This is a genomic window from Lutibacter citreus, assembly GCF_003260195.1.
Lineage (GTDB): Bacteria > Bacteroidota > Bacteroidia > Flavobacteriales > Flavobacteriaceae > Lutibacter > Lutibacter citreus.
In genome coordinates, this window is the sequence record NZ_QEIH01000005.1 from 57,672 (window position 1) to 115,342 (window position 57,671).

The following is a 57,671-nucleotide window of genomic DNA, read 5'->3' on the forward strand; positions in this document are numbered from 1 at the left end:
CTTTAGTTAAGGTTCTAAGTAAAGTAGATTTTCCAATTCCATTTTTACCTAACAAACCAACCATATTTCCTGCTTTCAATTGAATATTCAAATTTGAAGCTATGGTTGTAGTTTCATTTTTTGATGTATAACCAATACTTAAATTAGAAGTTCTTATAATATATTTTTCAGTTGAATTCATTAATAATATATTTTGCGTTTTCTAACCAATAACCAAATAATTATTGGAGCTCCAAATAATGATGTTATGGCATTAATTGGTAAAGTAAATTCACTTGTTGGCAATTGAGCAATACTATCACATATTAACATAATTATAGCTCCACTAATAGCAACAGCAGGTAACAGTATTTTATGATTAGATGTGCTAAAAAGCAATTTAGTTAAATGCGGAACGGCTAACCCAATAAAGGCAATAGGACCTGAAAAAGCGGTTATTACTCCGGTTAATAAACTTGTTGCAATTAATACAATGTTTCTGGTGCTTTTAACATTTACGCCCATACTTTTAGCATAATTTTCACCTAAAAGTAAACTATTTAGAGGCTTTATGATAAATACAACCAAAGATATACCAATAATAAAGGTAACTGACAATGCAAAAATTTCACTCCAGCTTAAGTTTCCTAAACTACCAAAACTCCAAAACATAAATTGTTGTAATTGGCTTGCACTACTAAAATAAGCTAAAATGCTAATTACTGCAGAAGTTAAACTTCCAAACATTAATCCAATAATTAAAATAGACATGGTATTTCTAACCTTTATGGCAGCAATCATAACAGCAGATAATACTAAAAAAGCACCCAAACTAGCGGCAATGGCCAATCCAAAATTACTAAAAGAAAAACTTGAAATACTAGCACCTAAAAATGAAGCTCCTAAAATTAAAATGGCAACTCCTAAACTTGCTCCAGAACTTATTCCTAAAACAAAAGGTCCCGCTAGTGGATTTCTAAATAAGGTTTGCATTAATAAGCCACTTATTGATAAACCAGAGCCTACAATAATAGCTGTTATTGCTTTAGGTAATCTGTAATTATAAACAATTGCTCTCCAAGATTCTTTTTCAACTTCACCATTAATTAATGAAGAGAAAATTCCTTTTAATGGTATGTAAACCGATCCTAAACTAATATTTACTAAGAAAATTATCACTAAAACAAATAGTAATAAAATAAAAGTATTTCGATATGATTTTTCTGTAGGAATCAAGAATAGCTATTTAAAAAAGTTACTAATTTTTCAATTGCCTTTCCTCGGTGACTAATCGCGCCTTTTTCTCTCATTTCCATTTCAGCAAATGATTTTGTATATCCTGTAGGTTTAAAAATAGGGTCGTAACCAAATCCATCTTTACCTTTTTTTGTTTTCAAAATTTCACCAGTGCAAACACCTTCAAAAAGATATTGTTTTCCTTCAATATTTAAAGCAACTGCAGTTCTAAATTGTGCTTTTCTGTTTTGTATGTTTTCAAGTTCATTTAATAGTTTAGCCATATTATCCTCAGAATTGCATTTTTCACTTGCATAACGAGCAGAGTAAACTCCCGGAGCATTGTTTAAAGCTTTAACTTCCAGTCCAGTGTCATCTGCAAAACAGTTTAAACCAAATTTTTCAGTAATATAATTTGCTTTTAAAATGGCATTTCCTTCTAATGTATTTGCGGTTTCAGGGATATCATCAAAACAATTAATATCAGCTAAACTAACTATTTTAAAGTTTGTAAGCATTGCCTGAACTTCTTTAAGTTTGTTTTTGTTATTAGTAGCAAAAACTAATTTTAATTTACTCATGGTGGTAAGGTTCGTTTTTTAAAATAGTATAAGCTCGGTAAATTTGTTCAACAACAAATAAGCGAATCATTTGATGTGAGAAAGTCATTTTTGATAATGAAATTTTTCCTTGTGCTTTTTTATATACTTCATCTGAAAATCCATAAGGACCTCCAATTACTAATACTAATTGTTTAATACCAGAATTCATTTTTTTTTGAAGGAACTTTGAAAAATCTATAGATCTAAATTCTTTTCCTTTTTCATCTAATAATACTAATTGATCGGTTGGAGTTAATTTTTTTAAGATAATTTCTCCTTCTTTTTCCTTTTGTTGTTGTTCACTTAAATTCTTAACATTTTTTATATCAGGAATTACTTCTAATTGAAATCCAATATAATGTTTCAACCTCTTTTGATAGTTTTCAATAAGAGATTGTAAATTTTTATCATCGGTTTTTCCAATAGCGAGTAATTTGATTTTCATTGGGCAAATATAAAAAGAAATAAAGATGAATTTTTTGAAAATAAAAAAGTTATTTTTGTGTGAAAATACGAACAAAAATGATAAGTAAAGAACAATTTCAAAAAGAACTAGATTTAATAATTGCTAATGCTATAAGAGAAGACGTTGGAGAAGGGGATCATAGCTCTTTAGCTTGTATTCCTACTGAAGCGATGGGTAAGGCTAAACTTTTGGTAAAAGAAGATGGAATTATAGCAGGAGTTGAAATGGCTAAAAGAATTTTTAAATATGTAGATGCCGATATGCAGGTTGAAACTCTTATTAATGATGGTACACCGGTTAAATATGGAGATATCGTTTTTTATGTAACGGGAAGATCTCAATCAATATTAAAGGCAGAACGTTTAGTATTGAATGTTTTACAAAGAATGAGTGCAATTGCCACAAAAACAAATGAGTTTGTAAAATTGTTAGAAGGTACTAAAACAAAGGTTTTAGATACACGTAAAACAACACCAGGAATTAGAGCTATTGAAAAATGGGCTGTTGTAATTGGTGGAGGTGAAAATCATAGATTTGCTTTATATGATATGATTATGTTAAAAGATAACCATATTGATTTTTGTGGAGGTGTTGCAAAGGCAATTTCTCAAACAAAAAAATACCTTAAAGAGAAGAATCTAGATTTAAAAATTATTGTGGAAGCAAGAAGTTTAGAAGAAATAAAAGAAATATTAGAAGAAGGCGGTGTTTATAGAATTTTAATAGACAATTTTAACTATGAAGACACTGTTACAGCGGTTAACTTAATAGGAAATCAATGTAAGACAGAATCTTCAGGAGGTATTAATTTAGAGACTGCACGTAAATATGCAGAATGTGGAGTAGATTGTATTTCGTCAGGTGCATTAACACATTCAGTTTACAATATGGATTTAAGTTTAAAGGCTGTAGAGTAACCTTTAAAGAAAAGTTTCAAAGAAATAAAGTTACAAATAGGTAAAGTGAAAATGTGAGAATGATGTTAAGTTTAATTAGAAAATTAAAAGAAAGAAGAAAATCTTAAACCTAAGTTAGTATGCAAATTTGACTCTTTTGCATCTCTGAAACTATAAAACAATGACAAAAGTAATAGAAGATAGCCTCGATAAAATTCCAATTATAAATTGGTTGGTTAAACTTGTAAAAAAAATAAAAATTCCAGGTTTATTAGGTATGTCGCTTTATGATGTTATCGAAATGTATGTTATTGGTATTGTAAAAGGAGCCTTAACTTCAAGAGCGGGTGGAATTGCTTTTAGTTTTTTTATGGCTTTATTTCCTTTTATTTTATTCATATTAACATTAATTCCATATGTACCTATTGAAGGTTTTCAAGAGGATTTTTTGGTGATGATTGAACAATTGTTACCCCCAAATACAGCTGATGCAGTTCATGTTGTAATTGAAGATATTGCAAATAATAGATATGGAGGTTTATTATCTTTTGGGTTTTTAGCGTCCATTTTTTTAATGACAAATGGTGTTAACGCTATTTTAGGTGGTTTTGAGTATTCGTACCATGTAACCGAAATGCGAAGTATTTTAAGACAGTATTTTATATCAATGGGAATGGCAATTTTATTGTCAATAACATTAATATCTACTGTGGCAATCATTATTTATTTTGAAATTGGAATTGAAAATTTAAAAAGTAAAGGTTGGTTAAAAGATGATCTTTTTTGGATTGAAAAAGGACAGTTTATGTTTTTTGTATTGTTAATATTTGTAACTGTTTCATTTTTATATAAATATGGAACTAAAGAAGTAAAACATTTTGCGTTTTTTACGCCAGGTTCCATATTAACTACCATATTAACCATAGTAATGTTTAAATTGTTTTCAATTTATGTATTAAAGTTTGCAACCTATAATCAATTATATGGATCTATTGGAACCTTACTTATTTTAATGCTTTTTGTATGGTTAAATTCAATCATCTTACTTTTAGGTTTCGAGTTAAATGCAAGTATTAGTAAGTTGCGAAAATATAAACCAAATGAAATTGATTTATAAAGATAGCAAGTTAAATTTAAACACAATTGGGAGTGTAAACTAGTGAATTCCTTATGTTGTTATTTATAAAATATTAGAGACATGAAAATTATAGCAATGATTCCTGCTCGTTATGAAGCAAGTCGTTTTCCAGGGAAGCTAATGAAAGATTTAGCAGGTAAATCAGTAATATTAAGAACATATGAAGCTACAAAACAATCAAATTTATTTGATGAAGTTTATGTGGTTACAGATAGCGATATTATTTATAAAGAAATTGTTTCTAATGGAGGAAAAGCAATAAAAAGTATTGAAGAACATGAATCTGGAAGTGATAGAATTGCTGAAGCGGTTAAAGATCTTGATATTGATATTATTGTGAATGTGCAAGGAGATGAACCATTTACAAAAAAAACACCTCTTAAAAATTTACTAGATGTTTTTAAAAACGACTTAGAAAAAGATGTTGATATAGCATCCTTAAAAATAAAAATGGATGATTTAGAAGAAATAAACAATCCAAACAATGTAAAAGTGGTTACAGATGAACATAATTTTGCAATGTATTTTTCACGATCACCAATCCCTTATCCAAGAGATGAAAAATATGCTGAATACTTTAAACATATAGGTATTTATGCTTTTAGGAAAGAAGCGTTATTAAAATTCACTAAATTACCAATGACTAAATTAGAAGCTGCTGAAAAATTAGAGAATTTACGTTTTTTGGCACACGGTTTGAAAGTTAAAATGGTAGAAACAAAAGAGATAGCAATTGGTATTGATACACCAGAAGATTTAGAAAAAGCCAATGCTGTTTTTAAAATAAAATAAAAATGGATTTTTCACCAGAAACAATTTTTAGTGTAATTATAGGAATAGGACTAGCCGCATCAGTTGGTTTTAGAATTTTTGTGCCGTTATTTGCTCTCAGTTTGGCCTCTTATTTTGGAATTATTCCTTTAAATGAAAGTTGGGAATGGGTTGGAAGTTCAACAGCAATAATAATATTAGGAATTGCTACCATTGTTGAAATTCTGGCTTATTTTATACCTTGGTTAGATAATTTATTAGATACAATTGCGATTCCTCTTGCCGCAGTGGCAGGAACTGCTGTTATGGTTGCTACAGTATCTAATTTAGATCCTACAATTACTTGGGCTCTTGCAATAATTGCTGGTGGTGGAACAGCAACAGCAATAAAAGGCTCAACAAGTACAACTAGATTAGCCTCAACTGCTTCAACTGCCGGAATAGCAAATCCTATAATTTCTACGGTTGAAACAGGAACTTCTATTGTAATGTCTGTTTTGGCCATATTTATTCCAATTTTAGCAATTATTTTAGTAGTATTTATTTTTTGGATACTTATTAAAGTTTTTAAATTATTTAGAACATCAAAAAGTAAAAAATGAGTTACACAAATCAACAACCAAAAGACTTTATAAAATCATTACAAATTATTCACGGAGCATTGTTAGCTGCTGTATTAGTATTTGGAGCATATGTTGCTTTTCAAGGAAAAGATATATTATTTTTTTCTTACGAAGATGATAAACCCTTTTTGTTTTTAGCAATTATAATTGCTTTTGCAGGGAATTTGGCAAGTAAATATTTATATGCTAAATTATTAAAGCAAATTTCAGAAAAAGAAAATTTAAATCAGAAGGTTGTGAAATTTAGCACAGCACATATATTTAGAGTTGCGATGTTAGAATTTCCAGCGTTTATGTGTATTTTCTTCGCTATGCAATCAAATAATAGCTTTTACTTTATATTAGTAGGAATCTTGGTTTTAATGATGTTAGCTATTATTCCAACAAAAAGTAAGTTTGAAAATGATGTTCCCTTAACAAATAGCGAAAAATCAATTTTAGAAAAGCTTTAAATAGTATTATTAATTTCAGATATTTGCAAACTAATTTTTTAAAATGGCACAAAAACCAAGCATACCAAAAGGTACTCGTGATTTTTCACCAACCGAAGTAGCTAAAAGAAACTATATTTTTTCAATTATAAAAGAAGTTTTTGAAGTGTACGGATTTCAACCAATTGAAACACCGTCATTTGAAAATTCTTCTACTTTAATGGGGAAATATGGAGAAGAAGGAGATAGATTGATTTTTAAAATATTGAATTCTGGAGATTATTTAAAAAAGGTTGATGATAGCCTACTTTCGTCAAAAGAAAGTTTAAAAGTAACTTCTAAGATTTCAGAAAAAGCATTACGTTACGACTTAACCGTTCCTTTTGCGCGTTATGTAGTACAACATCAAAATGAGATAGAATTTCCTTTTAAAAGATATCAAATGCAACCTGTTTGGCGTGCAGATAGACCACAAAAAGGGCGTTTTAGAGAATTTTACCAATGTGATGCCGATGTTGTTGGTAGCAAAGGATTATGGCAAGAGGTAGAATTTGTGCAACTTTATGATGCTGTTTTTAGTAAGTTAAAGTTGGTAGGAACGACTATAAAACTCAATAACAGAAAAATTCTTGCAGGTATTGCAGAAATAATAGGAGCAAAAGATAAATTGATTGATTTTACGGTTGCACTTGATAAGTTAGATAAGATTGGTGCTGAAGGTGTTACTAATGAAATGATAAGTAAAGGAATTTCAGAAGAAGCTATAGAAAAAGTTCAGCCTTTATTTAATTTTAATGGAACAAATCAAGAGAAATTAACGCAATTACAAGAAATACTTGCAGATTCTGAAGAAGGATTAGAAGGCGTTAAAGATTTACGATTTATTGTAAATAACATTGAAACTTTAGGATTGGAATCTGCCAAATTAGAGTTAGATGTAACACTGGCAAGAGGTTTAAATTATTATACAGGAGCAATTTATGAAGTGTCTGCGCCAGAAGGTGTGAAGATGGGTTCTATTGGTGGTGGAGGAAGATACGATGATTTGACAGGTATTTTTGGGTTGAAAAATGTTAGTGGTGTAGGAATATCTTTTGGTTTAGATAGAATCTATTTGGTTTTAGAAGAATTAAATTTATTTAATGAGGTTACATTACCAAAACCGAAGGTGTTATTCATTAACTTTGGAGAAAATGAGGCAGCATATTGTATGAAAGCTTTAATTGAATTCAGAAAAAAAGGAATTAAATCTGAATTGTATCCAGATAATGCAAAAATGAAAAAACAAATGAATTACGCCAATCGAAGAGAAATCCCGTTTGTTGTAATGGTAGGATCAACTGAAATAGAAAATCATAATTTTACGTTAAAAAATATGCAAAGTGGTGATCAGCAAGTGTGTAGTTTAAAAGAATTACTTACAATCACTGCATAAGTTTAAAAACTAAGTTGTAAATTTGCAAGCTAATTGATAGAAAATGTTTGAAGGTAAAGACATAATGACAAATAAAATAGATGAATTAGGAGATGATCATATTGGGTCTACTGCTAAAACTCCTTTAAGAGATGACGCTTTTGTATTATCTGATGAAGAAAAAAGAAACCGTATAGAAAAAAGTGTACGTGATATTTTGGATACATTAGGAATGGATTTAGAAGATGATAGTATAAAAGGTACTCCAAGAAGAGTTGCTAAAGCATATGTGAATGAGTTATTTGGAGGGTTAAACCCTGCAAATAAACCAAAATTATCAACATTTGACAATAACTATAAGTATGGTGAAATGTTAGTTGAAAAAAACATAGTAGTTTATTCTACGTGTGAACATCACTTACTGCCAATTATTGGTCGTGCACATGTTGCTTATATTTCAAACGGACAAGTTATTGGTTTGTCTAAAATGAATAGAATTGTAGATTATTTTGCAAAAAGGCCGCAAGTACAAGAACGTTTAACAATGCAGGTTGTTCAGGCTTTGCAAAAAGCTATGGGAACTAAAGATGTTGCTTGTGTTATTGATGCAAAACATTTATGTGTAAATTCTAGAGGTGTTAAGGATATTGATAGTAGCACTGTTACTTCTGAATTTGGAGGTAAATTTAAAGACAAAGAAGTTAGAAGAGAGTTTTTAGATTATATTAAAATGGATACTGTTTTTGATTAAATTCTAATCAGTTTCTAATATTTAAAAAGGGTTGTTTAAAAAATTTTGAATGCCGTTATACTGAACTAGATTCAGTTTCTTATTATGCAAGTAATCAGCAATTAATAAGAGTCTTAAATAAATTAAGAATAACAAATTCATTTTTTAAACAACCTTTTTTATTTCAGATCATTTTTCAAAATAATTTCCTAAAAAAAAATAGTTTAACTTCTTAATTTGGGATACTTTTTAATAAATATTTTTTGTTAGTTTTGCCGAATGAAATTGATAAGATTTATTGCTATAGGTTTTCTTTTTACTTTTTTAATAAGTAACAGCGCTTACGCTCAAAAAAGTTTGGATACTGTTAAAAAAGAGACTACTTGGAGTATGCTAAAAACCGATACAAATTTAATTTGGGGAGGTGTTAAAAATGCATATACAAGACCTTTACATTGGAAAAAAGATGATTGGTTAACTTTTGGTGGTATAGCTGCAGGAACTGCATTAATGTATTTAGCTGATGAGGAAACTAGTGAGTTTTTTATGAATCAGGAAGAAAATGCACCTCATTTACTTAAAGAAGTTGGTTGGTATTATGGGAGTCCTCAAAACTTTTTTATGATATCTACAGGTATTTATGGATATGGTTTATTTGCTAAAAATGAAAAATTTAGGCATACAGGTGTTCTTATTATTACATCTGCCGTAGCAACGGGTTTCATTCAAACAATTAGTAAAAATGCATTTGGAAGAGCTAGACCAACGGAAAATGTTGGTAGTAGTGAGTTTAAATTTTTAAGTAAAGAACCAGGTTATCATTCTTTTCCTTCGGGGCATTCAATTTTATCTTTTACAGCTTCACATGCAATAGCAAAACAATTTAAAAATATTTGGGTTAAAGGAGGTATTTATGCAGTTGGATTAATTGCACCAGTTTCTAGATTATGGGCAGGAGCGCATTGGTTAACTGATGTAACTTTGGGTATGGTAATAAGTGTTGTTATTGTTGATGGTGTAGATAAATTTCTTACAAAGAAAAAGAATGAAAACTTTCAGAAGAATAAAAAAATATCTTGGAAAGTGAAAGCAGGTGTAAAAACTATTGGACTTGTAGGAGTTTTTTAAATTAAGAACTAATTTTTTTGTTTTTGAAGAAAGAATTTTCTTGATGAATTTTAATGGCTTTTTTTGCTAAAATTAATCCAATTAATAAGGATATAATAGCACCAATTGCAACACCGGGAATAAAATTTATAAATATAAAAAAGTCATAGGACCCGTGAAAAAGTATAGCTCCTCCAAGACCTATTAAATTCCAATATGCTTTTCTATCTGAAAATTTAGCTTTACCCATAAAATAACCCATAATTACGGCAAAAGTAGCATGTGCAGGAATAGCTGTAAATGCTCTTAAAAAAGCAATATATAAGCCACCTTCAAGAACATAAAAGATGTTTTCAACCGCAGCGAAACCCATAGAAATTATTACAGCATAAATAATTCCATCAAAAGGTTCGTTGAATGCGTTTTTAGGTTGTGTGTAATACCTAACAATAATATACTTACTAAATTCTTCAATTAAAGCCACTACAAAAAAGGCTTTAATAAACTGGTCAATTACACTTAATTCATCTGATTGCGGTAGGTAATTATTATATAAAGTGTATAAAACAAAACTTATTAAAACACTTACAACTGCACCTAATAAGAAATTTTTTAAAAGCGCAATTTTAGATTCTTTTTCAAATTTATCTTTCACGTAAATGTATACGATTACTATAAGAACAGGGGCTAGTGAAGATATTAATAAAGTCATATTTAGAAAGTTATTTTGGAGCTAATATATTAAATGGGTGGATAGGAATATTTCTAAGTATCCAAAAAGTAATTATAATTATTAAAAACAAAAATAGAAATTTTGGGGAGTCTAAATAGCTTTTTAAGTTTTTGTTAAAAATTATATTTATCATTTTTATAATCAAATAATATAGTAAAATAAATAGTCCAACAATAAATAATAAATTTTGTTGTAACGCCTTCCAAATATTAAAATGTAATAATTCATGTGCGGCTCTTTGACTACCGCAGCCAGGGCAGTAAATCCCAGTTGATGTAAGTAAAAGACACTTTGGTAAAAAGTTTACTTCTCTTGGGTTTATATAAAAATAAAGGAATGCTAAACCAATTACGGCTAATAGCATTCCTAAATATTTTAATTTCATTTATTTTTAACTTGCTTGTTCAATCATTTCTTTATACATCTCAACCTGTTCTTCCCAACTTCCCGATACAATTGCATAAATTAATTGTAATACAGCAATAGCGCCAATAACAATTCCAATGATAGATGTTATTTTACCGGTATTAGCATTTCCATCACCTGAATATATTGTAGGGTCTTCATTGTGAATTGCCATTGCTTTTTTTGAATTGCTTAACCCCATAAAACCAAATATTATACCAGGAACCCCAAAACAGCAACAAGCTGTAACAATTGATGTGATACCAAAAATAAGTGAACTTTGCGCATGTGGTAATTTTTGTTTTTCCATAGTGTATAAATTAGAGTAGTTTAAGTATATAATTAGCTAATATAATTATAACATTAATTATAAATAAATATTTTAGTATTAAATGTCCTTTATTAAAGTTAAACTTTAAATGTAATCCCAAATAAATAAACATAATAATTAAAGTAAATAATGCTGGGTACATTTTAAAGGATTCAATAAATTCTCCTTTCAATAACAAAATTAAGGCTCGTTGCATACCACAACCCATACATTCTTGATTAAGGTATTTTTTCCAAGAGCAAGAAAGAAGGTTACTTTCTAAAAAATCAATTATTTTATTCAAAAAAGATACTTTTCATAAAAATAAAAAAAATTATACATTTTCTTTAACGATTTTAAATATAAAATGAATTTCACCTGCAATTTGTTTATTCAACTTAAAAAAAGTTTCAGGTTTATTATTGGGATCTTCATAAGGTAGATGAAATCCTTCAGCTTTTTCAGAGATATAAGAGCAGTTTTCTTTTGTTTTTTCGCAATGGGTAATTGTTATAAAAGGAGTTTTGTTGTGTTCATTGTCATAAATTTTTGAAAAACCAATTATTGGTTCAATATAGCCATTATAAGTTATAGAATAATGTGGGTTATGATGTGATAGCTTTAATATTTGAAAATTAAAACCTACTTTTTTTAATGTTTTAGCTGTGTTTCGGTTAAATGAGGTAGGGGTTGTGCCGCCTGAATAGTTTTTAAGGTTTTTTAACTGATAAAAATTGACAGCATATGTTGCCCAAACTTGTGAAAGCTGACTTCTACAATTGTTATTTGCACATAGAAAATTTAAATTTACGGGAGTATTGCTCTTTAATAACTTAACGATATAGTCAGCTATTTCATATAATAATTTAGATCTATTTTTATCAATAATTAATTCATTTAACGAATTGTTGAAAAAAATTTCAGTAATTGTAGCAACAGTTTTAATCATAACCTATTTTTGTGCAAATATAAATGTGAAAATTAGAATTAATATTTCTAAATAATTATTTAAAGGTTAAGTGATGAGATTTAAAATAGGAGATAAAGTAGCCGTTTTAGATGATATAATTAAGGGGAAGGTTGTTGAAATTAAATCCAATAATATTATTATTGAAACCTCAGATGGTTTTTCTTTTGGGTTTACACCAAGTGAACTTGTTGTAATTAAGGAAAGTCAGTTCGAGCTTTCTAAATATAGTGATATTTCAAATGAAGAAATGTTAGAAAAAGAGAGTGATTTACCAAAAAAGCGAAAACCTAAATTTAAATCAGATTCAAAAGAGGAAAAACTACCACCAATGGAAGTTGATTTACATATAAATCAGTTAACCGTTTCTACAAGAGGAATGGACAATTATGATATGTTAAACTTGCAAATTGAAACTGCTAAACATAAAATTGAATTTGCTATAAAAAACAGAATTCCAAAAATAGTATTTATCCATGGTGTTGGCGCAGGAGTTTTAAAAAAGGAATTAGATTATTTATTTAAGAATTATCATATAGAATCTTATGCGGCTTCGTTTAAAAAATATGGTTTAGGTGCAACTGAGGTTTACATTTTCCAAAACCAAAGATAAATTTTATTTAGAATAATCTCCAAAAGTAAATGATTCAAAATAAATGCGCTCATTATCATCTAAAAATAATAAATCAGATATAGTAATTTCATAAGTATAGCCAGTTATTTCACCATCATCATTTTTATCTTCAAGGGTATTTATAATTAAAGTACCTTCAATTGCTTCTAACTCTTTTAAAACAACCGGTGATGAAGGCGGTATTTCTTGACAAAAATAATTGCTACCATTTATAGCATCATCAAAAAGTCTATAAGTAATGTTGATTGGACTTGGGATAGAATAGGTTGCTTCTCCTGCCTCAGTTCCAAGTTGAGATTCTGTTAATGAAAGAATAATTGTTTCTGTTTTTTCTGAGTTTAAAGTGTAAAGAACATATTCTCCACAACTACTTACAGTATTTGTAAATTCAAATGCAGGTACATCAAAATCACCATCATTACAAGAAAACAGTGTAAAGGCAATAAAAAGAGTAATTAATTTTTTCATTATATATTTTTAAGAAGACAAAAATAATTGTTTTAAATAATCTAACGCTAAATGGTACCAACTATTTTAGTTAATTTTGCTTTTAATGAAAAATATTTATTTAGATAACGCCGCAACCACCCAAATTTTACCTGAAGTAATTACTGAAATTACGCAATCTATGGAAACTGTTTATGGGAATCCTTCTTCAACACATCAAGTTGGTAGAAAGGCAAAATCTTTGGTAGAAACGGCAAGAAAGAAGATTGCAAAGCATTTTAATGCAACATCTTCAGAGATTGTTTTTACTGCTGGGGGAAGTGAGGCTGATAATTTAATTTTAAGAAATGCGGTTGTTAATTTAAATATTGAAACAATTATTTCTTCTAGAATTGAGCATCACGCAGTTTTACATACTCTTGATAGTTTACAAAAGGAATTTAATACTACTATTTTATGGGTAGATTTAGATGAAAATGGAGCGATTGATTATAGTCATTTAGAAAAATTACTTCAGAATAATAGTAAGGCTTTGGTAAGTTTAATGTACATAAATAATGAAATTGGCACTATTTTAAATGTAAAAAAAGTATCAGATTTATGTATTGAAAATGGTGCTTTATTTCATTCAGATGCAGTACAAGCTGTTGGACATTATAATTTGAATGTAGCTGAAGTTCCAATAGATTTTTTTGCAGCTAGTGCACATAAATTTCACGGGCCGAAGGGTGTTGGTTTTGCATATATTAAAAAAGGATTTGGAATAGTACCAATTTTACACGGTGGAGAACAGGAGAGAGGAGCAAGGGCTGGGACCGAAAATGTACATAGTATTTTAGGAATGGAAAAGGCTTTAGAGATAGCCCATTCAAGCCTTATTGAAGATGCGAATTATATTAAAGATTTGAAAAAATATTTTATTTTATCATTAAGAAAGAATTTTAAAAATATTGTTTTTAATGGAGATTCAGATAAAGAGTTAGTTAGTAGTTATATTATCTTAAATGTTCGTTTTCCAAAAGAATATTCAATGTTACTTTTTAGTTTAGATTTAAAAGGAATTGCTGTTTCAGGCGGAAGTGCTTGTCAAAGTGGTAGTAATAAAGGTTCTCATGTGTTAAATGCAATATTAAATGAAGAAGAAGCTAAAAAAACATCTGTTCGTTTTTCTTTTTCTAAATTAAATATAAAAGAGGATATTGATGAGGTTATTTTAGTTTTAAAAGGATTGATTGTTTAATTAAGGCCTAAGTCATTTAAAATTAAATCACATTCACTTCAATTTCTAAATCAATATTAAAATTAGTTTTAATTGTTTTTTTTATGTTTTGAGCTAGTTCAAATACTTCTAACCCAGTTGCATTTCCATAATTTACAAGAACTAGTGCTTGTTTTTCATGAACCCCAGTTTCACCAAAGCGTTTACCTTTAAATCCGCTTTGTTCAATAAGCCAGCCGGCAGGAATTTTAATTTCATTTTCTGAAACTATATAATTTGGAACATTTGGATACTTTTTTTGTAATTTTTCAAATTCAGATTTTGAAATTACAGGGTTTTTAAAAAAACTTCCGCTATTACCTATCTTAGCCGGATCTGGAAGTTTACTTTCTCGAATTGCAATTACAGCTTCTGAGATGTTTTTTAAAGAAGGAGTTTTAAAATCTTTTAAAACATCCTTTATAGCACCGTAGGAAATATTGAAGTTGTGATTGGTTTTGGTCAATTTAAAAGTAACATTTATAATAATGTATTTACCTTTTAATTCATTTTTAAAAACTGAATTTCTATATCCAAAATTACATTCAGCATTGGTGAAAGTTTTAATATTTCCGGTTTCAATCTCTAATGCTTCAAGTTGATGAAATGTGTCTTTTATTTCAACACCGTATGCTCCAATATTTTGAATGGGAGATGTGCCAACATTTCCAGGAATTAGAGATAAATTTTCTAGCCCACCATAATTTTGGTCTACACACCAAGTTACAAAGTCGTGCCAATTTTCACCAGCCTCAGCAGTTACAAAAACTTCATTTGTATTATGGTCGTTAATAATAATTCCGTTTAAGTTAAGGTGAACAACGAGTTTTTTTATGTTAGAAGTAAGTAACATATTACTACCCCCACTTAGTAAAAAAATGTTTTTTTCTTGCTTGATAAGAATTCTTAATTCCTCAAGAGATCTAACAGAAATAAATTGTTTTGCAGTAACATCAATACCAAAAGTATTGTATTTCTTTAAAGATATATTATCTAAAATTGTCAATTATAAAGAGTTATATTTATCTAATCCTGCTTTTAAAATTGCCACAGCTTTAATAATGCTTTCTTTCTTTAAAACATAAGCAATACGTATTTGATTTGTTCCATGACCTTCAGTTGAATAAAAACCAGCACCAGGAGCAACCATAACAGTTTCATTATTAAGACTAAAATCTTCTAATAACCATTGCGCAAATTTATCGGTATCATCTACAGGTAATTCTACAAAGCAATAAAATGCTCCTTTTGGTTTAGAAACTTTTATACCATCAATTTTATTTAATTCTTCAATTAATGTATTTCTTCGTTCTTTATATTCAACAATAACCTCATCAAAGTAAGATTGTGGAGTTTCCATTGCTGCTTCACTAGCAATGTGCGCAAAAGTTGGCGGACTTAATCTAGCTTGCGCAAATTTTAAAGCAGTTAAAATTACTTCTTTATTTTTTGAAACTAAGCATCCAATACGTGCGCCACACATACTATATCTTTTTGAAACAGAGTCAATTATAATAGCATGGTTGTCAAGTCCAAAATCGTGTAAAACAGATTGGTGAGGTTCTTCACTGTCATAAATAAACTCTCTGTAAACTTCATCGGCAATTAAAAAGATATCGTGTTTAATTACAATTTCAGCTAGTTTTTCCATTTCAGCTTTTGAATAAGAATAACCAGTTGGATTTCCAGGATTACAAATTAAAATAGCTCTTGTTTTAGGTGTAATTAATTTTTCAAAATCAGAAATTGAAGGTAATGCAAAATTATCTTCAATTGAAGATACAATAGGTACTATTTTTATATTAGCAGAGGTAGAAAAAGCAATGTAATTAGCATAAAACGGTTCTGAAATAATAATTTCATCTCCAGGATCGGTAATACTACCTAAAGCAAAAAGTAGCGCTTCAGATCCTCCAGTTGTTACTATAATATCTTTTGACGTAATTTTTATATCATTTCTATTGTAATAAGAAGCTATTTTAGATCTATAAGATTCAGAACCTTCAGATCTTCCATATTCTAAAATAGAAATGTTATTATCTTTAACAGCTTTTAGCGCAATTTCAGGAGTTTTAATGTCTGGTTGGCCAATATTTAAGTGAATAACATTAATGCCTTTACTCTCTGCTATTTCGGCATAAGGCACTAATTTTCTAATTGGCGAATTCGGCATTTTTCTTCCTTTCTCTGAAACTGTAGGCATATAAAACTAAAAATTTATGGATTAATTACAAAATTGCAAAATTAATATTTAAATAAGCTTTTTTTTGAGGAAAATATTAAAGGTTAAAATTTTGCCAAAAATTATGTGTATTTAGATGCTTTTTGTAACTTATTCTAACATAAAATGAAGGCTCTTGAAAGTAAAATGTAAATATTTATTAATTTCTGCAATATTCATTTTATATGCATCTTCATCTATTGGACAAAGAAATTTTCAATTTACAGATAACCTTACAAAACAATCTATTTCATTTAAGCTATTGAGTAATTTAATTGTATTTCCTATAGAAGTTAATGGGAAAAAATTAAACTTTATTTTGGATTCTGGAGTCGGAAAAACAATAATATTTAATTTAAAACCTAAAGATTCAATTCGTTTAAAAGATGTAAAAAAAATTAAATTACATGGTTTGGGGAGTGAAGAACCAGTAGACGCGTCAATTTCAAGAGGAAATACTTTTAAAATTAAATCTATTTTTAGTAATTACGAACAAATGTATGTTATTGATAATGATAGTTTTGACCTTTCCTCAAAATTAGGACTAACGGTTAATGGTATAATAGGATATTCTTTATTAAAAGATTTAGAGGTGAAAATAAACTATTCATCAAAAAAAATTACTTTTTATAAGAAAGGAACCTTTAATTATGATAAATGTAGAAAATGTGAAAGTCTTTTTCTTCAATTTCATAAATTAAAACCATACATAAATATTGGCGTTAAATTAACTGATTCGTTGGAAAAAATAACACCAGTTAAGCTGCTAATAGATTCAGGAGGAAGTGATGCCATGTGGTTGTTTGAAAATAGTAGCCCAGGAATAAAGCCTCCAACAAATTATTTTAATGATTTTTTAGGAGAGGGCTTAAGCGGACCTATTTATGGGAAAAAATCAAGAATAAAGGCTTTGGTAATTGGAAAATTTGAAATAAAAAAACCAAATGTATCTTATCCAGATTCTTTATCAGTTGCACACGCATTAAAATTTATTGGAAGAAATGGAAGTTTAGGAGGAACAATACTAAAAAGGTTTACTGTAATTTTTGACTACAACAGTTCAAAAGTTACTTTAAAAAAAGGGCGTAATTTTAAAGAACCATTTAAATATAATATGAGTGGAATTGAATTGGTGCACAATGGGAAAAGATTAGTTAAAGAAAAAGATAATAATACATCATCATTTTCATTAATAAATAAAGCTCAATCTTCTCAAGAAAGTATAGTTATTCTTGATTATTCCTATAAATATGCCTTCAAACCTTCTTATCGAATATTTAAAGTACGTAAAGGATCTCCTGCTGATGTTGCTGGGTTGGTAGAGGGAGACGTTGTAATTAAAATAAATGGGAAATATACTTTTAATATGAGCTTACATGAAATCACTGGATATTTTTTTCAAAAGGAGAATAAAAAAATAAGTATGGTAATAGAAAGAAATGGTCAAGATTTTGAGTATAATTTTTATTTAAAAGATATATTAAAATAAAAAAAGGGATTTCGTTAACGAAATCCCTTTTTTTATTTGTGGTTCTTTATATATTTATTTTGAAGAAACTGTAGATTTTTGTTTTGCTACAGCAGATTCAGGTTTTAAAACAATACCTTTAATTCTAATTCTTTTTATAGGCTCAGTAGCATTAGAAGTAATTGTAAGTGTTTTATTAAAACCACCAATTCTATTTGTAGCATATTTCACTTCAATTTCACCAGTTTTACCAGGTAAAATAGGTTCTGTTGGTTTTTTTGGAACCGTACACCCACAACTAGATTGTATTTTAGTTATATTTAAAGGAGATTTACCAATATTCTTAAATTTAAATACTCTAACTCCGTTTGCATTTTGTTCAATCTTACCATAATCAATAACTTCAGATGTAAATTCAAATGCAGGAGCATTAGGGTCAACTGGTTTAGCTGGTTCCTTAGTTTGTTGAGCATTCATTGAGATTGTCATTAATCCAATAAATAAAAGTGTCATTATTTTTTTCATGTTTTTTAATTTTAAAATGTAAAGTTAGTTATTTTTTTATGCTTTCAAAATATTTTGTGTTAATGCTTATAATTGTACATTTGCAAACTATATTACAAATATTAGACCAAAAATGAGTTTAGCTACAAAATACTCACCTCAAGAGGTAGAAAATAAATGGTATGATTACTGGATGAAAAATGATTATTTTCATTCTACGCCAAATGAAAAAGAGCCATATACAATTGTAATTCCACCGCCAAATGTTACAGGTGTTTTACATATGGGACATATGCTAAATAATACAATTCAAGATGTATTAATTAGACGAGCAAGATTAAAAGGAAAGAATGCTTGTTGGGTTCCAGGAACCGATCACGCTTCAATTGCTACTGAGGCAAAAGTTGTTGCTAAATTAAAAGAAGAAGGAATTAGTAAGGCAGATTTAACTCGAGATGAGTTTTTAAAACATGCTTGGGATTGGACAGATGAACATGGAGGAATAATTTTAGAGCAACTTAAAAAACTTGGAGCTTCTTGCGATTGGGAACGTACAAAATTCACAATGGATGAGGATTTAAGTGAAGCTGTTTCAAAAGTATTTATAGACCTATATAATAAAGGTCTAATTTACCGTGGTTATAGAATGGTGAATTGGGATCCTGAGGCAAAAACAACTTTGTCTGATGAAGAGGTTATATATGAAGAAAAACCAGGGAACCTATACTATGTAAATTATAAAATTGAAGGAAGTGATGATGTGCTAACTATTGCAACAACAAGACCTGAAACTATTTTAGGAGATACAGCAATATGTATTAACCCAACTGATAAACGTTTTACGCATTTAAAAGGTAAAAAAGCAATTGTACCTATTGTAAATAGGGTTATTCCTATTATTGAAGATGAATATGTAGACTTAGAATTTGGTACAGGATGTTTAAAAGTTACACCAGCACACGATCCAAACGATAAAGTTTTAGGTGAAAAACATAATTTAGAAGTAATTGATATTTTTAATGATGATGCTTCGTTAAATTCTTTCGGTTTACATTACGAAGGAAAAGACAGATTTGTTGTTCAAAAAGAAATTACACAAGAATTAAAAGAGTTAGGTTGTTTAGTGAAAGTTGAACAACATATGCATAAAGTTGGGACTTCAGAAAGAACAAAAGCGGTTATTGAACCAAAAATATCAGCACAATGGTTCTTAAAAATGGAAACTATTGTTGAACCAGCTTTAAAAGCTGTATTGGAAGATGAAGAAATAAAATTCTTTCCAAAACATTATAACAGCACTTATAAGCACTGGTTAACAAATATTAGAGATTGGAATATTTCTCGTCAGTTATGGTGGGGACACCGTATTCCTGCATTTTTCTATGGAGATGGTGTTAACGATTTTGTTATTGCTGAAACTATAGAGGAAGCTGCTAAAAAAGCTTCAGAAAAAGTAGGGAAAGAGTTTAAAGTTGAAGATCTAACTCAAGATCCAGATGCTTTAGATACTTGGTTTTCATCTTGGTTATGGCCAATTTCAGTTTTTGATGGAATTAGAAAACCTAATAATGAAGAAATAGAATATTATTATCCTACAAACGATTTAGTTACAGGACCAGATATTATTTTTTTCTGGGTTGCTCGTATGATTTTTGCTGGATATGAATTTAGAAACGAAAAACCATTTAGCAATGTTTATTTCACTGGAATTGTGCGTGATGGACAACGCAGAAAAATGTCTAAATCTCTAGGTAATTCGCCAGATCCAATTGAATTAATGGAGAAATATGGAGCAGATGGAGTACGTGTTGGTATGTTATTATGTTCTGCAGCAGGAAACGATTTATTGTTTGATGAAGAGTTATGCGCACAAGGACGTAATTTTTCTAACAAAATTTGGAACTCTTTCCGTTTAATTAAAGGATGGGAAGTTTCAGAAGAAATTGAGCAACCAGAATCATCTAAAATAGCAATTGATTGGTACCAAGCTAAATTTCAGCAAGTATTATTAGATTTAGAAAAATCATTCGACCAATATAGAATTAGTGAAGCTTTAATGAGTATTTACAAATTAGTTTGGGACGATTTTTCTTCTTGGTTCTTAGAGATGGTTAAGCCTGGTTATCAACAACCAATAGATGCTAAAACTTACAAAGCAGTTATTTCATTTTTAGAAGATAATTTAAAAGTATTACATCCGTTTATGCCTTTCTTATCTGAAGAAATTTGGCAAACAATTACAGAAAGATCTTCAGAAGAAGCTTTAATTATTGCTGAATATCCTAAAGCTATTGACGTAAACGAAAATTTAATTGATGGATTTAAAGTGGCTTCAGAAGTAATTTCAGGAATTAGAACTATTAGAAAAGAAAAAAATATTTCGTTTAAAGACCAGATTGAATTCTCTGTTTTAAATAACGATAAGGTTTCTGATAACTTTGATGCGGTAATTAAAAAATTAGGTAACTTATCTACACTTAATTATGTATCTGAAAAGGTAGATGGCGCTTTAAGTTTTAGAGTGAAATCTAACGAGTATTTTATTCCAATGGTTGGAGCTATTGATGTTGAAGCTGAAAAAGCAAAATTAGAAGAAGAATTAAAATACAACGAAGGTTTCTTAAAGTCAGTTCAAAAGAAATTAAGTAATGAGCGTTTTGTGAATAATGCTCCAGAACAAGTAATTAAAATGGAGCGTCAAAAAGAAGCAGATGCTTTAGCAAAAATTGAAACTATAAAAGCTAGTTTAAATAGCTTGTAAAAAACGGTATACTAGCTATGGCTGGCAAATATACTTTAGAAACGGGATACTCATTTATGGGTGTCCTGTTTTGTTTTTGTAATCATTCTTTGGTTTGGTAATACATCTTTATTTTGCATGGTTTAATATTAGATTATTACTTTAATATTTTCTCTTAATTGGGCTTTAATAAAGTATCTTTGAAGAAGTATTATTGATCTGTTGATAAATTACCCTTTCGCAACACTTCCGCGAATAGCTGAGGTTTTCTATATAAACCTTTATTTTGATTAATGAAACCCTAGTGGTTAACTTAATGCCTGATTGCTAGAAAATAACTATTTAATAGTAATTTTAATCTTACGATTTGCTCATTTCATTACTCTGCAATTCGTTTCAATTCAAAAAACATATGGCTTTATTAAGAATGGGAGTTATTGGAACTTCAAAAAAAGACGACGAAAGACGAGTACCTATCCATCCAGAACATTTAAATAGGTTACCCGAGGATATTCGTAGGCAACTTATTTTTGAGAAAGGTTATGGCGCTCCTTTTAATATTGAAGACCAGGAAATTAGTGACTTAACTGGCGGTATAGCAACACGAAGTGAATTATTATCTGATTTAGGTGATGTAATTATTGCAAAGCCTATTTTATCTGATTTAGAAGATCTTAAAAATGGAGGGACTATATGGGGGTATCCGCATTGTGCGCAACAAATGCAAATTACACAAACTGCTATTGATAAAAAATTAACCTTGATTGCTTTTGAAGATATGTATGTATGGAATCCCAATGGACAAATGGGGAGGCATACTTTTTATAAAAATAATGAAATGGCTGGATATTGTGCAGTAATTCATGCACTTCAATTAAAGGGAATTGATGGCCATTATGGAAATCAAAGAAAAGTAATTATCTTTAGTTTTGGCGCAGTTAGTAGAGGTGCTATTTATGCGCTAAAAGCACATGGTTTTAGAGATATAACTATTTGTATTCAAAGACCAGACCATGAGGTTAGAGAAGAAGTATTGGATGTGCATTATACTAGGCTTAGAAAAGGAAATGCAAATGAAGCGAGATTAATTGTAGTTGAGCATGATCGTTCAGAACGACCATTGCTGGATGTAATACATGAGTCTGAAATAATTATTAATGGAACTTACCAAGATACTGATGATCCAATTGACTATGTGATTGAAGAAGAAAAAAAAATATTAAAACCAGGAACACTTATTATAGATGTGAGTTGTGATGAAGGTATGGGGTTTTATTTTGCAAAACCTACAACTTTTAAAAATCCACTTATAGCAATAGATAATATTGATTACTATGCAGTAGATCATACTCCAAGTTATTTTTGGGAAAGTGCTTCTAGATCCATTTCAGCTGCATTAATTACTCATCTGCCATCTGTAATAGCTGGTCGTGAAAGTTGGAATGATAATGTAACTATTAAAAATGCGATTAATATTGATAAAGGAGTTATTGTAAAAGATAATATTCTTAGTTTTCAGAATCGTAACAGAGAATATCCGCATAAATTGAAACAATAAAAACTAGTTTAAGGAGCTTATAAAAAACAATGAACAAGCTATGGTTGGTAAATGCATAATAGAAAAGGGGGCACTCATTTTTGAGCGCCTCTTTTCGCTTTTTATAATTAAAAATTTAGGTTTTTTGGAGGAATTACATTTTACTATCTATTAAGTGAATAACTTCTTTTTCTATTGTTAAAGTGTTTTCATAAATAACCTTTGATTTACTTAAAATGTCATTGGCAAAAACACGATCTTTAATATCTTTAGCATTGACACGAACATTAAAATAAGCTCCAACAACAGCAGTTCTAGCACATAAAACTCCAACAGCAGCATCAGATAAAGAACTTTGTAAACCTTCTTTAAGCATTGCTTGCATTACTTCCATAGAGTTATATGCAGTCTCCATTACTTGAAATGGAATTTCAGTAGCATACTTTGTAGCATCTTCAATGGCTTGTTTTCTAATTTCAATTTCTTCAGTATTGCTTTTTGGCATTCTAAATCCGTCTATAATTTTATTGAAAGCATTTGTATCTTCATCAACCAAGAATAATAATTTATTCTTATAAGTTTGTCCTTTTACAGCCCATTCAGAATAGAATTCCCACTTATTATCCCAACCAGCTTTGTGAGCAGAAAGGTTAGCTACCATTGTACCAAGTGAAACACCTAAAGTACCTACATATGCTGAAATTGATCCACCACCAGGTGCAATAGATTCTCCTGCAGTTTCTTCAGCAAATTCAGAAACGGATAAGTCTATTAATTTTTTTGAATCATTTTCTAATAAATATTCAATTATTTTTTCTTTTGGATTGAATGGCTTTAAATCATCTAAACCTAAAGATTTTATCGCAATTTTAATTTTTTCAGAGTCAGAAATCCCTAAAGAACGTTGTTGTTTTTTTAAGAAATAGTCTCCCGCATCTAACATAGCTTTTAACGGAATAAGTCCAATTAATTCTGAGCCTGTTACTCTCAATCCCCTTTCTGTTGCCGCTTTTACAGTTTCATCAAAAGCAACGTGCATAGAAGTTATACTTATGTTTGTTAAATTGTAAGAAATTTGAGCAATTCCATATTCTTCAATATACCAGCCAATTCCTTTAACAGCTTTTAATTTTCCGGGGATACGAACAGGATCTCCATTTTTATCTAAGACTTTTTTCCCAGAAACACCATTTTCATATTTAACTCTACCAGCTTCACGAATGTCAAATGCAATTGCATTGGCTCTTCTTGTTGAAGTGGTATTTAGATTTACATTATAGGCAATTAAAAAATCACGAGCAGAAATAGCAATTGCACCACTTTTTTTAACGGATAAATTAAATTCAACAGGACCAAAATCTGGTTTCCAAGCTGGTTTTTTAAACTTTTCTTTTAAGCCTTCATATTCACCAGAACGGCAATTTGCTAAATTCTTTCTTATTTCTTCTTTGGCTGCTTTTTCATAAAAATAACCAGGGATTCCTAGTTCTTTACCAACACGATTACCTAATTTATGAGCGTAAACAGCAGTTTCTTCCAAAGTAATTCCAGAAATAGGTACTAAGGGACAAACATCAGTAGCTCCAAATCTTGGGTGTTCGCCAGTATGTTTACTCATATCAATTAATTCAGCAGCTTTTTTAATCAGTTTAAAAGCTGCTTCAATTACATTTTCTGGTTCTCCTACAAAAGTAATTACAGTTCTATTGGTTGCCTTTCCAGGATCTATGTCAAGTAGTTTTACTCCTTCAACAGTTTCAACAACAGCAGCAATTGCATTAATTTTTGCAGCATCTCGCCCTTCACTTATGTTTGGAACGCATTCAATTAATTGATGATTCATTTTAATATGGTTTAGATTTATCAAATTTAATAAGATATTTTTTTAGTTACTGGTACTATCTTAAAATAATTGAATGATATATTAGCTGAAAGGTTTTTAATGTTATTCTGAGCTTGTTGAAGGTTTTATTATAAAAATATGCATTTCTGTTAATTATTAAATCAGAATCTAACTTTTTCGAGCAATTAATTCTATTTTTGTAGAAATAGTGGTTTAATTAAAAAACTAATAAATTGAAAAAAGTACTAATTACTGGAATGGCTGGATTTATTGGTCATCATTTAGCCAAGCTTCTTATAAAAGAAGGGTATAAGATTGTAGGTTTGGATAATATAAATGACTATTACAACCCCAATTTAAAACTTGCTCGTTTAATTGATTTAGGCTTTAACCCTGAAGAAATTGAATATAATAAATTGTTGAAAAATGAGTCAGTTTCTTTTATAAAAATAGATTTAACAGATTTAGTAAACATAAAACAATTGTTTAAAGAGCAACAGTTTAATTTTGTGGTAAATTTAGCAGCACAAGCAGGTGTTAGGTATTCTTTAATTAACCCACACTCTTATGTAGATAGTAATATTACAGGTTTTTTAAATATTTTAGAAAGTTGTAGAGCGTATCCTGTTGAGCATTTAATTTTTGCTTCATCTAGTTCTGTTTATGGATTAAGTGAAGAAATTCCATTTCAAGAAGATAATTGCACAGATCATCCATTAGCAATGTATGCGGCAAGTAAAAAAGCTAATGAAATGATGGCACATTCTTATGCTAATTTATATAATATTCCTTGTACAGGTTTACGATTTTTTACGGTTTATGGACCTTGGGGAAGACCAGATATGGCATTGCATATTTTTACAAAAGCAATGGTTGAAGATACAGAATTTGAAGTTTTTAATAATGGAAATATGAGTAGAGATTTTACTTATGTAGGTGATATTGTTGAAAGCGTAAAAAGGTTACTTCCATTAGCTCCTAAAGAGAATAACCCGGAGTTTGACCCTAAAAAACCAACGGCTTCAAAAAGTTCAAAACCATATCAGATATTTAATATTGGAAATAATAGTCCGGTACCATTAATGGATTATATAAAAGCTTTGGAAAAAGTTTTAGGTAAAAAAGGAAAAATAGTTTTTAAACCAATGCAACCAGGAGATGTAAAATCTACTTATGCCAATGTTGAAAGTTTGTTTAAGTATATTAATTTTAAGCCTCAAACTAAATTGGAAGATGGTGTAAAAGCATTTGTTGATAAATATTTGGAGTTAGAAAAAACAATTTAATATTATAATATTAAGCTTTATTTTTTTATTTACTCAATTTTCATGGAGTTTATAAGTATTATTTTTACAATTAAAAAAGTGGATATTATGTATTTTATCAACACAAATTGAACTTTTAATGACTTATAAAAACAATCATTTTTCAATTTCTGAGCGTAAATTTGTATTGCGTTTTTTTGATGTTTTTTTTGCGATTTTAGGTGTTGTATTACTTTCTGTTTTTTTAAATTTTGAATATTTTAATTTTGAATCTCGTAGTTCTATTAAGTATTTAGTAGTGCTTTCTTTTTATGTATTATTGTTTGGTCAGATTTTTGAAATGTATAATTTAAAAGTTGCCAATGATCATTATTTAGTATTAAGGAGTACAATTTTAACAGGATTAATTACAACATTGTTTTATGTTTTTACTCCAATATTAACTCCATTATTACCTGAGAATAAAATTCAAATATTGTATTTCTGTTTAGCAATAACAGTACCTATTTATTTATGGCGTACATTATATATTCAATTTGTTTTTTTACCACTATTTTTTAGTAGAATATTAATTGTGGGTTCTAATAAACAAGATGTTGAAAATTTAATAAAATTGATACAGATAAAAGCATCAGATAATTTAATTGTTGGTTATTTTTGTCCTAATAAAATTGAAAACTTAGCTGTTAAATATTTTTCTTCAGAAGAATTAATTTCTGAAAAAATGATTTTAAAACACCAAATTAAAGAAATAGTTATAGACAGTTATAGCTCTTCTGAATTTATAGCTTCCCTTACGCCTCAATTAATTACTTTATTTAAAAAAGGGTATAAAATCACTAATTCGAATAAACTAATATCTGATATTACTGAGAAAATTCCTAAAACTCATTTAGATGAAAATTTTTATAATCATATTAATTTGAGTAATGGTCAAAAAAACAGAGCTTATCTATTTTTCCATAAAGTATTTGATATTATTGGAGCAATAATTGGTATTACTTTTTTGTTATGTTTTACTCCATTTGTTTTTGTTGGAAATTTATTTTTGAATAAAGGTAAATTGTTTTATTTTCAAGATCGTGTAGGAGTAGGAGGAGATATTTTTAAGATAATTAAGTTTAGAACAATGATTTCTGAAGCGGAGAATGAAGGTGCCGTTTGGACTGTTAAAAATGATTCAAGAATTACAAAGTTTGGTAAATTTTTAAGAAGAACACGAATAGATGAAATTCCTCAATTTATAAATATTTTAAAAGGTGAAATGAGTATTATTGGTCCACGTCCTGAGAGACCTGAATTTGTAGACGAACTTAGTGTTAATTACCCTTTCTATACTATTAGAAATGTAGTTAAACCAGGGTTAACTGGTTGGGCGCAAGTTAAGTATCCTTATGCCAGCACTAAAGATGAGCAATATATAAAACTGCGTTACGATTTATATTATATTAAAGAAAGAAACTTATTGCTAGATTTTAAAATTATAATTAAAACAATAAGTACTGTTTTATTTTTAAGAGGTACTTAATTGATTTAAAATTAGTAATTTATGTAAATTACTAATAGTTTAAAAACATGGCCTATTTTATTATATTTTTCGAGAAATTTATAAGAAATAGGTAGCGTAAAATTAGAACTACAAATAAGGGTATTAAAGCATAATTGAACACTTGAATTTTAATAAGCCAAATTATGAAAGTAATAGCAATTAAAATTATTAAGATGATGTTATAGGTAATTATCCATTTTGGTAATTTTAATTTTAAAAGATAAAAAGCTACAATAATATTAGGAGCAAAAGCCCATAAGAAATTTAGATTTTTATATGTTGCTGTATGATCAGTAGCAAACCAAAGTAATAATACAACTACCCCAACAAGACCCGTTATAAAGTACAAGAAAAAATCTAGCCATTTTGTTCTTTTATAAGATTTAAAGTTACGATATGTTAAAAATAGAATAACTAAACTTAATAAAAGAATTATAGAAAACGGAGAAGTTACTTTTTGAAGAAACGAAGCTGAATAAATATTATTTGAAGTTAATATTGTTTTTGTGTTTTTTACTAATGGTTTTTCAGAGTTATTAAGGTCTAAAACAGCATTTTCAACAGCTAAATAAATATAATCAGGTAAAAATTTATATTCATCTTTAGTTGCAATATCATCAATAACAGAACCTAAAGCTAAGTCAATTCCAAATTTACCCCATTTTTGGTTTTTTGTATAGTCCTCAATTAAATCTCTATGTGATTTTTCAGTAACTATATGGTTGTTATTAAAATGAACTTTATCATGTAAAATTGTTTTAATGATAACTTCAATTTTGGTTGAACAATTATCATAAAAGAAATCGTATTGATAATCTCTATTTTCAGGTTTTGCATTATTTTCTAAAAAATTATAAAATGATTGAACTTCATTTGAACTTAAATTTAATTCTTGAGTTTTTACCCATCTGTTTTCATACTTGTAAACTCTTAAAAAATAACTAAATGGAGATGTAGAAAGTTGGTAGGTTAATTTTCCTTTAGCAAAATTTAAATAGAAGTTAGGAGCATTAAAGTTGAACGTACCATAATTATATATTTTATCTAATTTTTGCAATGGGTCATTTACTCTAAAAGCACTATGACCAAATGTAGTATATAATTCATTTCCAGGACCGCAAGTAACTACACTAACTGTAGCTTTTTCCGAAAGTTTTTGTGCAGAAACAGAAAAAGTTAAAAGAAAGATTAAAGTAATAAGTAAATATTTTAATTTCATGTGTCTACATTTTTATTTTAGTAGGTAATTATACTTTGATTTTGTTTAGTAGATGTATAGAATTCTCTATTATTTTTTTATATGTCAAATTTGTAAATGCTCATTTCATAATTATTTAAAGTTTTTAAAATTTACTTTAATAGAAAATATGTTAGAGTATAGAGCATTTCCAACACTTCCAATGTTGGTTAAAGCATAATCTATTTGAATACCTTTATAATTAAATCCAATTCCAAAATTAGGTTGAAATGAAGTTTCTTCAGTTAAATCAAATTGCATTTCTTTTTGAAAATTTCCAAAACCAGCTCTTAAAAAAACAATATTTGTATAATCTAATTGAAAACCAATTGCAGGATCTATACTTACCAATTCAGTGGAAATAATATCATTAGTTTCAGTAAACCTTAAATTTAAATCCAATTCAGATAAAAGGTTAAAATCTTTAGAAACCTTAAATTTTCTAGCAATTCCCAACTGAGCTTTTGGCAATGTAATTTCAGTTGTTTCAGGTAATTCTTGATTTTGGTCAGGTATTGCATTTTGAATTTTTTCAAATTCTTTTTTATCTATACTCCAAGTGTTATAGGTAGTAGTAATATCCCTAAGCATTAATCCATATTTCCAATTTTCTCTTTCATATTGAAAACCGGCATCTAAACCAAATCCCCAAGAAGTTGCAAAATCGCCAATAATTCTTCTAACAATTTTAGTGTTTAACCCTATAGATAAACCTTCAATATTTAAATTTCTTGCATAGGATAAGTTTAAAGCGTAATCTGCCGCAGAAAATAAACTAATTCTGTTGTAGTCAATATTTCCTTCGCTGTCAATTAGTTCGGTAGTATTTAAGATGTCATCAACACCAAATCTCATAATTGCAATTCCAACAGCACTGTTTTCGTCAACGGGCATTGCAAAACCCGCATAATCATATTGGGCAATTCCTTCAAAATAATTGGCATGCATAATTGCACCTTCATAGTCTTTTATTTTTGTTAAGCCGGCTGGATTCCAGTATGTTGAGTTAACATCATTACTAGTAGCAACTACAGCTTTACTCATACCAAAGGCAGCGGCATCAACACCAATATTCAAAAATTCATTTGAATATTTCCTAACAGTTTGGCTTGTAAGTAATTGAGTTGTAAATAATAAAAAAATAAAATAGTTTTTCAAGATTGTTAATTTTAGACGAAAGTAAAAAAACTTTATAAGTTTAACGTGAATATTTATGAATTAATATGATTGATAAATTCTAGAATTCTGTTTTCACTCCAAAATAAATCTTTTCCAAATATAGATGTATTAAAACCAACATGACCACCATATTTTGAAACTTCAAAGTTTAAATTATTATTGTTTTTTGCTTCTTCAAAAGGAAAACAACTTTCGGAAAGAAAAGAATCATCTAAAGCGTTTAAAAGGAGAGTTGGCTTACTAATTGAATTCAAAAATTGTTTAGAACTGCATTGAGTCCAATAATCTTTTGCATTTTTATATCCAAATAAGGGAGCGGTAACAACATTGTCAAAATCATTAAAATTTTCAGAATTTAATATTGCGTCTCTATTTAAACCGCTTTCAGGGAATTTGTTTAATTTTAAAAGAGCATTTTCCTTAAGGGTCCTCATAAACCTTTTTAAGTAAATTTTATTATTCCATTTAGACAAACTATTAGAAGAACCTTCTAAATCACAAGGTGTTGAGATGGCAATTGCCGTTTTAATCTCTTTTGGAATTGACGCTGTTTCCCCCATATATTTAAGAGTTATATTTCCCCCCATACTATATCCTAAAAGTACAATATTAGTATAATTGAAATTTTCTAGAATATAATTTATAATATGATTAACATCGTCTGTTTTTCCACTATTATAAGAATAAGCATTGTTATTAGCTTCACCGCTACAGCCTCTTAAATTAACAGCAACGCAATCAATATTTTTAGAATTTAAAAAATTTACAACAGAAATAATATACTTAGATTTTGAACTTCCTTCCAATCCATGCATTGCTACAACAAGGGTGTTAGAATTATTTATTGAAAAATCTAAGTCTAGAAAATCATTATCATTAGTAAAAATTCTTTTTCTATTGTAAGAGATTGTTTGGTTATTAAAAAGAGTTTTATGTATTGTATTTAAATGGGAATTCCTGAAATATAGAGGAGGATTGTAGTTAGAATTTATAAGCGGCATTTAGGAAACAGTTTAAAAAATAAATTTAAATTAACTTACTGAAAACATTTTGTTAAATTTACTAAAATTTTAATAGTATGTTGAAAAAACAGATTCCAAATATTCTTACTTTATTAAACTTATTATCAGGTACTATAGCAGTTATTTTTGCTGTAAATAATGATTTAGTGACGGCAGCCTACTTTGTGTTTTTAGGTATATTTTTCGATTTTTTTGATGGTTTTGCCGCAAGATTGTTAAATGTGCAGGGAGAATTAGGAAAACAATTAGATTCTTTAGCAGATGTTGTAACAAGTGGAGTAGTGCCGGGAATTGTTATGTATAAACTATTACAGACAGAAAAATCATTGACAGTTTTTAATACAGAATTTCATTCCTGGAAAACGGAAGAACTTGACATTTTACCATTTTTAGGTTTATTAATAACATTAGCAGCGGCATACAGATTAGCTAAATTTAATATTGATGAGCGTCAATCAAGTTCTTTTATTGGATTACCAACACCGGCTGCAGCTTTGGTAGTGTTATCTTTACCATTAATAACCGCTTTTGGTTCTTATGATTTTGTGATTTCGTTAATAGAAAATAAAATATTTTTAATAGTTATTACAATTATTTTAGCAATTATAATGAATGCTGAAATACCATTATTTTCTTTGAAATTTAAAAATTTCTCATTTAAAAATAATAAGATTCAAATTGCTTTTCTTGCAATTACTTTATTGCTGTGTATATTATTAAAATTTGCAGCAATACCAGTTGTAATAATTGTTTATGTATTATTTTCTTTAATTGAAAATAAATTGGTTAAATAATATGCAGATCGTTTAATTGTATTTAAATAAAAACTTGTAATTTTTAATAACAAAATTCTATATTAAATACTGCATAACGAAAAATAGATTTAGAATTTTTTCTTTTTAAGCTCAAAATCTTTACCTAAATAAACACGTCTAACTGTTTCATCAGCTGCAAGTTCTTCTGGAGTTCCTTCTTTTAAAATTCCCCCTTCAAACATTAAATATGTTTTATCTGTAATGGCTAAAGTTTCCTGAACATTATGATCGGTTATAAGAATACCAATATTTCTATCTTTTAAATGCGCAACAATGCTCTGAATATCTTCAACAGCAATAGGATCTACGCCTGCAAAAGGTTCATCTAATAAAATAAATTTAGGATCTGAAGCTAGTGCACGTGCTATTTCAGTTCTTCTTCGTTCTCCACCAGATAATAAATCTCCACGGTTGGTTCTTACGTGACCTAAACTAAATTCATCAATTAAAGATTCTAACTTTTCTTTTTGTTCTTTTTTTGAAAGACCAGTAAATTGAAGTACTGACATAATATTATCTTCAACAGATAATTTTCTAAATACCGATGCTTCTTGTGCTAAATAACCAACACCTTCTTGGGCTCTTTTGTACATAGGGTAATCAGTAATTGAATGATCATCTAGGTAAATATTACCTTCGTTAGGTTTTATCATACCAACAATCATATAAAATGAAGTAGTTTTCCCTGCTCCATTAGGTCCTAAAAGACCAACAATTTGACCTTGTTCAACTTCTAAAGAGATACCATTTACAACATATCTACTTCCGTATTTTTTCTTTATATTTTCTGCTCTTAATTTCATTTTTTGCAGTCTTTATCCTTCTTAAAGAAGGAATTTAATTTTTTTAATTAGTATGGTTCGTCTGTCTGCTCTAATCTAAGACTTTTTAAGTGCCTAAAACTCTTATACAGACTTAGTGTGATATTATAAAACATAAAACAGATTCTCTGAAAAATAGAGAAAAATGTTCATTGTATTACTTTTTTGCTATTTCTAACTCTTCCCAAAATTCATAGGCTCTTCTTAAATGCGGTACCACAATTGTGCCTCCAACCAATGTTGCAATTGATAAGGTTTCCATTACTTCTTCTTTTGTAACGCCTTCTTTAAAAGCAGTTTCTAAATGGTACTTAATACAATCATCACATCTTAAAACTGCAGACGCTACTAAGCCTAATAATTCTTTAGTTTTAACGTCTAAATGTCCTTTTTTGTATGCGTTTGTATCAAGATTAAATATTCGCTTAATAACTTTATTGTCATTTGCCAATATTTTGTCGTTCATTTTTAAACGATACTCATTAAATTCTTCAACTTGATTAGGCATTTTCTTTACTTTTTTTAAGTTCGCGTTTAATAACAATTTTAGATATATATATACTTACTTCATACAATAGTAAAATAGGAATAGCGACAATAACTTGACTAATAATATCAGGCGGTGTAATAACAGCTGCTAAAACAAGTACAATTACCAATGCATGTTTTCTGTATTTTTTTAGAAAATCTGGTGTTACCAATCCCATTTTTGTTAAAAAGAACATAATAATTGGTAATTCAAAAATTAAACCAGAAGCAAGAAGTGATGAACGAACTAAGCTTATATATGAACCAATTTTAATATTTCTTTCAACCGCATCACTTATTGAATAATTTCCTAAAAAATTAACAGATAGCGGTGTAACAATATAATACCCAAATAAAACTCCAATAAAAAATAAAAATGAAGAAATAATAATAAAAGCTTTAGCTCCTCTACGTTCTTTTTCATACAGACCAGGACTTATAAATTTCCATACTTCCCATATTATAAAAGGAAAACCAATTATAAATCCAACCGTTATAGATGTCCATATATGTACACTAAACTGTTCGGCCATTGCTAAACTCTGAAATTTAAAAGGAATATCATCAATACAAAGTCCGTCGGTTCCAAAAAATTGAGAAACCATACAGAAAACTCTATATGTTATGAAATTTGGATCTTTAGGTGCAAATAAGATTTTGTTAAAAATCAAATCTTTCATTAAAAATGCAATTATTCCGAAAAAAAATATTACTGCTGTTGATCTTATAAGATGCCATCTTAGTTCCTCTACATGGTCTAAAAACGACATTTCTTTTTCTACTTTGGCCATTTTAAATTATTCCTTCTTTTAATAAATCATGCAAATGTACAACTCCTACATATTTTAAGTTGTCTTCAACCAAAATTTGAGTAATATTATTATTTTCCATTGCTTCTAAAGCTTGAATTGCCATTGCTTCAACAGAGATAGTTTTTGGATTTGCACCCATAATATCTTTGGCAACTAGTTTACTAATATCAAGATTATCTTTTAACATTCTTCTTAAATCACCATCTGTAATTATTCCTACTATTTTATCATTGTTTAGCACTGCGGTAGTTCCTAAACGTTTTTTAGAAATTTCAATAATTACATCTTTAATAGGTGTATTTAACTCTACAGAAGGTAAATTTTCATTTGAAATTAAATCTCGAACTCTTAAATATAATTTTTTACCAAGTGCTCCTCCTGGATGATATTTTGCAAAATCTTTACTAGAAAAATTATTTAGTTCTAATAAACAAACAGCCAGGGCATCTCCAATTACTAATTGTGCAGTTGTACTTGATGTTGGAGCTAAATTATTTGGACAAGCTTCTTTTTCAACATGAGAACTAAGTACAAAATCACAATTTGTTCCTAAAAAAGAAGATGTATTTCCTGTAATAGCAACAATTTTATTCCCATAATTTTTAATTAGAGGAACTAAAACTTTTATTTCTGGTGTATTTCCGCTGTTTGAAATACAAATTACCACGTCGTTTTTTTGAATATTTCCTAAATCACCATGAATGGCATCCGCGGCATGCATAAAAATAGCAGGAGTTCCAGTTGAATTAAAAGTTGCTACAATTTTTGTAGCAATATTGGCGCTTTTACCAATGCCAGTAACAATTACCCTACCTTTTGATGATAGAATATAGTTTACTGTTTTTGTGAAATCTTCATTCACAAAATTTATTAAATTCGCAATTGCTTTGCTTTCTTCAATAATTGTTAGCTTAGCAATATCAATAATTGTATTTTTATTTTTCAAAAGATTAAGTTTTACTATTAAAAAAAGTTTTATCTTTAGTATCAAACAAAAATATATTATTTAATTAGAAATTGAATAAGTATTGAGAAAATAAAATTTTTGATTGTTTAATTCGTTTAAAAATCAAGTAAGATTTTTTTGTAGTGATAATTTAATATAAATAATGGAGAGTAAAAGTGTTGATTTACACAAAGAGTTAAAAACTTATTTTGGTTTTAGTAAGTTTAAAGGTTTACAAGAAGTAGTTATAAAAAGTATTATTGCGGGTAATGATACCTTTGTAATAATGCCAACGGGAGGAGGTAAATCATTATGTTATCAGTTACCAGCATTAATAAATGAAGGTACTGCAATTGTGGTTTCACCATTAATTGCTTTAATGAAGAATCAAGTTGATGCTATAAGAGGTATTTCAGCCCAGAGAGGTATTGCCCATGTGTTAAATTCTTCTTTAAATAAATCTGAAGTAGCTGAAGTTAAGAGCGATATAGAAAAAGGAATTACAAAATTACTATATGTAGCACCAGAGTCTTTAATAAAAGAAGAGTACGTAGAGTTTTTAAAGTCTCAGAAAATTTCTTTTGTAGCAATTGATGAAGCGCATTGTATTTCTGAATGGGGTCATGATTTTAGACCAGAGTATAGAAACTTAAGAAATATAATAGGTAAGATTGATGATGTTCCTATTATTGGTTTAACAGCAACAGCCACAGAAAAAGTACAAGAAGATATTCTGAAGACATTAGGAATGACTAATGCAAATACATTTAAAGCATCTTTTAATAGACCTAATTTATTTTATGATGTTAGGCCAAAAACTAAAGATGTTAACTCGGATATTATTCGGTTTATAAGATTGCATTTAAACAAATCTGGAATAATTTATTGTTTAAGTCGTAAAAAAGTTGAAGAAGTAGCACAGGTTTTACAAGTAAATGGAATTAAAGCTGTGCCATATCACGCAGGATTGGATGCTAAGACAAGAGCAAAACATCAAGATAATTTTTTGATGGAAGATGTTGACGTGGTAGTTGCTACAATTGCTTTTGGAATGGGAATCGACAAACCAGATGTTCGTTTTGTTATTCATCATGATATTCCTAAAAGTTTAGAAAGTTATTATCAAGAAACTGGTAGAGCTGGTAGAGATGGTGGTGAAGGTTATTGTTTGGCGTACTATGCTTATAAAGATATTGAAAAATTAGAGAAATTTTTATCAGGAAAACCAATTGCAGAACAAGAAATTGGAAATGCTTTATTGCAAGAAGTTGTTGGTTATGCAGAAACCTCTATGTCTAGAAGAAAATATTTGTTGCACTATTTTGGTGAAGATTTTGATGAAGTGAATGGTTTAGGTGCCAATATGGATGATAATGTTGTAAACCCAAAGAAAAAACATGAAGCAAAGGGTGATTTAAAAATGTTATTAGAAATAGTAGTTGCAACCAACGAAAAATACAAGTCTAAAGAAGTTGTAAATACTTTAGTTGGAAACGTAAATGCACTTTTAAAATCTCATAAAACAGATGGGCAACCATTTTTTGGAAAGGGAAAAGAACACACAGATAAATATTGGATGGCGCTTATAAGACAAGCTTTGGTTGCTGGTTTTATTAGAAAAGAAATTGAACAGTATGGGGTAGTGAAGATTACTAAAAATGGTCTTGATTATATATCAAATCCAACTTCATTTATGATGACTGAAGACCATGCTTATGAAGATGGAGATAACTCACCGGTAGTTTCAAATGCTAAAAGTAATAGTGCTGCTGCTGATGCAGTTTTAGTGAAATTATTAAAAGAATTACAAAAATCTGTTGCTAAAAAAAATGGAGTTCCTCCATATGCTGTTTTTCAAGAAACGTCATTAGATGATATGGCTTTAAAATATCCAATTTCTATTGATGAGTTGAAAAATATTTATGGAGTAGGAGAAGGAAAGGCTAGAAAGTTTGGAAAACCATTTGTAGATTTAATTTCAAAATATGTTGATGAAAATGATATTGAAAGACCTGATGATTTTATTGTTAAAAGTACAGGTGTTAATTCTGGACTAAAACTTTTTATAATTCAAAATACAGATAGAAAACTACCGCTTGAAGATATTGCAAAATCTAAAGGACTGGAATTTAACGAGTTAATTGAGGAGATGCAACGAATTGTATATAGTGGTACAAGAATAAATATAGATTATTGTCTTGAAGAATTACTAGATGAAGATCAGCAAGATGAAATATTTGAATATTTTATGGAAGCTGAAAATGACAGTATACAAAATGCTTTAGATGAATTTGATGGCGATTATGATGATGAAGAATTACGTTTAATGCGTATTAAGTTTATTAGTCAGGTAGCAAATTAAATTAATATTAAACATAAAAAAAGGAGAAATGTATTAAAATACATTTCTCCTTTTTTTATGAAATTTTGTTTAGGCTAAATAAGCAACTACCATTCCAACTAAAATTGCTATAAATTTTAATAAATTAAATTTATGATCTTTAGATGTTTCAAACAATATTATTGTTGAAATATGTAAAAATATTCCAATAATAATAGCTGTTATTTCTTTTTTGTAAGTTGTTAAAATAGGTATGTTTTCTCCAGCTAAACTTCCTAATGGAGACATTAAAGAGAAAATAACTAAAAATAGTACAGCATACTTTCTTGAAATATTAGATTTTACAAAAAGCGTTGCAAGTATTATTGATATTGGTATTTTATGAACTACAATGGCCCAAAGTAAATGATCATGATGGTGGTTATGAGCTAATGGAATCCCCTCCATAAAGGCATGTATTCCTAAACTTAAAAATAAAGCCCAAGGAAATGTCATGTTCTCTTCAATATGCATATGCCCATGTTCGGCTCCTTTTGAGAAAAAATCTAGGATTAATTGTAATAATAACCCAAGGATTATGAACAATCCTATATTGGATTTACCATCAATATATACCTCTGGTAAAAGGTGTAAAATTGTAATTGATAATAAATACGCACCACTAAAAGCTAATAATAGTTGAACGGATTTGTTACTTGGTTTAAATCCATAAACTATTACTACCCCTACTAATACAGAAATAATTAAAGCTAAATATGTCATTCTAAAACTAAAATTAAACGGTCTGAAGATTCTTCATTAAATTTCTCAAGATTGTAATTTCCAAATGTATGTTTTATTTTAAAACCAACGGAATTTAAATATGAATTAATTTTAGCTAAGTTCAGAATTTTTACTTTTTCAAAGTAAGTGTGTAATTGATCATCTGCTTCAAAATTAATTTCTTTTACAATAAATCCATTTTTTACATATCTGGATATTTTAAAATTAATTCCATCTATTATTTGGGTTTCTTCATGAACAAGATTTGAAATTACTTTTTTAGCATTCATAAAGTCTATAACAGCAGTTCCGTAAGGGTTTAAACCTTTTTTTATGTTTTTTAACACCTTTATATCTTCATTATCATCTTCAAAAAAACCAAAACTTGTAAATAAATTTAAAATAATATCATATTTTAATTTTAGTTTATCTCTCATGTCATGTTCAACAAACTTCAAGGAGTTATTTTCAAATTGTTTAGCGAAATCTATACTGTTTTTTGATAAATCTGCACCTACAACATTAAACCCTAATTTATTTAAATAAATTGAATGTCGGCCTTTCCCACAGGCTAAATCTAATAACTTATCATCTTTTTTAATATTTAAAAATGAAACTAAATTCTGGATAAATTCTTGCGCTTCTGTATCATTTCTATGTTTATATAAAATATGATAATAACTGGTGTCAAACCAGGAAGCAAACCATTCTTTTTTTGTAGTCATAATTGTAAAATAGCTACAAAAATAAGGAATTGTTTAATGGATTATTTCAATATTCTAATTTTTTTGAAAATTTTAAGTAAGTAGAAGGTATTTATTTAAGTACTTTTGCAGAAATTAAAAGATTATGAGTCATAATTTTAAAATGGTTGCTACCACTATGTTTGGTCTAGAGGAAGTATTAGCAACTGAATTAAAAAATTTAGGAGCGCAAGACGTAGAGGTTGGAGTAAGAAATGTTTCATTTGTTGGTGATAAAGGGTTTATGTATAAAGCTAATATTGCTTTACGAACTGCTATTAGAATTTTAAAACCAATAAAAAGGTTCAAGGTTTTTGATGAGGATGATTTGTACAAAAAAATTCAACAAATAGAATGGGAACGGTTTATGACTGTTGAAAGTACTTTTGCTATTGGAGCTGTTGTAAATTCTAAAAACTTTACAACTAACTCACATTATATTTCTTTAAAATCAAAAGATGCAATTGCAGATTATTTTAGACATAAATATCATAAAAGACCAGATGTTGATGTAAAGCATCCAGATTTAAAAATACATGTTCATATTCAAAAGGATATGTGTTCAATTTCTTTAGATAGTTCTGGCGACTCTTTGCATAAAAGAGGGTATAGAAACCTAACAAATATTGCTCCTATAAATGAAGTTTTAGCTGCTGGTATGGTATTATTATCAGGTTATACTGGCGATTGTAATTTTATAGATCCTATGTGTGGATCTGGAACAATTTTAATTGAGGCAGCAATGATTGCAAATAATATTCCTGCTAATATTAATAGAAAAGAGTTTGGTTTTGAAAACTGGGAAGATTATGATGAAGATTTGTATTTTAAAATTCAGGATTCTTTATTAAAAAAGATTAGAAGTTCTCATTTTAAAATAATGGGATTTGATAAAGCTCCTTCAGCAGTTAAAAAGGCGAAGGAAAATGTAGAGAATGCAAATTTAGGCGATTTTGTAGGAATACACCATGTAAATTTCTTTAACTCAGTTAAGGAAGTATTTGGAAAAACAACTATTTTATTTAATCCACCATATGGGGAGCGTTTAAATATTGATATAGATGAATTTTACAAAAAAATTGGAGACACCTTAAAACATGGGTATCCAGATTCTACGGTGTGGTTTATTACATCAAATAAAGAAGCTATTAAAAATGTAGGGTTAAGAACTTCAAGAAGAATTGCTCTAAAAAATGGAGATTTAGATTGTATTTATGTGAGATATGATATTTATGAAGGAAGTAAAAAGGCTAAGAAGCTTTTAAGAAATGAAGAAGAAAATTTAGAAGAAACAGATGACTAAAAAAATTTAGTTCAAATAAACAAAAAAAGCTTTACATTTCTGTAAAGCTTTTTTTTATCTAATAAAAATTAGACTCCTCTTCTTTTTCTTGTACTGTTACTTGTGCTAGAACTTTGTCTTGTTGAAGGCTTTCTACTTATTGTTGTTTTTGAACTTGAACTACTTCTTTGTTGAACTCTAGCAGGAGTTCTTGATGATGATGACTTTGAACTTCTTTGAGCAATTGAAGGTGTTCTAGAAGTTGAACTTTTAACACTTCTTTGCTTTATACTACTCGGTTTATTAATAGAAGTACTTGAGCTACTTCTTTGTTGCGTGCTACTTGGTCTTCTTGTAGCTGTACTTGAGCTACTTCGCTGTTGTGTGCTGCTTGGTCTTCTTGTAGCTGTACTTGAGCTACTTCGCTGTTGTGTACTACTTGGTCTATTGATAGTAGTACTTGAGCTACTTCTTTGTTGCGTGCTACTTGGTCTTCTTGTAGATGTGCTTGAACTACTTCTTTGTTGTATAGAACTTGATCTTCTTTGTTGTGTACTACTTAAACCTCTATTTGATGAACTTCTATTAGAGTTAGATCTAAAGTCACTATATTTACGAGAACTTGAATTTCCTCTATTTATAATATTACTACTTTTTCGTTTAGGAACATTGTTTGTAGCGTAACGATTCTTAGAACTATGTGTACTGTGTTTGCTATGTCTGCTATAATATTTGTTGTTATTATAATATTTATTTCTTGAATGATCTCTATGGTAGGTATATCTATGTGCATTATAATGACTTCTATAAGGGTTGTAACTTACAATTCTAAAGTCAAATAAAGGTCTACTAAAATAATTATGGTAAGGATGATACACATAATTTCTATTTTGAATGTTTATATATCCTGAAAAATGTGAATATGAACCATATCTGTTATAATAAACTTGCAAACCACCTAATCTTGCCAAACGCCCATCAAAGTAATCAATGTTAATATTACCAACTCTTTCAACACGGCCATAATAGTCGTAATAAATTGCAATATCTTCAATTTGAATAATAGCTCCATAATCGTCATATTGTACATATGCATCATAGTTGTAGCCAGAATTATAACTTATATTTAATCCATTTCCGTTATAACTAGCATTTACGCCACTACGAGGATTTATATAGAAATCAAATTCTCCATTTTGAAAAACAGAAAATGTTACGCCTCTCTCAACAAATGTGAAAGTTTTACCATTATCGTTATAATAATTTAGGTAATCTGTTGTATTTGAGTTGTTAGTGCTAGAAGCCATAGCTCCTAAGCTAACTAACAAAAATGTTGCGAATAAGAATAATTTGTTTTTCATAATAGTGGGTTTTAATGTTAATACCAATAATGTTGGTTAGCATTATACACTTTTACAATTACAAACAGCGTGCCAAAAAAACATGTCCAATGTGGTTGAACATGTTTTAATAGTATAGAATTTATAAAATTATTAAATATTTTTTGGAAGTTCTCCAGTAAGTGAATTTAAAAAAGCAACTAAAGCATTTAAATCTTTTTCGGCCAAATCTTTATTTAACTGAACCTTTGCCATAATAGTAACAGCTTCCTTTAAATCGGTTACACTGCCATCATGAAAGTATGGGTATGTTTTTTCAATATTTCTTAATGAAGGTGATTTAAATACATATTTATCACTTTCCTTTTTTGTTACTTCAAATTTACCTTCATCAATCTTTTTACTTTTTGTATGTTTCCAATAATCATCATATAATCCAAATTTCTGATAGATGTTACCTCCTAAAACATTACTAGAGTGGCAGGCTACACAACCTGTACTTATAAATAACTGTAAACCTTCTTTTTCTTCAGTAGTAAGCGCATTCATATCTCCTTCTAAAAACTCATCAAATCTTGAAGGTGTAATTAATGTGCGCTCAAAAGCTCCAATTGCATTCTGAATATTTTTATAATTAATAGGGTTTTTATCTTTAGGAAATACATTGGTAAATAACGTATTGTATTCTTTAATTTTAGACAATCTTTCAACAACAATCTTTTCATTAGGCATTGCCATTTCAACGGGATTTAAAATAGGGCCACCAGCTTGTGCTTCAACATCGGGTTCTCTACCATCCCAAAATTGAGACATATGTAATGCAGCATTAAAAACAGTAGGCGAATTTCTTGTTCCTAAACCACCATCATTTCCTGGAGAAGTACTTAAATTATCAACTCCATAGTTTTTTAAATCGTGGCATGTATTACAACTTTGCGTATTATCTTTAGATAGTCTATTGTCTAAATACAATTTCTTCCCTAATTCTACTTTTTCTTTTGTAATAGGATTTTCGGGATTTTCAGCAACTTCAGGAAGTTTTCCAAACATAGTTGAAGCTGTTTTTTGTAAAGCAGTATAATCTTCTTTTTTTATTTGTTCTTTATTTTTTTTATCAGAACAACTAACAAAAAAAATAAGAAAAATACTTGCCAATAATAAATTTTTCATAATTATTTAAATTAAAGATATTGAGTAAAAGTAAAGATAATGTATAAGTTGAAGCGTAACTTAAATTACAGATTTGTTATTTTTTTAAATTGATTTGAATACTTTTACTTTTTTAAAATTTCAACTATTTTGAATTATTATACTAACGTAATATTACCTATACCGCTTCAAAAGTTATTTACATATAAAATAACCGAAGCAGAATCTAGCTTTTTAAAGCCAGGAATGAGAGTTGCGGTAGAATTTGGTAAATCAAAAGTTTATACAGCGCTGGTTTTTAATGTACATCAAACAGCGCCAGAAGGTTATGAGGCTAAAGAAATTTATCAAATTTTAGATGATATTCCTATAGTTAATGAGCTTCAATTAAAACATTGGGAGTGGATTTCTAACTATTATATGTGCTCACTGGGAGAGGTTTTTAGAGCTGCTTTGCCTTCTGCATTTTTATTGGAAAGTGAAACAGAAATTAAATTAAATACCGAATTTTCTAATGATCAAGAACTTTCTGATGATGAATTTCTAATTTTTGAAGCATTACAACACCAAACTCAATTATCTATATTTAATATAATTGAGATATTGGGGAAGAAAACTGTATTTCCTGTTATTAAAGATTTAATTGAAAAAAATGTAATTGTTGTAAAAGAACAAATATATGAACAATATAAACCTAAACTTATAAAGTATATAAGATTAACGGAAGTATGGAGTTCAAATGAAAAACTTTCTGAGTTAATTGATTCTCTTGGGCGAGCAAAAAAACAACGAGAACTTATATTAACGTATTTTCAATTAAAAAGCTTAAAAAAGCCTATAAAAGTAAGTGATTTACAAGAAAAAGCAAATTGTTCAGCTCCTGTTATTAAATCTTTGGTTGATAAAGAAATATTAGAATTTTATTTTATCCAAAAAGATAGAATAAATTTTGAAGGAAAAACATCAGAAATAAAACAACTAACTACTTTTCAGGAAGCTGCTTTTAAAAGTATTAAAGAAAATTTTGAGCAAAAACAAGTTACCCTTTTAAAAGGGATTACAAGTAGTGGTAAAACTGAAATTTATGCTAAATTAATTAAGGAAAAACTAGAAAAAGGAGAGCAGGTTTTGTATTTACTTCCAGAAATTGCATTAACTACACAACTAATAGATAGGTTGCAATTATATTTTGGGGAATACTTATCTGTATTTCACTCTAAATATTCAATGAATGAAAGAGTTGAAGTATGGAATAATATATGTGAAAACAAGAAAAAAGCTAGATTGGTTTTAGGTGCAAGATCTTCGCTATTTTTACCATATTCAAATATAGGGTTGATAATTGTTGATGAGGAGCATGAATCTTCATTTAAACAATACGATCCGGCACCAAGGTATCATGCCAGAGACGCTGCCGTTGTTTTAGCCAATATACATAAATCAAAAGTTTTGTTGGGTTCTGCAACTCCAGCGGTAGAAACATATTATAATGCAAAACAGGGAAAATATGGACTGGTTGAACTAAATAGAAGGTTTGGAGATGTGCTTCTTCCTGAAATTGAATTGGTTGATATTAAGGAAAAGCATCGTAAAAAAAGAATGACCGGTCACTTTTCAGATCGTCTAATTAAAATGATAAAAGATGCGTTGGACGAAAAGGAGCAAGTTATTTTATTTCAAAATAGAAGAGGTTTTGCACCAGTTGTAGAATGTGAAACTTGTGGTGTAAGTCCACAATGTCCGCAATGTGATGTTAGTTTAACATTTCATAGTTATAGAAAAGAGTTGAGGTGTCATTATTGTGGTTATAGACAAGCAATGCCGTATAATTGTGTTGCTTGTGGAAGTGAAAAGTTAAGCACTAAAGGTTTTGGGACAGAACAAATTGAATTAGAATTGCATCAATTATTTCCAGAAGCCAATGTAGGTAGGATGGATTTAGATACTACAAGAGGAAAATACGGTTATCAAAAAATAATAGGTCAGTTTGAAGCTCAGGAAATAGATATTTTAGTTGGGACACAAATGCTTTCAAAAGGGTTAGACTTTGGAAATGTTTCATTAGTTGGTGTTATGAATGCCGATAATATGTTGAATTTCCCAGATTTTAGAGCTCATGAGCGTAGCTATCAATTAATGGTTCAAGTTTCAGGAAGGGCCGGGAGAAATAAAAAAAGAGGAAAAGTAGCTATACAAACATTTAATCCATTTCATCAAATTTTACAGCAAGTTTCAACAAATTCATATGAAGAAATGTTTAAAGAACAACTTGATGAACGTTGGCAATATCATTATCCTCCTTTTTACCGAATAATTAAGATAACATTACGTCATAAAGATTTTAATAGAGTAGAGCAAGGCGCAAATTGGTTAGGGAAATCACTCTCATCAGTTTTTCATGAAGATTTATTAGGGCCTACAACTCCTGCTATTTCAAAAATTAGAAATTATTATATACGTCATTTAGTTATAAAGATTTCAAAAAAACAAAATTTAACTTCAACTAAGAATAATATAATTAAAATTAAAAATTCTTTTCAGGCTATAAAAGAATTTAGACCTATTAAATTTAATATAGATGTTGATAATTATTAAATAAAATTTTAATAATTAAAACTATATATAAAGTTGATTAAGAATGTTTTAGCAAAATTATTTAATTTTTTTGAAGAAAAAACAGAGTTATGTAATTAAAAAGAGGTGAAGCACTTGTCAATTAAGTAAATAACTGTATATTTGCACCCTTTAAAAGTAAAACTTAAAATATTTATTATGAATCATTACGAAACTGTTTTCATTTTGAATCCCGTTTTATCTGATACTCAGATAAAGGAAACAGTAAAGAAGTTTGAAGACTATCTTGTTTCTAAAGGTGCCGAAATGATTTCAAAAGAAAATTGGGGGCTAAAGAAGTTAGCTTACGCAATTCAAAACAAAAAAAGTGGATTTTACCACTTATTTGAGTACAAAATAGATGGACAAGAAGTTACTCCATTCGAATTGGAATTTAGACGAGATGATAGCATCATGCGTTATTTAACTGTAAGGTTAGATAAACACGCTGCAGCTTGGGCTGAAAAAAGAAGAGAAAGAGTTAAATCTACATCTAAAAAATAAGAGCTATGTCTATAGAACAACAAGCAAAAGGAGGAAAACAAGGTGATGTTCGTTACCTAACTCCATTAGATATTGACACTAAACAGGTAAAAAAATACTGTCGTTTTAAAAAGAACGGTATCAAATATATTGATTATAAAGATGCTGATTTCTTATTATACTTAGTAAACGAACAAGGTAAAATTTTACCTCGTCGTTTAACAGGAACTTCATTAAAATATCAACGTAAAGTTTCTGTTGCTATTAAAAGAGCACGTCACTTAGCTTTAATGCCTTATGTTGGCGATATGTTAAAATAAAACTGAAAGGAATCATGGAAATTATATTAAAACAAGACGTTGAAAACTTAGGTTTTATTGATGATGTTGTAGCTGTAAAGAATGGTTACGGACGTAATTATTTAATTCCTCACGGATTTGCAATTTTAGCTACTACTTCAGCTAAAAAAGTATTAGCTGAAACTTTAAAGCAACGTGCTTTTAAAGAAGAGAAATTAGTAAAAGATGCTACTAAAATTGCTGATGCAATTAAAGAATTAGAAATTAAAATCACAGCTAAAACTGGAGATGGTTCTAAATTATTTGGTTCAGTAAATAATAGTAACGTTGCTGAAGCTTTTGCTGCTGCAGGTCATGTAATTGAGAAAAAATTCATTAAAGTTGAAGGTGGAAACATTAAGAGACTTGGAAAATACACTACAACTGTAAGATTACACAGAGCAGTAGTTGTTGAATTACCAATTGAAATTATAGCTGAAGCATAATAATTGCAATATTTAGCAAAAAATAATATATTTAAACCGCCTTTTTTAGGCGGTTTTTTTTGGTTTACATTATGAAGTATAGACAATTAACAAAAGAACAGTTTTCTGAATTACATAAAGAATTTGCAGAGTTTTTAGCAACACAGCAAATAGATGTAAAAGAATGGGAAGAGATAAAAGCTGAAAAGCCATCAATGGCTGAAGAAGAATTAAATATATTTAGTGATTTAGTTTGGGAAGATGTTTTAACTAAAACTGAATATTTAGAGCATATCTCGGAGAGAGATATAAATTTATTTAAATGTACTTCTAAAGAAATTCTTAGAATTTACGTGAAGTTAAATAATAGTTCAAAGAATTTTTTAAATGAAGTAGATTTTAATTGGTTTTTACAGAACCCTACAGATGATAGCTTGGATTATTTTAAGGCTTCAAAAAAGTATTCAAAAGATAGAAATGAAGAAATTTTTAAGTTAATTGAAATGGGAAGTGTAATTTCTAAAGGAGAATTATTTACTGCTACAAGTCAATTAATTCGTTAACAACCTTTACAACTCCTGTGGTTGCTGGCTCACCTAATATTTTTAAATTAGGGAAATAATTTTTTTGAATACTAGGTTTTGGATCAATAAAATATATTGGAATATCTGATTTTACATAATTTATTAGGTTTGCAGCAGGATATACTTGCATTGATGTACCAATAATTATTAATATATCTGCTTTTGAAGTTACTTCAACCGCCTTATCCAGTAATGGAACTTCTTCACCAAACCAAACTATATGAGGACGTAATTGTGAATATTTTTCACATATATCTCCAATGTTTAAATCTTTTTTCCAATCATATATTAAACTAGAATCTTTTGTACTTCGCACTTTTAAAAGTTCACCATGTAGATGAATTATATGTGAGCTTTTTGCTCTTTCATGTAAATTATCAACGTTTTGGGTAATAATATTTACATTATAAAATTTTTCAAGTTTAGCTAAAGCTAAATGAGCATTGTTTGGCTCTACGTTTAATAGCTCGGCTCTTCTTTTATTGTAAAAATCAAGTACTAATTCTTTGTTTTTATTCCAACCAATTGGTGAAGCAACTTCCATAACATCGTGTCCTTCCCATAAACCATCTGCATCTCTAAATGTTTTAATTCCGCTTTCTGCGCTAATACCTGCACCTGTAAGAATAACTATATTTTTCATGTTGGTTAGTTCAATTTTTTTAACGATTAAAATTACCGTATAACTATTATTAAACCAATTAAAATAGAATATATTTTATTCATTTACAACTTCAATTTAAAACCATAATTTTGTATGTAAAAGTTTCACATTTTTGTATTGCTTTCAGTTTTATAATGAATGTAATGCCCAAACAAAACTTCCCCTTAAATTTGAAGTAGAACAAGTATTAACGTTTACTGGAGCTCAATATTCAAAAGACAATTTAATTATTAAATATTGAAGATGAAATACCTGATATTAGAAATACCATTGAAACTTGAAAATAAAAACCGATAAAAGATTGGAATAATGGTCATTTTCTGTAAACATTGTGGTTTTTGATAACACTACAACCAATATACAATGGGCAAAACCTTTACATCTGTTCAATATTTTGATAAACATATTAGTGTTGGGTTTATAGTTTATTGTAGTTGTGGAATTGGATTTTTGTTATTTAAAAATATGAGTTATAAAAAGTAATTCTAGAAACTTCAAAAAAAATTTGGCAACATGATATGAACCAGCGGTAAAATTAATTTTATCTTGGGGAGAAAATTACTTGAAGTACCAAAAAACTCATAAAGTTATTATTGATTATATGATGAACGGAGAAGGGGGTAACAAAAAATATTTAAAATTTTCTAAAAATCTTGCATCTATTTATTTCAATATGAGATTTAGAATTTTAACTAAATTAAATTTTAAAGAATAATTTCATTCTTTTTTATTCAGTAGTAAAATTTTATATTTGATGATTAATAAAATTATATGGTAGATAGCGATTATTCAAATTATTTAGAGCAGTTTGTTACTGAAAAAAGAAGAAATCTTTTTAGAGAGGTTTTAAGTAAAAGAACAAATCATTTTACAGTTGCTATTGAAGATCTTTTTCAGCCTCATAATGCAAGTGCTGTAGTTAGAACTTGTGATATTTTTGGTATTCAAGAAATAAGTGTAATTGAAAACAAATATAAGTTTTATGCATCTAGACATGTAGCGAAAGGAGCACAAAAATGGATAGATTTTAATTATTACAGAGAAAAAGATACAAATAACACTAAGGTTTGTATTGACGCATTAAGAGAAAAGGGTTACCAAATAATTGCAACCACACCGCACAATGAATCTTGTCACTTAGAAGAGTTTGATGTAACAAAAAAATCTGCTTTCTTTTTTGGTGTTGAAAAAGCTGGACTTTCAAAAGAGGTAATGGATAATGCAGATGGATATTTAAAAATACCGATGGTTGGTTTTACTGAAAGTTTAAATATTTCTGTTGCTGCTGCCATAATTTTGCAACGTTTTACCGAAAAACTAAAAGCTACAGATGTGTATTGGCAACTTTCTGATTTAGAGAAAGATGCAAAGTATGTTGAATGGATGGAAAAGACTATAAAAAGTATTAAAAAAATTAAGGAACGATATGAATTAGAATCAACAAGTAAATCTTAATAGTTAGTCATTGTTAGTTCTTTTTTCAAACAGTTCCGTATTTATAAAATACAAAGTGATAAAATTAAAAGCTATCGTAAAAATTATTCAATCTTAATATTTTGAATATAAGCGATAGAATCACAGTTTATAACAGTTAAAGTTATATTTTTTAATTCTTTTTTCCCTTTTATGTTATATTGATATTGACAGCTATCTGTTTTAATTTTGTTACCTAAATCAACATTTCCATTTTTTAGTATTTTAGAAATATTAGAGGTGTCAATTTTTTTAGTATTTAAAATATTTAGAGCATCATTGGAATAAACACGGTCTTTTATTCTAATATTTTTTAAAACTCTAGAATTTGGGCCATAATTAAATTCTGTACCTTTTTTGTTCCAAATAAAAACTACTATAATAATTCCTACGGTTAATCCGCCTAAATAATAAGGCAAGCGTTGTATAAATGTCATGCTACAAAAATAACAAATTTATATCTCTATATGGTAAATTAAACCAATCAGCTACTGTTTTATTTGTTAAAATACCATGATAAAAATACATTCCTTGTTGTAGGCTCTTATCATATCTTACAGCATTTTGAAATCCTCCTTCTTCTGCAATATTAACAAGGTATGGTGTAAAGATGTTACTTATTGATACTGTGGCAGTTCTAGAATATCTTGAGGGTATGTTAGGCACACAATAGTGAATTATACCAAATTTTTCTATAGTTGGGTTTTTATGAGTTGTTACTTCCGAAGTTTCAAAACAACCACCTCTGTCTATACTTACATCAACAATTACAGATCCAGTTTTCATTTGTTGTACCATTGCTTCTGTTACTAAAACAGGAGATCTTGAGATTCCTCTAGCAGCACCAATTGCAATATCGCATCTCATTAATGCCTTTTGTAATGTTTTTGGTTGTATGGTTGAAGTGTAAACAGGTCTTCCTAATCTGTGTTGAATACTTCTTAATTTAGTTAAGGAGTTATCAAATATTTTAACATTAGCACCTAATCCAATTGCAGATCTAGCAGCAAATTCTGCAACAGTACCTGCTCCTAAAATTACAACTTCGGTAGGAGGAACACCACAAATATTTCCTAAAAGTAATCCGTTTCCATTATTATCTCCACTCATCATTTCCGCTGCAATAAGTATAGAAGCTGTTCCGGCAATCTCACTTAAAGATTTTACTACGGAATATACTCCTTGTTCATCTCTTATATAATCAAAAGCAACGGCAGTAATTCTTTTACTGGCTAAAGCTTCAAAGTATTTTTTTGATTGTGTTTTTAGTTGTAATGCCGAAAAAAGAATGCTTTGAGGATTCATTAATTCAATTTCATCAAAAGAAGGTGGTTCAACTTTTAATACAATATGGCAACCAAAAGCTTCTTTTACATCATATGATATTTTTGCTCCAGCTTCAGAGTATTCTTTATCAGTAAAATTAGCACCATCGCCAGCTCCAGTTTCAATAATAAACTTATGACCTTGACTTGTAAGTGCACCAACAGCATCAGGAGTTAGGCATACCCGTTTTTCTTGGTAATGCGTTTCCTTTGGAATTCCAATAACTAATTCACCTTTTTGCTTGGTTATTTCCAAGGTTTCTTCTAAAGGAATTAATTCATGTTTGCTAAATGGTGACGAAAGTTGTTTACCCATTATTTATAACCTTTATAGTTCGTTGTTGGTTACTATCTATAGTAATTGTAATTGTAACTGCGTTTAAAGGTAGTAAATTTTCTACTTTATTTGGCCATTCAATTAAACACCAGCTATTGCTATAAAAATATTCTTCAATTCCCATATCAAGTGCTTCTTCCTCATTATCAATTCTGTAGAAATCAAAATGATAAACTTTTTCGTTATTATGGGTATGATATTCATTAACTAATGAAAAAGTAGGGGAGCTTACATTATCTGAAACGCCTAGTTTTTTAACAATTTCTTTTATTAAAGTAGTTTTACCAACTCCCATTTCACCATAAAATAATAATATTTTATGTTTTGAAAAATCAATCAACTCCTCTGCAATATGAGGTAATTGATCTAATGTGTAATTTTTTTCCATTCACTAAAAAATTTAATATAGGCTGGTTTATATTTTTAAATATACCTGGCAATTAAAATTATTTAGGTGCAAATATAGCACAAGGAATTATCATTTCCTCTAAAGAAATTCCTCCATGTTGGTAAGTATTTCTATAATACTTTACAAAATGGTTGTAATTGTTTGGGTATGCGAAAAAATAATCTTCTTTGGTGAAAATAAAAGAACTGTTCATATGAAGTGAAGGTAGCATAATATCTTTAGGGTTTTTTACAGCAAAAACTTCCTTTTCTTCGTATGTTAAACTTTTACCAGTTTTGTATCTTAAATTTGAACTGATATTTTTATCTCCAATAACTTTAGTTGGAACTTTAGAATTTATTGTTCCGTGGTCTGTAGTTAAAATTAGTTTTAAACCAAGAGATTGTGCTTTTTGAATCATTTCAAATAAAGGAGAGTTAATAAACCAGCTATTTGTTAAAGACCTGTAAGCTTTATCATCACTAGCTAATTCTTTAATAACTTCCATTTCAGTTTTAGCGTGAGAAAGCATATCAACAAAATTATATACTATTACTGTTAAGTCATTTTGTTTTATAGAATTGAAGTTGTCAGATAATTGTTTACCAGCTTTTAAATTGGTGATTTTTATATATTCAGTTTTAAGATTTTCTCCTAAACGAGATAATTGAGCTTGTAAAAATTCTTCTTCAAACAGATTTTTACCACCTTCATCTGGATCATTTCGCCATAGTTTAGGGTGTTTTTGTTCCATTTCAAGAGGCATTAAGCCTGAAAATATAGAATTTCTGGCATATTGAGTTGCCGTTGGTAAAATACTGAAATATGAAATTTCTTCTTGTTTTTTGTAAAATTTATTAATGCTTTTTTCAAAAATATTAAACTGATCATATCTTAAGTTATCAATAATCACTACAAGAGTTCCTTTAGATTTTTTTACTTCAGGTAAAATTACTTTTTTGAATAAGCTATTGGATAGAATAGGAGCATTTTCTGGGTTCTGAATCCAATCTTGATAATTTTTTTTGATGAATTTGAAAAATAATGAATTGGCTTCTTGTTTTTGACTTTCAAGAATTTCAACCATACCAGAATCGCTAATGTCTTCTAGTTCTAATTCCCAATAAACTAGTTTTTTATATACATCCACCCATTCTTCAAATGAATTAACCATAGCTAAATCCATTGAGATTTTTCTAAACTCTTGTTGATAATTAGAAGTGGTTTTTTCAGAAATTAAGCGAGAATGATCTAAATTCTTTTTTAAGCTTAAAAGAATTTGATTTGGGTTTACGGGTTTTATTAAATAATCTGCAATTTTATTTCCAATGGCATCTTCCATTATATATTCTTCCTCACTTTTAGTAATCATAACAATAGGAAGATTGCCTTTTTTACTTTTAATTTCGGTTAATGTTTGCAAGCCACTTAAACCAGGCATATTTTCATCTAAAAAAACAATATCATAATTGTTTTCTTCACATAAATCTATAGCGTCAGCACCATTATTACATTTAGTAACAGAATATCCTTTTTTTTCTAGAAATAGAATATGTGGTTTTAATAAATCTATTTCATCATCAACCCATAAAATGCTTATTCCACCCATATTGTTATCTTTGCAGTTATATTAATAAAGAATTTATTTTGAACGATAAAAAAACGAACAAACTTAAAATATTTAACGATCCAATATACGGCTTTATTGTTGTCCCAAACGCTTTAATTTATGATTTGGTTGAACATCCTTATTTTCAGAGATTAAGAAGAATTTCACAAATGGGATTGTCGCATTTAGTATACCCAGGAGCACATCATACTAGATTTCATCATGCTTTAGGTAGTATGCATTTAATGCAAAAAGCAGTACATATTTTAAAATTTAAGGGCGTTGAAATTTCAGATGAAGAGGCTAATGCACTTTATATTGCAATATTACTGCATGATATAGGTCACGGTCCTTTTTCTCACGCATTAGAAAAAAGTATTGCTACGGGGATTAATCATGAGGCAATTTCATTAAAAATAATGGAAGCTTTAAACGTTGAGTTTAAGGGGCAATTATCGTTAGCTATAACTATTTTTAAAGGGGAATATCATAGAAAGTTTTTATATCAATTAATAGCCAGTCAATTAGATGTGGATAGGTTAGACTATTTAAAAAGAGATAGTTTTTATACAGGTGTATCTGAAGGAAATATAAATTCAGAGCGAATGATAACCATGTTAAATGTTAAAGAAGATTATTTAGTTATTGAAGAAAAAGGAATTTATTCAGTTGAAAAATTTATTGTAGCAAGAAGATTAATGTATTGGCAAGTTTATCTTCATAAAACTGGTTTAGGAGCTGAAAAATTATTAGAAAAAATATTAAAACGCGCCAAAGAATTGGTAATGAAAGGGAAAGAAATTCATGCGAGTAAAGCTTTTGGTTATTTTTTAGAAAACCATATTAATGAAGAAAACTTTACATTAAAAACATTAAAAACTTTTGCAAGGTTAGATGATTACGATGTTTTAGGCTCAATAAAAGAATGGATATCAAATGATGATGTAATTCTATCTAAATTATCTGAGAGTCTTATAAATAGAAGGTTACCAAAAGTTGTGTTAAGGAATGAACCATTTTCAGATGCAGAATTACAGGTTGTAAAAAATAATGTAAAAGATACTTTTGGGTTTAATAATAAGGAAGTTGAATATTTTGTTTACAATGGTGAAATTTGTAATCAAGCTTATGATTCTAAAAAAAACACGATAAAATTATTATTTAAAAATGGTGAAATTAAAGATGTAATTGAAGCTTCAGACCATTTTAATATTCAAGCTTTATCAAAGCCTGTTTATAAGTATTACATGTGTTACCCAAAGTAATAGGTATAGTTATTCTTTTTTTTTACTTTTGTCGTTAAATGAAATTCAAAGCAAATCAAATAGCAGAGATATTAGAAGGAGATATTATTGGAGACGAAAATGTTGAAGTTTTCAAGCTTTCTAAGATAGAAGAGGGGACAGAAGGTTCTCTTACATTCTTATCAAACCCAAAATATGAACATCACATCTATTCTACAAAAGCTTCTGTAGCTATTGTAGGTAAAGACTTTGTGCCAAAGGAGGGGATTGAAATGACCTTAATTTTAGTGGAGGATGCTCGATTGAGTTTTTCTAAATTACTTGAATATTATAGCCAAGTTAAATTAAATAAATTAGGAATAGAATCACCTAGTCATATAAGTGATTCTGCAACTTTAGGACCAGATATTTATTTAGGGGCATTTTCATATATAGGGAATGATGCCAAAATAGGATCAAATGTTAAAATTTACCCTAATGTATATTTAGGTGATAACGTTGTAATAGGAGACAATTCAACATTGTTTTCAGGTGTAAAGATTTATTCAGAAACCAATATTGGTGATAATTGTGTAATACACTCAAATTGTGTAATTGGGTCAGACGGGTTTGGTTTTGCTCCAAGTGAAGATGGTAATTATAATAAAATTCCTCATATTGGAAATGTTATAATTGAGGATAATGTAGAAATAGGAGCTTCAACTACAATAGATAGAGCAACTCTAGGTTCAACAATTATAAAAAAAGGAGTAAAATTAGACAATCAAATTCAAATTGCACATAACGTGGAAATTGGAAAGAATACGGTTATTGCAGCTCAAACTGGTATAGCTGGTTCGACCAAAATAGGTGAAAACGGAATGATTGGAGGGCAAGTTGGAATTATTGGTCATATGGTTATAGGAGACAATGTTAGAATTCAGGCGCAGGCAGGAATTGCTAAAAGTTTAAAAAATAACGAAGTAGTGCAAGGTACACCAGCCTTTGGATATTCTGATTTTAGTAAATCATATGTTTATTTTAAAAAACTACCAGAATTGGTTTCAACTATAAATACATTAGAGAAAGAAATTAAAGCTTTAAAGGAGAAATATGAGTATTAAACAAAAAACAATAAAAAAAGAAGTAACTCTTTCTGGTGTAGGACTGCATACGGGGAATAAAGTTACTATGACTTTTAAACCTGCACCAATTAATAACGGGTATGCTTTTGTTAGAATCGATTTAGAAGGTGAACCTATAATTGAAGCAAGTGCAGAGTATGTGATAAATACACAAAGAGGAACAAATTTAGAAAAAAGAGGAGTTACTGTTAATACATCAGAACATGTATTAGCTGCAGTAGTTGCTCTTGGAATAGATAATATAATAATTGAGATAAATGCACCTGAACCTCCAATTATGGATGGTTCTTCAAAACATTTTGTTGAAGCATTAGAAGAAGCCGGGATATTGGAGCAAGATGCTGAAATAGAAGAGTATATAGTTAAAGAGGTAATTTCATATAAAGATGAAGAAACAGGAAGTGAAATTATTTTAATGCCTTCAGATAAGTATCAAATTACAGCCATGGTTGATTTTGGTACTAAAGTTTTAGGTACACAAAATGCTACATTAAATTCATTATCTGATTTTAAAGCTGAAATATCGGATGCACGTACTTTTAGCTTTTTACATGAGTTAGAGATGCTTTTAGATAATAATTTAATTAAAGGAGGCGATTTAAATAACGCCATAGTTTATGTTGATAAGGAGATTTCTGAAGCAACAATGAATAAACTAAAACATGCCTTTAATAAAGAAACTTTAGCCGTTAAACCAAATGGGATTTTAGATAATTTAACCCTGCGTTGGGCAAATGAAGCTGCACGCCATAAATTACTTGATGTAATAGGTGATTTAGCATTGGTTGGAACTAGAATTAGAGGTAAAGTTATAGCAAATAAACCTGGTCATATGGTGAATACGGGGTTTGCAAAAAAATTACAGAAAAAAATTAAACAAGAAAAAAGAAATAATGTTCCTACTTATGATTTAAATCAACCACCGTTGATGGATATTTATAAAATTATGGAAATATTACCTCACAGACCTCCATTTTTGTTAATCGATAGAATTATTGAACTATCTGACAAACATGTAGTAGGGATGAAAAATGTTACAATGAATGAAAACTTTTTTGTTGGGCATTTTCCTGGGGCACCTGTAATGCCAGGAGTTTTGCAAGTTGAAGCAATGGCACAATGTGGAGGAGTTTTAGTTTTAAGTACTGTTCCTGATCCAGAAAATTATTTAACTTATTTTATGAAAATGGATAATGTTAAATTTAAACAAAAAGTATTACCTGGAGATACACTAATTTTTAAAGCTGAGTTAATAACTCCAATACGTAGAGGAATTTGTCATATGCAATCTTATGGTTATGCTAATGGAAGATTAGTAGTTGAGGCAGAATTAATGGCGCAAATTGCAAAAAAACCAAAAGAATAATGAATCAACCTTTAGCATATATACATCCAGGAGCAAAAATAGCTACTAATGCAGTAGTAGAACCTTTTACAACAATTCATAATAATGTAGAAATAGGTTCTGGAACTTGGATAGGGTCTAATGTTACAATTATGGAAGGGGCTAGAATTGGAAAAAATTGTAGAATTTTTCCTGGAGCCGTAATTTCTGCAATTCCACAAGATTTAAAATTTGACGGAGAAGATTCATTAGCAATAATAGGAGATAACACAACAATAAGAGAGTGTTGTACTGTTAATAGAGGAACAAAAGCTCTTGGAAAAACACAAATTGGAGAAAATTGCCTTATAATGGCAACTTCACATATTGCACATGACTGTGTAATTGGTAATAATTGTATTTTAGCAAATGGGTCCGTAATAGCAGGCCATGTAACAGTTGGTGATTTTGCAATATTAAGTGGCTTAGTAGCCGTTCACCAATTTATTCATATTGGGGAGCATGCAATGGTATCTGGAGGTTCTTTGGTTAGAAAAGATGTTCCGCCATTTGCAAAAGCAGGAAAAGAACCATTATCTTATATTGGTATTAACTCTATAGGACTTAGAAGAAGAGGTTTTGAGACTGAAAAAATTAGAGAAATTCAAAATATTTATAGACTTCTATATCAAAAAAATTATAACAATACTCAGGCATTAGAAATGATTGAGGCGGAAATGGAAGCAACGAAAGAAAGAGATCAAATAATACTTTTCATAAAAAATTCTCAAAGAGGAATTATGAAAGGATATACAGGAAGTTAACAAATATAAAATATAATGGCAACAACATCAGATATTAGAAACGGTTTATGTATTAAACATAATAACGATATTTTTAAAGTAGTAGAGTTTTTACACGTAAAACCAGGAAAAGGACCTGCGTTTGTAAGAACAAAATTAAAAAGTTTATCCTCAGGAAAAGTGTTAGATAATACATTTCCAGCAGGTAGAAAAATTGAAGACATTAGAGTTGAAACTAGAAAATATCAATTTTTGTATCCAGAAGGTAATACGTTTCACTTTATGAATACAGATGATTACAATCAAATAACACTAGAAAAGGAAACTTTAGATAGTCCAGATTTATTAAAAGAAGGAGAAATTGTAACTGTAATATTTAATACAGAAGATGATATGCCTTTATCTGTTGATATGCCAGCAAGTGTTATTTTAGAAATTTCCCATACAGAACCAGGTGTAAAAGGAAACACAGCAACAAATGCTACAAAACCAGCTACTGTTGAAACTGGAGCTGAAGTTAATGTGCCTTTATTTATTAATGAAGGTGATAAAATTAAAATTGATACAGCTAAAGGAGCTTATCTAGAACGAGTTAAAGAATAAATTAGAAACTATGAAATTTCCCCGTAAGCATAGTTTAGAAGAGATTTCTAAACTATTAAATTTGAAATTTATTGGGTCAAAGG

General features: G+C 28.8%; 60 protein-coding genes (2 of these 60 cut by a window edge). 30 read left to right on the forward strand and 30 right to left on the reverse strand.

From position 1 onward, the window contains the following. The 4 genes in view from DAD81_RS11345 to rlmH are tightly spaced (each overlapping or abutting the next) and all read right to left on the reverse strand, a layout consistent with a single transcriptional unit that may run on beyond the window. Positions 1 to 181: the beginning of an ABC transporter ATP-binding protein gene (locus DAD81_RS11345; protein WP_111708388.1), read on the reverse strand. The gene continues 614 nt to the left of window position 1, outside the view; the window shows 181 of its 795 coding nt (coding positions 1-181); the start codon lies at positions 179 to 181; its stop codon lies off the left edge, out of view. Then, complete coding sequence (locus DAD81_RS11350; protein ID WP_111708730.1) at positions 181 to 1,212, reverse strand: FecCD family ABC transporter permease; 1,032 nt, start codon at positions 1,210 to 1,212, stop codon at positions 181 to 183. The genes DAD81_RS11345 and DAD81_RS11350 overlap by 1 nt, the downstream gene beginning before the upstream one ends. Beyond that, positions 1,212 to 1,796: a non-canonical purine NTP diphosphatase gene (locus DAD81_RS11355; protein WP_111708389.1), complete on the reverse strand. Its 585-nt coding sequence runs from the start codon at positions 1,794 to 1,796 to the stop codon at positions 1,212 to 1,214. Before DAD81_RS11355 ends, DAD81_RS11350 begins: the two co-directional genes overlap by 1 nt. Further along, a complete protein-coding gene (rlmH, locus tag DAD81_RS11360) occupies positions 1,789 to 2,262 on the reverse strand; it encodes a 23S rRNA (pseudouridine(1915)-N(3))-methyltransferase RlmH (RefSeq protein ID WP_111708390.1) in 474 nt (157 codons plus the stop codon). Before rlmH ends, DAD81_RS11355 begins: the two co-directional genes overlap by 8 nt. A gap of 77 nt (positions 2,263 to 2,339) precedes the next feature. Here rlmH and nadC point away from each other — a divergent pair, with 77 nt between their 5' ends. The 8 genes from nadC to DAD81_RS11400 all read left to right on the forward strand — a co-directional run bounded on the left by nadC (position 2,340) and on the right by DAD81_RS11400 (position 9,414). Then, on the forward strand, positions 2,340 to 3,200 hold the full coding sequence (gene nadC, locus DAD81_RS11365) for a carboxylating nicotinate-nucleotide diphosphorylase (RefSeq protein WP_111708391.1): 861 nt from the start codon (positions 2,340 to 2,342) through the stop codon (positions 3,198 to 3,200). 160 nt (positions 3,201 to 3,360) lie between these two features. Further along, entirely contained in the window at positions 3,361 to 4,296 is a 936-nt protein-coding gene (locus tag DAD81_RS11370; RefSeq protein ID WP_111708392.1) for a YihY/virulence factor BrkB family protein, read from the forward strand. An 81-nt stretch (positions 4,297 to 4,377) separates the two neighbouring features. Further along, positions 4,378 to 5,109: a 3-deoxy-manno-octulosonate cytidylyltransferase gene (gene kdsB, locus DAD81_RS11375; protein WP_111708393.1), complete on the forward strand. Its 732-nt coding sequence runs from the start codon at positions 4,378 to 4,380 to the stop codon at positions 5,107 to 5,109. 2 nt (positions 5,110 to 5,111) lie between these two features. Further along, positions 5,112 to 5,690 (forward strand): DUF4126 domain-containing protein, encoded by a 579-nt coding sequence (locus tag DAD81_RS11380; protein ID WP_111708394.1) that lies wholly within the window; start codon positions 5,112 to 5,114, stop codon positions 5,688 to 5,690. After that, entirely contained in the window at positions 5,687 to 6,163 is a 477-nt protein-coding gene (locus tag DAD81_RS11385; RefSeq protein WP_111708395.1) for a hypothetical protein, read from the forward strand. The genes DAD81_RS11380 and DAD81_RS11385 overlap by 4 nt, the downstream gene beginning before the upstream one ends. 43 nt (positions 6,164 to 6,206) lie before the next feature. Next, positions 6,207 to 7,577: a histidine--tRNA ligase gene (hisS, locus tag DAD81_RS11390; RefSeq protein WP_111708396.1), complete on the forward strand. Its 1,371-nt coding sequence runs from the start codon at positions 6,207 to 6,209 to the stop codon at positions 7,575 to 7,577. Between the two features lie 43 nt (positions 7,578 to 7,620). Beyond that, entirely contained in the window at positions 7,621 to 8,307 is a 687-nt protein-coding gene (folE, locus tag DAD81_RS11395) for a GTP cyclohydrolase I FolE (RefSeq protein WP_245949241.1), read from the forward strand. 258 nt (positions 8,308 to 8,565) lie between these two features. After that, a complete protein-coding gene (locus DAD81_RS11400) occupies positions 8,566 to 9,414 on the forward strand; it encodes a phosphatase PAP2 family protein (protein WP_111708397.1) in 849 nt (282 codons plus the stop codon). 1 nt (position 9,415) lies between these two features. On the opposite strand, the gene DAD81_RS11405 is transcribed toward DAD81_RS11400, so the two are convergent. Genes DAD81_RS11405 through DAD81_RS11425 form a run of 5 tightly spaced genes read right to left on the reverse strand, consistent with a single transcriptional unit; the run spans position 9,416 to position 11,790 of the window. Beyond that, entirely contained in the window at positions 9,416 to 10,105 is a 690-nt protein-coding gene (locus DAD81_RS11405) for a PrsW family intramembrane metalloprotease (RefSeq protein ID WP_111708398.1), read from the reverse strand. A gap of 10 nt (positions 10,106 to 10,115) precedes the next feature. Then, positions 10,116 to 10,511 (reverse strand): DUF2752 domain-containing protein, encoded by a 396-nt coding sequence (locus DAD81_RS11410; RefSeq protein ID WP_111708399.1) that lies wholly within the window; start codon positions 10,509 to 10,511, stop codon positions 10,116 to 10,118. A 6-nt stretch (positions 10,512 to 10,517) separates the two neighbouring features. After that, positions 10,518 to 10,841 (reverse strand): CCC motif membrane protein, encoded by a 324-nt coding sequence (locus DAD81_RS11415; RefSeq protein ID WP_111708400.1) that lies wholly within the window; start codon positions 10,839 to 10,841, stop codon positions 10,518 to 10,520. 10 nt (positions 10,842 to 10,851) lie between these two features. Continuing rightward, positions 10,852 to 11,145: a DUF2752 domain-containing protein gene (locus DAD81_RS11420; protein WP_262511274.1), complete on the reverse strand. Its 294-nt coding sequence runs from the start codon at positions 11,143 to 11,145 to the stop codon at positions 10,852 to 10,854. Between the two features lie 30 nt (positions 11,146 to 11,175). Then, complete coding sequence (locus DAD81_RS11425) at positions 11,176 to 11,790, reverse strand: low molecular weight phosphatase family protein (RefSeq protein ID WP_111708401.1); 615 nt, start codon at positions 11,788 to 11,790, stop codon at positions 11,176 to 11,178. 73 nt (positions 11,791 to 11,863) lie between these two features. On the opposite strand from DAD81_RS11425, the gene DAD81_RS11430 reads away from it, so the two are divergent. Beyond that, positions 11,864 to 12,421 (forward strand): DNA mismatch repair protein MutS, encoded by a 558-nt coding sequence (locus DAD81_RS11430; protein ID WP_179950052.1) that lies wholly within the window; start codon positions 11,864 to 11,866, stop codon positions 12,419 to 12,421. Between the two features lie 3 nt (positions 12,422 to 12,424). Here the strand turns inward: DAD81_RS11430 and DAD81_RS11435 are convergent, their stop codons facing one another. Next, positions 12,425 to 12,910: a hypothetical protein gene (locus tag DAD81_RS11435; RefSeq protein ID WP_111708403.1), complete on the reverse strand. Its 486-nt coding sequence runs from the start codon at positions 12,908 to 12,910 to the stop codon at positions 12,425 to 12,427. Between the two features lie 85 nt (positions 12,911 to 12,995). On the opposite strand from DAD81_RS11435, the gene DAD81_RS11440 reads away from it, so the two are divergent. Next, entirely contained in the window at positions 12,996 to 14,129 is a 1,134-nt protein-coding gene (locus DAD81_RS11440; RefSeq protein WP_111708404.1) for a cysteine desulfurase family protein, read from the forward strand. Positions 14,130 to 14,151: 22 nt separating this feature from the next. Here the strand turns inward: DAD81_RS11440 and murB are convergent, their stop codons facing one another. After that, positions 14,152 to 15,153, reverse strand: a complete 1,002-nt coding sequence (gene murB / locus DAD81_RS11445) for a UDP-N-acetylmuramate dehydrogenase (protein ID WP_111708405.1) — start codon at positions 15,151 to 15,153, stop codon at positions 14,152 to 14,154. After that, entirely contained in the window at positions 15,154 to 16,350 is a 1,197-nt protein-coding gene (locus DAD81_RS11450; protein WP_111708406.1) for a pyridoxal phosphate-dependent aminotransferase, read from the reverse strand. A gap of 154 nt (positions 16,351 to 16,504) precedes the next feature. Here DAD81_RS11450 and DAD81_RS11455 point away from each other — a divergent pair, with 154 nt between their 5' ends. Beyond that, positions 16,505 to 17,857, forward strand: a complete 1,353-nt coding sequence (locus DAD81_RS11455; RefSeq protein ID WP_111708407.1) for a PDZ domain-containing protein — start codon at positions 16,505 to 16,507, stop codon at positions 17,855 to 17,857. 54 nt (positions 17,858 to 17,911) lie between these two features. Here the strand turns inward: DAD81_RS11455 and DAD81_RS11460 are convergent, their stop codons facing one another. Then, a complete protein-coding gene (locus tag DAD81_RS11460) occupies positions 17,912 to 18,361 on the reverse strand; it encodes a DUF1573 domain-containing protein (protein WP_111708408.1) in 450 nt (149 codons plus the stop codon). Positions 18,362 to 18,473: 112 nt separating this feature from the next. Between DAD81_RS11460 and DAD81_RS11465 the strand changes: the two genes are divergently transcribed. Next, entirely contained in the window at positions 18,474 to 21,101 is a 2,628-nt protein-coding gene (locus tag DAD81_RS11465) for a valine--tRNA ligase (RefSeq protein ID WP_111708409.1), read from the forward strand. Positions 21,102 to 21,492: 391 nt separating this feature from the next. Continuing rightward, positions 21,493 to 22,638 carry a N(5)-(carboxyethyl)ornithine synthase gene (locus DAD81_RS11470; RefSeq protein WP_111708410.1) on the forward strand — a complete coding sequence of 382 codons (1,146 nt, stop codon included), beginning with the start codon at positions 21,493 to 21,495 and terminating at the stop codon, positions 22,636 to 22,638. A 133-nt stretch (positions 22,639 to 22,771) separates the two neighbouring features. On the opposite strand, the gene ftcD is transcribed toward DAD81_RS11470, so the two are convergent. Further along, positions 22,772 to 24,460 (reverse strand): glutamate formimidoyltransferase, encoded by a 1,689-nt coding sequence (ftcD, locus tag DAD81_RS11475; RefSeq protein ID WP_111708411.1) that lies wholly within the window; start codon positions 24,458 to 24,460, stop codon positions 22,772 to 22,774. Positions 24,461 to 24,693: 233 nt separating this feature from the next. Between ftcD and DAD81_RS11480 the strand changes: the two genes are divergently transcribed. Together DAD81_RS11480 and DAD81_RS11485 are read left to right on the forward strand one after the other, a co-directional pair. Next, positions 24,694 to 25,746 (forward strand): NAD-dependent epimerase/dehydratase family protein, encoded by a 1,053-nt coding sequence (locus DAD81_RS11480; RefSeq protein ID WP_111708412.1) that lies wholly within the window; start codon positions 24,694 to 24,696, stop codon positions 25,744 to 25,746. Positions 25,747 to 25,864: 118 nt separating this feature from the next. Continuing rightward, positions 25,865 to 27,253, forward strand: a complete 1,389-nt coding sequence (locus tag DAD81_RS11485; RefSeq protein ID WP_111708413.1) for a sugar transferase — start codon at positions 25,865 to 25,867, stop codon at positions 27,251 to 27,253. A gap of 52 nt (positions 27,254 to 27,305) precedes the next feature. Here DAD81_RS11485 and DAD81_RS11490 read toward each other — a convergent pair whose 3' ends face one another. From DAD81_RS11490 to DAD81_RS11500, 3 genes are all read right to left on the reverse strand, one after another. Continuing rightward, positions 27,306 to 28,493, reverse strand: a complete 1,188-nt coding sequence (locus DAD81_RS11490; RefSeq protein ID WP_111708414.1) for a lipoprotein N-acyltransferase Lnb domain-containing protein — start codon at positions 28,491 to 28,493, stop codon at positions 27,306 to 27,308. A gap of 111 nt (positions 28,494 to 28,604) precedes the next feature. Next, a complete protein-coding gene (locus DAD81_RS11495; protein WP_111708415.1) occupies positions 28,605 to 29,669 on the reverse strand; it encodes a putative type IX sorting system protein PorV2 in 1,065 nt (354 codons plus the stop codon). 53 nt (positions 29,670 to 29,722) lie between these two features. Beyond that, the gene (locus DAD81_RS11500; protein WP_111708416.1) at positions 29,723 to 30,691 is read right to left on the reverse strand and encodes a YheT family hydrolase; all 969 of its coding nucleotides are present in this window, start codon (positions 30,689 to 30,691) and stop codon (positions 29,723 to 29,725) included. An 80-nt stretch (positions 30,692 to 30,771) separates the two neighbouring features. Here DAD81_RS11500 and DAD81_RS11505 point away from each other — a divergent pair, with 80 nt between their 5' ends. Then, positions 30,772 to 31,506 carry a CDP-alcohol phosphatidyltransferase family protein gene (locus tag DAD81_RS11505; protein WP_111708733.1) on the forward strand — a complete coding sequence of 245 codons (735 nt, stop codon included), beginning with the start codon at positions 30,772 to 30,774 and terminating at the stop codon, positions 31,504 to 31,506. A gap of 89 nt (positions 31,507 to 31,595) precedes the next feature. On the opposite strand, the gene lptB is transcribed toward DAD81_RS11505, so the two are convergent. The 4 genes from lptB to DAD81_RS11525 all read right to left on the reverse strand — a co-directional run bounded on the left by lptB (position 31,596) and on the right by DAD81_RS11525 (position 34,634). Then, positions 31,596 to 32,330 (reverse strand): LPS export ABC transporter ATP-binding protein, encoded by a 735-nt coding sequence (lptB, locus tag DAD81_RS11510; protein WP_111708417.1) that lies wholly within the window; start codon positions 32,328 to 32,330, stop codon positions 31,596 to 31,598. Between the two features lie 175 nt (positions 32,331 to 32,505). Further along, positions 32,506 to 32,856, reverse strand: coding sequence for a carboxymuconolactone decarboxylase family protein (locus tag DAD81_RS11515; RefSeq protein ID WP_111708734.1), 351 nt, complete (start codon positions 32,854 to 32,856; stop codon positions 32,506 to 32,508). Next, positions 32,849 to 33,667: a twin-arginine translocase subunit TatC gene (gene tatC / locus DAD81_RS11520; RefSeq protein WP_111708418.1), complete on the reverse strand. Its 819-nt coding sequence runs from the start codon at positions 33,665 to 33,667 to the stop codon at positions 32,849 to 32,851. Before tatC ends, DAD81_RS11515 begins: the two co-directional genes overlap by 8 nt. Before the next feature lies 1 nt (position 33,668). Next, positions 33,669 to 34,634 (reverse strand): KpsF/GutQ family sugar-phosphate isomerase, encoded by a 966-nt coding sequence (locus DAD81_RS11525; RefSeq protein ID WP_111708419.1) that lies wholly within the window; start codon positions 34,632 to 34,634, stop codon positions 33,669 to 33,671. A gap of 163 nt (positions 34,635 to 34,797) precedes the next feature. Between DAD81_RS11525 and DAD81_RS11530 the strand changes: the two genes are divergently transcribed. Continuing rightward, the gene (locus DAD81_RS11530; RefSeq protein ID WP_111708420.1) at positions 34,798 to 36,996 is read left to right on the forward strand and encodes a RecQ family ATP-dependent DNA helicase; all 2,199 of its coding nucleotides are present in this window, start codon (positions 34,798 to 34,800) and stop codon (positions 36,994 to 36,996) included. Positions 36,997 to 37,065: 69 nt separating this feature from the next. Here the strand turns inward: DAD81_RS11530 and DAD81_RS11535 are convergent, their stop codons facing one another. Both DAD81_RS11535 and DAD81_RS11540 read right to left on the reverse strand, forming a co-directional pair. Beyond that, positions 37,066 to 37,737, reverse strand: coding sequence for a ZIP family metal transporter (locus tag DAD81_RS11535; protein WP_111708421.1), 672 nt, complete (start codon positions 37,735 to 37,737; stop codon positions 37,066 to 37,068). Next, entirely contained in the window at positions 37,734 to 38,462 is a 729-nt protein-coding gene (locus tag DAD81_RS11540; protein WP_111708422.1) for an SAM-dependent methyltransferase, read from the reverse strand. Before DAD81_RS11540 ends, DAD81_RS11535 begins: the two co-directional genes overlap by 4 nt. Before the next feature lie 124 nt (positions 38,463 to 38,586). Between DAD81_RS11540 and DAD81_RS11545 the strand changes: the two genes are divergently transcribed. Beyond that, entirely contained in the window at positions 38,587 to 39,783 is a 1,197-nt protein-coding gene (locus DAD81_RS11545) for a THUMP domain-containing class I SAM-dependent RNA methyltransferase (protein ID WP_111708423.1), read from the forward strand. A 68-nt stretch (positions 39,784 to 39,851) separates the two neighbouring features. Here DAD81_RS11545 and DAD81_RS11550 read toward each other — a convergent pair whose 3' ends face one another. Together DAD81_RS11550 and DAD81_RS11555 are read right to left on the reverse strand one after the other, a co-directional pair. Continuing rightward, complete coding sequence (locus tag DAD81_RS11550) at positions 39,852 to 41,123, reverse strand: hypothetical protein (RefSeq protein ID WP_157961119.1); 1,272 nt, start codon at positions 41,121 to 41,123, stop codon at positions 39,852 to 39,854. 132 nt (positions 41,124 to 41,255) lie between these two features. After that, positions 41,256 to 42,272, reverse strand: a complete 1,017-nt coding sequence (locus tag DAD81_RS11555) for a cytochrome-c peroxidase (RefSeq protein ID WP_111708425.1) — start codon at positions 42,270 to 42,272, stop codon at positions 41,256 to 41,258. A gap of 129 nt (positions 42,273 to 42,401) precedes the next feature. Between DAD81_RS11555 and priA the strand changes: the two genes are divergently transcribed. The 5 genes from priA (at position 42,402) to DAD81_RS11580 (ending at position 46,673) form a co-directional block, all read left to right on the forward strand. Further along, positions 42,402 to 44,846, forward strand: a complete 2,445-nt coding sequence (priA, locus tag DAD81_RS11560; RefSeq protein WP_157961120.1) for a replication restart helicase PriA — start codon at positions 42,402 to 42,404, stop codon at positions 44,844 to 44,846. A 177-nt stretch (positions 44,847 to 45,023) separates the two neighbouring features. Continuing rightward, positions 45,024 to 45,368 (forward strand): 30S ribosomal protein S6, encoded by a 345-nt coding sequence (rpsF, locus tag DAD81_RS11565; protein ID WP_111708426.1) that lies wholly within the window; start codon positions 45,024 to 45,026, stop codon positions 45,366 to 45,368. A gap of 5 nt (positions 45,369 to 45,373) precedes the next feature. Then, a complete protein-coding gene (gene rpsR / locus DAD81_RS11570; RefSeq protein WP_111708427.1) occupies positions 45,374 to 45,667 on the forward strand; it encodes a 30S ribosomal protein S18 in 294 nt (97 codons plus the stop codon). 14 nt (positions 45,668 to 45,681) lie between these two features. Beyond that, a complete protein-coding gene (gene rplI / locus DAD81_RS11575) occupies positions 45,682 to 46,131 on the forward strand; it encodes a 50S ribosomal protein L9 (protein ID WP_111708428.1) in 450 nt (149 codons plus the stop codon). Between the two features lie 71 nt (positions 46,132 to 46,202). Then, on the forward strand, positions 46,203 to 46,673 hold the full coding sequence (locus DAD81_RS11580) for a DUF6495 family protein (RefSeq protein ID WP_111708429.1): 471 nt from the start codon (positions 46,203 to 46,205) through the stop codon (positions 46,671 to 46,673). On the opposite strand, the gene DAD81_RS11585 is transcribed toward DAD81_RS11580, so the two are convergent. After that, positions 46,651 to 47,337 (reverse strand): SIR2 family NAD-dependent protein deacylase, encoded by a 687-nt coding sequence (locus DAD81_RS11585; RefSeq protein ID WP_111708430.1) that lies wholly within the window; start codon positions 47,335 to 47,337, stop codon positions 46,651 to 46,653. The two genes, DAD81_RS11580 and DAD81_RS11585, sit on opposite strands and share 23 nt — an antisense overlap. A 792-nt stretch (positions 47,338 to 48,129) precedes the next feature. Between DAD81_RS11585 and DAD81_RS11590 the strand changes: the two genes are divergently transcribed. Continuing rightward, positions 48,130 to 48,813 carry a TrmH family RNA methyltransferase gene (locus tag DAD81_RS11590; RefSeq protein WP_111708431.1) on the forward strand — a complete coding sequence of 228 codons (684 nt, stop codon included), beginning with the start codon at positions 48,130 to 48,132 and terminating at the stop codon, positions 48,811 to 48,813. Between the two features lie 83 nt (positions 48,814 to 48,896). Here the strand turns inward: DAD81_RS11590 and DAD81_RS11595 are convergent, their stop codons facing one another. From DAD81_RS11595 to porX, 4 genes are read right to left on the reverse strand one after another with little or no spacing between them, the layout of a single operon-like run. Next, entirely contained in the window at positions 48,897 to 49,268 is a 372-nt protein-coding gene (locus DAD81_RS11595) for a hypothetical protein (RefSeq protein WP_111708432.1), read from the reverse strand. Between the two features lies 1 nt (position 49,269). Continuing rightward, the gene (locus tag DAD81_RS11600; protein WP_111708433.1) at positions 49,270 to 50,472 is read right to left on the reverse strand and encodes an alanine dehydrogenase; all 1,203 of its coding nucleotides are present in this window, start codon (positions 50,470 to 50,472) and stop codon (positions 49,270 to 49,272) included. Continuing rightward, positions 50,465 to 50,881: a tRNA (adenosine(37)-N6)-threonylcarbamoyltransferase complex ATPase subunit type 1 TsaE gene (gene tsaE, locus DAD81_RS11605; RefSeq protein ID WP_111708434.1), complete on the reverse strand. Its 417-nt coding sequence runs from the start codon at positions 50,879 to 50,881 to the stop codon at positions 50,465 to 50,467. The genes DAD81_RS11600 and tsaE overlap by 8 nt, the downstream gene beginning before the upstream one ends. Positions 50,882 to 50,939: 58 nt before the next feature. Continuing rightward, positions 50,940 to 52,490 carry a T9SS response regulator signal transducer PorX gene (gene porX, locus DAD81_RS11610; RefSeq protein ID WP_111708435.1) on the reverse strand — a complete coding sequence of 517 codons (1,551 nt, stop codon included), beginning with the start codon at positions 52,488 to 52,490 and terminating at the stop codon, positions 50,940 to 50,942. 38 nt (positions 52,491 to 52,528) lie between these two features. On the opposite strand from porX, the gene DAD81_RS11615 reads away from it, so the two are divergent. The 6 genes in view from DAD81_RS11615 to DAD81_RS11640 are tightly spaced (at most 38 nt apart) and all read left to right on the forward strand, a layout consistent with a single transcriptional unit that may run on beyond the window. Continuing rightward, on the forward strand, positions 52,529 to 53,755 hold the full coding sequence (locus tag DAD81_RS11615) for an HD domain-containing protein (RefSeq protein WP_111708436.1): 1,227 nt from the start codon (positions 52,529 to 52,531) through the stop codon (positions 53,753 to 53,755). A gap of 38 nt (positions 53,756 to 53,793) precedes the next feature. Beyond that, the gene (lpxD, locus tag DAD81_RS11620) at positions 53,794 to 54,837 is read left to right on the forward strand and encodes a UDP-3-O-(3-hydroxymyristoyl)glucosamine N-acyltransferase (protein ID WP_111708437.1); all 1,044 of its coding nucleotides are present in this window, start codon (positions 53,794 to 53,796) and stop codon (positions 54,835 to 54,837) included. Beyond that, entirely contained in the window at positions 54,827 to 56,224 is a 1,398-nt protein-coding gene (locus DAD81_RS11625) for a bifunctional UDP-3-O-[3-hydroxymyristoyl] N-acetylglucosamine deacetylase/3-hydroxyacyl-ACP dehydratase (RefSeq protein WP_111708438.1), read from the forward strand. Before lpxD ends, DAD81_RS11625 begins: the two co-directional genes overlap by 11 nt. Continuing rightward, on the forward strand, positions 56,224 to 57,006 hold the full coding sequence (lpxA, locus tag DAD81_RS11630; protein WP_111708439.1) for an acyl-ACP--UDP-N-acetylglucosamine O-acyltransferase: 783 nt from the start codon (positions 56,224 to 56,226) through the stop codon (positions 57,004 to 57,006). Before DAD81_RS11625 ends, lpxA begins: the two co-directional genes overlap by 1 nt. Before the next feature lie 15 nt (positions 57,007 to 57,021). Then, the gene (gene efp / locus DAD81_RS11635) at positions 57,022 to 57,588 is read left to right on the forward strand and encodes an elongation factor P (protein ID WP_111708440.1); all 567 of its coding nucleotides are present in this window, start codon (positions 57,022 to 57,024) and stop codon (positions 57,586 to 57,588) included. Positions 57,589 to 57,598: 10 nt separating this feature from the next. After that, a protein-coding gene (locus DAD81_RS11640; protein WP_111708441.1) for a UDP-3-O-(3-hydroxymyristoyl)glucosamine N-acyltransferase crosses the window boundary here: on the forward strand, positions 57,599 to 57,671 show its 5' end (the start). The gene runs 851 nt beyond the window's last position; 73 of the gene's 924 nt are visible here — the first part of the coding sequence; it begins with the start codon at positions 57,599 to 57,601; the stop codon falls past the right edge of the window.

Excerpts from the sequence above, each read along its gene's own strand:
- rplI (WP_111708428.1), top strand. The coding sequence starts at position 45,682 with ATGGAAATTATATTAAAACAAGACGTTGAAAACTTAGGTTTTATTGAT.
- rpsF (WP_111708426.1), top strand. The coding sequence starts at position 45,024 with ATGAATCATTACGAAACTGTTTTCATTTTGAATCCCGTTTTATCTGAT.
- kdsB (WP_111708393.1), top strand. The coding sequence starts at position 4,378 with ATGAAAATTATAGCAATGATTCCTGCTCGTTATGAAGCAAGTCGTTTT.
- DAD81_RS11500 (WP_111708416.1), bottom strand. The coding sequence starts at position 30,691 with ATGCCGCTTATAAATTCTAACTACAATCCTCCTCTATATTTCAGGAAT.
- DAD81_RS11485 (WP_111708413.1), top strand. The coding sequence starts at position 25,865 with ATGACTTATAAAAACAATCATTTTTCAATTTCTGAGCGTAAATTTGTA.
- DAD81_RS11590 (WP_111708431.1), top strand. The coding sequence starts at position 48,130 with ATGGTAGATAGCGATTATTCAAATTATTTAGAGCAGTTTGTTACTGAA.
- DAD81_RS11440 (WP_111708404.1), top strand. The coding sequence starts at position 12,996 with ATGAAAAATATTTATTTAGATAACGCCGCAACCACCCAAATTTTACCT.
- DAD81_RS11435 (WP_111708403.1), bottom strand. The coding sequence starts at position 12,910 with ATGAAAAAATTAATTACTCTTTTTATTGCCTTTACACTGTTTTCTTGT.
- DAD81_RS11470 (WP_111708410.1), top strand. The coding sequence starts at position 21,493 with ATGGCTTTATTAAGAATGGGAGTTATTGGAACTTCAAAAAAAGACGAC.
- rlmH (WP_111708390.1), bottom strand. The coding sequence starts at position 2,262 with ATGAAAATCAAATTACTCGCTATTGGAAAAACCGATGATAAAAATTTA.
- DAD81_RS11555 (WP_111708425.1), bottom strand. The coding sequence starts at position 42,272 with ATGAAAAATTTATTATTGGCAAGTATTTTTCTTATTTTTTTTGTTAGT.
- DAD81_RS11370 (WP_111708392.1), top strand. The coding sequence starts at position 3,361 with ATGACAAAAGTAATAGAAGATAGCCTCGATAAAATTCCAATTATAAAT.
- lpxA (WP_111708439.1), top strand. The coding sequence starts at position 56,224 with ATGAATCAACCTTTAGCATATATACATCCAGGAGCAAAAATAGCTACT.
- efp (WP_111708440.1), top strand. The coding sequence starts at position 57,022 with ATGGCAACAACATCAGATATTAGAAACGGTTTATGTATTAAACATAAT.
- DAD81_RS11355 (WP_111708389.1), bottom strand. The coding sequence starts at position 1,796 with ATGAGTAAATTAAAATTAGTTTTTGCTACTAATAACAAAAACAAACTT.
- DAD81_RS11430 (WP_179950052.1), top strand. The coding sequence starts at position 11,864 with ATGAGATTTAAAATAGGAGATAAAGTAGCCGTTTTAGATGATATAATT.
- lpxD (WP_111708437.1), top strand. The coding sequence starts at position 53,794 with ATGAAATTCAAAGCAAATCAAATAGCAGAGATATTAGAAGGAGATATT.
- DAD81_RS11625 (WP_111708438.1), top strand. The coding sequence starts at position 54,827 with ATGAGTATTAAACAAAAAACAATAAAAAAAGAAGTAACTCTTTCTGGT.
- DAD81_RS11580 (WP_111708429.1), top strand. The coding sequence starts at position 46,203 with ATGAAGTATAGACAATTAACAAAAGAACAGTTTTCTGAATTACATAAA.
- DAD81_RS11450 (WP_111708406.1), bottom strand. The coding sequence starts at position 16,350 with ATGCCTACAGTTTCAGAGAAAGGAAGAAAAATGCCGAATTCGCCAATT.
- DAD81_RS11545 (WP_111708423.1), top strand. The coding sequence starts at position 38,587 with ATGAGTCATAATTTTAAAATGGTTGCTACCACTATGTTTGGTCTAGAG.
- DAD81_RS11405 (WP_111708398.1), bottom strand. The coding sequence starts at position 10,105 with ATGACTTTATTAATATCTTCACTAGCCCCTGTTCTTATAGTAATCGTA.
- DAD81_RS11515 (WP_111708734.1), bottom strand. The coding sequence starts at position 32,856 with ATGCCTAATCAAGTTGAAGAATTTAATGAGTATCGTTTAAAAATGAAC.
- DAD81_RS11415 (WP_111708400.1), bottom strand. The coding sequence starts at position 10,841 with ATGGAAAAACAAAAATTACCACATGCGCAAAGTTCACTTATTTTTGGT.
- lptB (WP_111708417.1), bottom strand. The coding sequence starts at position 32,330 with ATGAAATTAAGAGCAGAAAATATAAAGAAAAAATACGGAAGTAGATAT.
- tatC (WP_111708418.1), bottom strand. The coding sequence starts at position 33,667 with ATGGCCAAAGTAGAAAAAGAAATGTCGTTTTTAGACCATGTAGAGGAA.
- ftcD (WP_111708411.1), bottom strand. The coding sequence starts at position 24,460 with ATGAATCATCAATTAATTGAATGCGTTCCAAACATAAGTGAAGGGCGA.
- DAD81_RS11550 (WP_157961119.1), bottom strand. The coding sequence starts at position 41,123 with ATGAAAAACAAATTATTCTTATTCGCAACATTTTTGTTAGTTAGCTTA.
- DAD81_RS11400 (WP_111708397.1), top strand. The coding sequence starts at position 8,566 with ATGAAATTGATAAGATTTATTGCTATAGGTTTTCTTTTTACTTTTTTA.
- DAD81_RS11600 (WP_111708433.1), bottom strand. The coding sequence starts at position 50,472 with ATGGGTAAACAACTTTCGTCACCATTTAGCAAACATGAATTAATTCCT.
- DAD81_RS11530 (WP_111708420.1), top strand. The coding sequence starts at position 34,798 with ATGGAGAGTAAAAGTGTTGATTTACACAAAGAGTTAAAAACTTATTTT.
- DAD81_RS11465 (WP_111708409.1), top strand. The coding sequence starts at position 18,474 with ATGAGTTTAGCTACAAAATACTCACCTCAAGAGGTAGAAAATAAATGG.
- folE (WP_245949241.1), top strand. The coding sequence starts at position 7,621 with ATGTTTGAAGGTAAAGACATAATGACAAATAAAATAGATGAATTAGGA.
- tsaE (WP_111708434.1), bottom strand. The coding sequence starts at position 50,881 with ATGGAAAAAAATTACACATTAGATCAATTACCTCATATTGCAGAGGAG.
- rpsR (WP_111708427.1), top strand. The coding sequence starts at position 45,374 with ATGTCTATAGAACAACAAGCAAAAGGAGGAAAACAAGGTGATGTTCGT.
- DAD81_RS11490 (WP_111708414.1), bottom strand. The coding sequence starts at position 28,493 with ATGAAATTAAAATATTTACTTATTACTTTAATCTTTCTTTTAACTTTT.
- hisS (WP_111708396.1), top strand. The coding sequence starts at position 6,207 with ATGGCACAAAAACCAAGCATACCAAAAGGTACTCGTGATTTTTCACCA.
- DAD81_RS11540 (WP_111708422.1), bottom strand. The coding sequence starts at position 38,462 with ATGACTACAAAAAAAGAATGGTTTGCTTCCTGGTTTGACACCAGTTAT.
- DAD81_RS11535 (WP_111708421.1), bottom strand. The coding sequence starts at position 37,737 with ATGACATATTTAGCTTTAATTATTTCTGTATTAGTAGGGGTAGTAATA.
- DAD81_RS11380 (WP_111708394.1), top strand. The coding sequence starts at position 5,112 with ATGGATTTTTCACCAGAAACAATTTTTAGTGTAATTATAGGAATAGGA.
- DAD81_RS11425 (WP_111708401.1), bottom strand. The coding sequence starts at position 11,790 with ATGATTAAAACTGTTGCTACAATTACTGAAATTTTTTTCAACAATTCG.
- DAD81_RS11385 (WP_111708395.1), top strand. The coding sequence starts at position 5,687 with ATGAGTTACACAAATCAACAACCAAAAGACTTTATAAAATCATTACAA.
- DAD81_RS11595 (WP_111708432.1), bottom strand. The coding sequence starts at position 49,268 with ATGACATTTATACAACGCTTGCCTTATTATTTAGGCGGATTAACCGTA.
- DAD81_RS11410 (WP_111708399.1), bottom strand. The coding sequence starts at position 10,511 with ATGAAATTAAAATATTTAGGAATGCTATTAGCCGTAATTGGTTTAGCA.
- porX (WP_111708435.1), bottom strand. The coding sequence starts at position 52,490 with ATGGGTGGAATAAGCATTTTATGGGTTGATGATGAAATAGATTTATTA.
- DAD81_RS11460 (WP_111708408.1), bottom strand. The coding sequence starts at position 18,361 with ATGAAAAAAATAATGACACTTTTATTTATTGGATTAATGACAATCTCA.
- nadC (WP_111708391.1), top strand. The coding sequence starts at position 2,340 with ATGATAAGTAAAGAACAATTTCAAAAAGAACTAGATTTAATAATTGCT.
- DAD81_RS11585 (WP_111708430.1), bottom strand. The coding sequence starts at position 47,337 with ATGAAAAATATAGTTATTCTTACAGGTGCAGGTATTAGCGCAGAAAGC.